Annotated in this window: 53 protein-coding genes and 3 pseudogenes (1 of these 56 running past the window's edge); 21 read left to right on the top strand and 35 right to left on the bottom strand. The window is 67.5% G+C overall.

The annotated features are described in order from the left end of the window. From GGR88_RS14210 to GGR88_RS14195, 4 genes are all read left to right on the top strand, one after another. Positions 1 to 679, top strand: partial view of an alpha/beta fold hydrolase gene (locus GGR88_RS14210; RefSeq protein ID WP_096611515.1) — the 3' portion only. Its footprint begins 104 nt before the window's first position; 679 of the gene's 783 nt are visible here — the last part of the coding sequence; its start codon lies off the left edge, out of view; it ends in the stop codon at positions 677 to 679. 96 nt (positions 680 to 775) lie between these two features. Further along, on the top strand, positions 776 to 1,102 hold the full coding sequence (locus GGR88_RS14205; protein WP_096611513.1) for a putative quinol monooxygenase: 327 nt from the start codon (positions 776 to 778) through the stop codon (positions 1,100 to 1,102). Between the two features lie 38 nt (positions 1,103 to 1,140). Beyond that, on the top strand, positions 1,141 to 1,947 hold the full coding sequence (locus GGR88_RS14200; RefSeq protein WP_096611511.1) for an enoyl-CoA hydratase/isomerase family protein: 807 nt from the start codon (positions 1,141 to 1,143) through the stop codon (positions 1,945 to 1,947). Between the two features lie 84 nt (positions 1,948 to 2,031). After that, complete coding sequence (locus tag GGR88_RS14195) at positions 2,032 to 2,565, top strand: VOC family protein (protein ID WP_096611509.1); 534 nt, start codon at positions 2,032 to 2,034, stop codon at positions 2,563 to 2,565. 284 nt (positions 2,566 to 2,849) lie between these two features. Here the strand turns inward: GGR88_RS14195 and GGR88_RS14190 are convergent, their stop codons facing one another. The 3 genes from GGR88_RS14190 to GGR88_RS14180 are packed head-to-tail and all read right to left on the bottom strand — an operon-like array spanning position 2,850 to position 7,668. Next, positions 2,850 to 5,270, bottom strand: a complete 2,421-nt coding sequence (locus tag GGR88_RS14190; protein WP_096611507.1) for an AAA family ATPase — start codon at positions 5,268 to 5,270, stop codon at positions 2,850 to 2,852. Continuing rightward, a complete protein-coding gene (locus GGR88_RS14185; protein ID WP_096611505.1) occupies positions 5,267 to 5,920 on the bottom strand; it encodes a hypothetical protein in 654 nt (217 codons plus the stop codon). Before GGR88_RS14185 ends, GGR88_RS14190 begins: the two co-directional genes overlap by 4 nt. Then, a complete protein-coding gene (locus GGR88_RS14180) occupies positions 5,917 to 7,668 on the bottom strand; it encodes a hypothetical protein (protein ID WP_096611503.1) in 1,752 nt (583 codons plus the stop codon). The genes GGR88_RS14185 and GGR88_RS14180 overlap by 4 nt, the downstream gene beginning before the upstream one ends. A 150-nt stretch (positions 7,669 to 7,818) precedes the next feature. Here GGR88_RS14180 and GGR88_RS14175 point away from each other — a divergent pair, with 150 nt between their 5' ends. Then, entirely contained in the window at positions 7,819 to 8,280 is a 462-nt protein-coding gene (locus tag GGR88_RS14175; RefSeq protein ID WP_096611501.1) for a hypothetical protein, read from the top strand. Between the two features lie 29 nt (positions 8,281 to 8,309). Here GGR88_RS14175 and GGR88_RS14170 read toward each other — a convergent pair whose 3' ends face one another. Next, complete coding sequence (locus GGR88_RS14170; RefSeq protein WP_096611499.1) at positions 8,310 to 9,275, bottom strand: carbon-nitrogen hydrolase family protein; 966 nt, start codon at positions 9,273 to 9,275, stop codon at positions 8,310 to 8,312. Between the two features lie 272 nt (positions 9,276 to 9,547). On the opposite strand from GGR88_RS14170, the gene GGR88_RS14165 reads away from it, so the two are divergent. Then, the gene (locus GGR88_RS14165) at positions 9,548 to 11,209 is read left to right on the top strand and encodes a patatin-like phospholipase family protein (RefSeq protein WP_209023461.1); all 1,662 of its coding nucleotides are present in this window, start codon (positions 9,548 to 9,550) and stop codon (positions 11,207 to 11,209) included. Then, entirely contained in the window at positions 11,206 to 12,189 is a 984-nt protein-coding gene (locus GGR88_RS14160) for a YeeE/YedE thiosulfate transporter family protein (RefSeq protein ID WP_096611495.1), read from the top strand. The genes GGR88_RS14165 and GGR88_RS14160 overlap by 4 nt, the downstream gene beginning before the upstream one ends. Here the strand turns inward: GGR88_RS14160 and GGR88_RS14155 are convergent. From GGR88_RS14155 to GGR88_RS14115, 9 genes are all read right to left on the bottom strand, one after another. Then, positions 12,142 to 12,909 (bottom strand): lysophospholipid acyltransferase family protein, encoded by a 768-nt coding sequence (locus tag GGR88_RS14155; protein ID WP_167956328.1) that lies wholly within the window; start codon positions 12,907 to 12,909, stop codon positions 12,142 to 12,144. The genes GGR88_RS14160 and GGR88_RS14155 overlap by 48 nt on opposite strands. Continuing rightward, on the bottom strand, positions 12,899 to 14,053 hold the full coding sequence (locus GGR88_RS14150; protein ID WP_096611493.1) for a serine hydrolase domain-containing protein: 1,155 nt from the start codon (positions 14,051 to 14,053) through the stop codon (positions 12,899 to 12,901). The genes GGR88_RS14155 and GGR88_RS14150 overlap by 11 nt, the downstream gene beginning before the upstream one ends. Beyond that, positions 14,050 to 15,162 carry a D-alanine--D-alanine ligase gene (locus GGR88_RS14145; protein ID WP_096611491.1) on the bottom strand — a complete coding sequence of 371 codons (1,113 nt, stop codon included), beginning with the start codon at positions 15,160 to 15,162 and terminating at the stop codon, positions 14,050 to 14,052. Before GGR88_RS14145 ends, GGR88_RS14150 begins: the two co-directional genes overlap by 4 nt. Then, positions 15,156 to 15,983: an alpha/beta fold hydrolase gene (locus GGR88_RS14140; RefSeq protein ID WP_167956326.1), complete on the bottom strand. Its 828-nt coding sequence runs from the start codon at positions 15,981 to 15,983 to the stop codon at positions 15,156 to 15,158. The genes GGR88_RS14145 and GGR88_RS14140 overlap by 7 nt, the downstream gene beginning before the upstream one ends. Further along, positions 15,980 to 17,254 (bottom strand): tetratricopeptide repeat protein, encoded by a 1,275-nt coding sequence (locus GGR88_RS14135; protein ID WP_167956324.1) that lies wholly within the window; start codon positions 17,252 to 17,254, stop codon positions 15,980 to 15,982. The genes GGR88_RS14140 and GGR88_RS14135 overlap by 4 nt, the downstream gene beginning before the upstream one ends. Before the next feature lie 89 nt (positions 17,255 to 17,343). Next, complete coding sequence (locus tag GGR88_RS15640) at positions 17,344 to 18,180, bottom strand: helix-turn-helix transcriptional regulator (RefSeq protein ID WP_096611487.1); 837 nt, start codon at positions 18,178 to 18,180, stop codon at positions 17,344 to 17,346. Positions 18,181 to 18,183: 3 nt separating this feature from the next. Next, entirely contained in the window at positions 18,184 to 18,783 is a 600-nt protein-coding gene (locus GGR88_RS14125) for a DedA family protein (RefSeq protein ID WP_096611485.1), read from the bottom strand. 26 nt (positions 18,784 to 18,809) lie between these two features. Then, on the bottom strand, positions 18,810 to 19,295 hold the full coding sequence (locus GGR88_RS14120) for a hypothetical protein (RefSeq protein WP_096611483.1): 486 nt from the start codon (positions 19,293 to 19,295) through the stop codon (positions 18,810 to 18,812). Between the two features lie 39 nt (positions 19,296 to 19,334). After that, on the bottom strand, positions 19,335 to 19,793 hold the full coding sequence (locus GGR88_RS14115) for a YHS domain-containing (seleno)protein (RefSeq protein ID WP_096611481.1): 459 nt from the start codon (positions 19,791 to 19,793) through the stop codon (positions 19,335 to 19,337). A gap of 213 nt (positions 19,794 to 20,006) precedes the next feature. Here GGR88_RS14115 and GGR88_RS14110 point away from each other — a divergent pair, with 213 nt between their 5' ends. From GGR88_RS14110 to GGR88_RS14075, 8 genes are all read left to right on the top strand, one after another. Next, the gene (locus tag GGR88_RS14110) at positions 20,007 to 20,648 is read left to right on the top strand and encodes a peroxiredoxin-like family protein (protein WP_167956322.1); all 642 of its coding nucleotides are present in this window, start codon (positions 20,007 to 20,009) and stop codon (positions 20,646 to 20,648) included. Between the two features lie 251 nt (positions 20,649 to 20,899). Beyond that, positions 20,900 to 22,189: a TniQ family protein gene (locus tag GGR88_RS14105; RefSeq protein WP_167956320.1), complete on the top strand. Its 1,290-nt coding sequence runs from the start codon at positions 20,900 to 20,902 to the stop codon at positions 22,187 to 22,189. After that, positions 22,128 to 23,849 carry a DDE-type integrase/transposase/recombinase gene (locus GGR88_RS14100; protein ID WP_167956318.1) on the top strand — a complete coding sequence of 574 codons (1,722 nt, stop codon included), beginning with the start codon at positions 22,128 to 22,130 and terminating at the stop codon, positions 23,847 to 23,849. The genes GGR88_RS14105 and GGR88_RS14100 overlap by 62 nt, the downstream gene beginning before the upstream one ends. After that, positions 23,846 to 24,748 carry a TniB family NTP-binding protein gene (locus GGR88_RS14095; protein ID WP_096611473.1) on the top strand — a complete coding sequence of 301 codons (903 nt, stop codon included), beginning with the start codon at positions 23,846 to 23,848 and terminating at the stop codon, positions 24,746 to 24,748. The genes GGR88_RS14100 and GGR88_RS14095 overlap by 4 nt, the downstream gene beginning before the upstream one ends. Positions 24,749 to 25,002: 254 nt before the next feature. Beyond that, positions 25,003 to 25,668: an SOS response-associated peptidase gene (locus tag GGR88_RS14090; protein ID WP_269450459.1), complete on the top strand. Its 666-nt coding sequence runs from the start codon at positions 25,003 to 25,005 to the stop codon at positions 25,666 to 25,668. A gap of 44 nt (positions 25,669 to 25,712) precedes the next feature. Continuing rightward, positions 25,713 to 25,994 carry an HU family DNA-binding protein gene (locus GGR88_RS14085; RefSeq protein WP_167956316.1) on the top strand — a complete coding sequence of 94 codons (282 nt, stop codon included), beginning with the start codon at positions 25,713 to 25,715 and terminating at the stop codon, positions 25,992 to 25,994. Positions 25,995 to 26,041: 47 nt separating this feature from the next. After that, complete coding sequence (locus GGR88_RS14080; RefSeq protein ID WP_007406311.1) at positions 26,042 to 26,194, top strand: hypothetical protein; 153 nt, start codon at positions 26,042 to 26,044, stop codon at positions 26,192 to 26,194. Next, a complete protein-coding gene (locus GGR88_RS14075; protein ID WP_007406362.1) occupies positions 26,169 to 26,363 on the top strand; it encodes a hypothetical protein in 195 nt (64 codons plus the stop codon). Before GGR88_RS14080 ends, GGR88_RS14075 begins: the two co-directional genes overlap by 26 nt. A 453-nt stretch (positions 26,364 to 26,816) precedes the next feature. Here GGR88_RS14075 and GGR88_RS14070 read toward each other — a convergent pair whose 3' ends face one another. From GGR88_RS14070 to GGR88_RS14020, 11 genes are all read right to left on the bottom strand, one after another. Continuing rightward, complete coding sequence (locus GGR88_RS14070) at positions 26,817 to 27,245, bottom strand: hypothetical protein (protein ID WP_167956314.1); 429 nt, start codon at positions 27,243 to 27,245, stop codon at positions 26,817 to 26,819. 395 nt (positions 27,246 to 27,640) lie between these two features. Further along, positions 27,641 to 29,698, bottom strand: a complete 2,058-nt coding sequence (locus tag GGR88_RS14065) for a 3'-5' exonuclease (RefSeq protein WP_167956312.1) — start codon at positions 29,696 to 29,698, stop codon at positions 27,641 to 27,643. Continuing rightward, on the bottom strand, positions 29,695 to 29,997 hold the full coding sequence (locus GGR88_RS14060) for a hypothetical protein (RefSeq protein WP_167956310.1): 303 nt from the start codon (positions 29,995 to 29,997) through the stop codon (positions 29,695 to 29,697). Before GGR88_RS14060 ends, GGR88_RS14065 begins: the two co-directional genes overlap by 4 nt. A gap of 110 nt (positions 29,998 to 30,107) precedes the next feature. Beyond that, complete coding sequence (locus GGR88_RS14055; RefSeq protein WP_167956308.1) at positions 30,108 to 30,569, bottom strand: hypothetical protein; 462 nt, start codon at positions 30,567 to 30,569, stop codon at positions 30,108 to 30,110. 8 nt (positions 30,570 to 30,577) lie between these two features. Next, the gene (locus GGR88_RS14050) at positions 30,578 to 33,490 is read right to left on the bottom strand and encodes a site-specific DNA-methyltransferase (RefSeq protein ID WP_167956306.1); all 2,913 of its coding nucleotides are present in this window, start codon (positions 33,488 to 33,490) and stop codon (positions 30,578 to 30,580) included. After that, the gene (locus tag GGR88_RS14045; protein WP_167956304.1) at positions 33,490 to 34,308 is read right to left on the bottom strand and encodes a hypothetical protein; all 819 of its coding nucleotides are present in this window, start codon (positions 34,306 to 34,308) and stop codon (positions 33,490 to 33,492) included. The genes GGR88_RS14050 and GGR88_RS14045 overlap by 1 nt, the downstream gene beginning before the upstream one ends. A gap of 104 nt (positions 34,309 to 34,412) precedes the next feature. Continuing rightward, a complete protein-coding gene (locus GGR88_RS14040; RefSeq protein ID WP_167956302.1) occupies positions 34,413 to 35,321 on the bottom strand; it encodes a DUF4268 domain-containing protein in 909 nt (302 codons plus the stop codon). Next, on the bottom strand, positions 35,318 to 38,341 hold the full coding sequence (locus tag GGR88_RS14035; protein ID WP_167956300.1) for a BPTD_3080 family restriction endonuclease: 3,024 nt from the start codon (positions 38,339 to 38,341) through the stop codon (positions 35,318 to 35,320). The genes GGR88_RS14040 and GGR88_RS14035 overlap by 4 nt, the downstream gene beginning before the upstream one ends. A gap of 106 nt (positions 38,342 to 38,447) precedes the next feature. Continuing rightward, positions 38,448 to 39,629 carry a hypothetical protein gene (locus tag GGR88_RS14030; RefSeq protein WP_167956298.1) on the bottom strand — a complete coding sequence of 394 codons (1,182 nt, stop codon included), beginning with the start codon at positions 39,627 to 39,629 and terminating at the stop codon, positions 38,448 to 38,450. Positions 39,630 to 39,658: 29 nt separating this feature from the next. Beyond that, the gene (locus GGR88_RS14025; protein WP_167956296.1) at positions 39,659 to 41,077 is read right to left on the bottom strand and encodes an ISNCY family transposase; all 1,419 of its coding nucleotides are present in this window, start codon (positions 41,075 to 41,077) and stop codon (positions 39,659 to 39,661) included. A gap of 231 nt (positions 41,078 to 41,308) precedes the next feature. Next, positions 41,309 to 41,758: a hypothetical protein gene (locus tag GGR88_RS14020; protein ID WP_007406364.1), complete on the bottom strand. Its 450-nt coding sequence runs from the start codon at positions 41,756 to 41,758 to the stop codon at positions 41,309 to 41,311. A gap of 116 nt (positions 41,759 to 41,874) precedes the next feature. Here GGR88_RS14020 and GGR88_RS14015 point away from each other — a divergent pair, with 116 nt between their 5' ends. Continuing rightward, on the top strand, positions 41,875 to 42,288 hold the full coding sequence (locus tag GGR88_RS14015) for a LexA family protein (protein ID WP_007406310.1): 414 nt from the start codon (positions 41,875 to 41,877) through the stop codon (positions 42,286 to 42,288). Between the two features lie 5 nt (positions 42,289 to 42,293). After that, on the top strand, positions 42,294 to 43,553 hold the full coding sequence (locus GGR88_RS14010; RefSeq protein WP_167956294.1) for a Y-family DNA polymerase: 1,260 nt from the start codon (positions 42,294 to 42,296) through the stop codon (positions 43,551 to 43,553). A 2-nt stretch (positions 43,554 to 43,555) separates the two neighbouring features. On the opposite strand, the gene GGR88_RS14005 is transcribed toward GGR88_RS14010, so the two are convergent. Further along, positions 43,556 to 43,864 carry a hypothetical protein gene (locus GGR88_RS14005; RefSeq protein ID WP_010409222.1) on the bottom strand — a complete coding sequence of 103 codons (309 nt, stop codon included), beginning with the start codon at positions 43,862 to 43,864 and terminating at the stop codon, positions 43,556 to 43,558. A gap of 100 nt (positions 43,865 to 43,964) precedes the next feature. Between GGR88_RS14005 and GGR88_RS14000 the strand changes: the two genes are divergently transcribed. Next, complete coding sequence (locus GGR88_RS14000; protein ID WP_231738481.1) at positions 43,965 to 44,258, top strand: response regulator; 294 nt, start codon at positions 43,965 to 43,967, stop codon at positions 44,256 to 44,258. Between the two features lie 641 nt (positions 44,259 to 44,899). On the opposite strand, the gene GGR88_RS15440 is transcribed toward GGR88_RS14000, so the two are convergent. The 4 genes from GGR88_RS15440 to GGR88_RS13975 form a co-directional block, all read right to left on the bottom strand. Further along, the gene (locus GGR88_RS15440) at positions 44,900 to 45,379 is read right to left on the bottom strand and encodes a hypothetical protein (RefSeq protein WP_231376736.1); all 480 of its coding nucleotides are present in this window, start codon (positions 45,377 to 45,379) and stop codon (positions 44,900 to 44,902) included. Positions 45,380 to 45,862: 483 nt separating this feature from the next. Then, positions 45,863 to 46,009 carry a hypothetical protein gene (locus GGR88_RS13990; RefSeq protein ID WP_018250478.1) on the bottom strand — a complete coding sequence of 49 codons (147 nt, stop codon included), beginning with the start codon at positions 46,007 to 46,009 and terminating at the stop codon, positions 45,863 to 45,865. After that, positions 46,009 to 46,683, bottom strand: coding sequence for a putative quinol monooxygenase (locus GGR88_RS13985; protein ID WP_167956292.1), 675 nt, complete (start codon positions 46,681 to 46,683; stop codon positions 46,009 to 46,011). Before GGR88_RS13985 ends, GGR88_RS13990 begins: the two co-directional genes overlap by 1 nt. Positions 46,684 to 47,048: 365 nt before the next feature. Then, on the bottom strand, positions 47,049 to 48,224 hold the full coding sequence (locus tag GGR88_RS13975) for a zinc-dependent alcohol dehydrogenase (protein ID WP_018250476.1): 1,176 nt from the start codon (positions 48,222 to 48,224) through the stop codon (positions 47,049 to 47,051). A 673-nt stretch (positions 48,225 to 48,897) separates the two neighbouring features. On the opposite strand from GGR88_RS13975, the gene GGR88_RS13970 reads away from it, so the two are divergent. Further along, positions 48,898 to 51,066 (top strand): catalase, encoded by a 2,169-nt coding sequence (locus tag GGR88_RS13970; protein WP_018250473.1) that lies wholly within the window; start codon positions 48,898 to 48,900, stop codon positions 51,064 to 51,066. 95 nt (positions 51,067 to 51,161) lie between these two features. On the opposite strand, the gene GGR88_RS13965 is transcribed toward GGR88_RS13970, so the two are convergent. From GGR88_RS13965 to GGR88_RS13950, 4 genes are read right to left on the bottom strand one after another with little or no spacing between them, the layout of a single operon-like run. Then, positions 51,162 to 51,758 carry an SAM-dependent methyltransferase gene (locus GGR88_RS13965; RefSeq protein WP_010408767.1) on the bottom strand — a complete coding sequence of 199 codons (597 nt, stop codon included), beginning with the start codon at positions 51,756 to 51,758 and terminating at the stop codon, positions 51,162 to 51,164. Then, positions 51,755 to 52,408, bottom strand: coding sequence for a PIG-L deacetylase family protein (locus GGR88_RS13960; protein ID WP_010408764.1), 654 nt, complete (start codon positions 52,406 to 52,408; stop codon positions 51,755 to 51,757). The genes GGR88_RS13965 and GGR88_RS13960 overlap by 4 nt, the downstream gene beginning before the upstream one ends. Then, positions 52,405 to 53,391, bottom strand: coding sequence for an acyl-CoA dehydrogenase family protein (locus GGR88_RS13955; RefSeq protein ID WP_010408761.1), 987 nt, complete (start codon positions 53,389 to 53,391; stop codon positions 52,405 to 52,407). Before GGR88_RS13955 ends, GGR88_RS13960 begins: the two co-directional genes overlap by 4 nt. Further along, a complete protein-coding gene (locus GGR88_RS13950; RefSeq protein WP_206378455.1) occupies positions 53,388 to 54,350 on the bottom strand; it encodes a glycosyltransferase family 2 protein in 963 nt (320 codons plus the stop codon). The genes GGR88_RS13955 and GGR88_RS13950 overlap by 4 nt, the downstream gene beginning before the upstream one ends. Positions 54,351 to 54,598: 248 nt before the next feature. Here GGR88_RS13950 and GGR88_RS13945 point away from each other — a divergent pair. Both GGR88_RS13945 and GGR88_RS13940 read left to right on the top strand, forming a co-directional pair. Next, positions 54,599 to 54,724 (top strand): annotated as a pseudogene (locus tag GGR88_RS13945) (hydroxyisourate hydrolase); the annotation flags it as partial. 120 nt (positions 54,725 to 54,844) lie between these two features. Further along, positions 54,845 to 55,324, top strand: a pseudogene (locus GGR88_RS13940) (IS3 family transposase); the annotation flags it as partial. Between the two features lie 214 nt (positions 55,325 to 55,538). Here the strand turns inward: GGR88_RS13940 and GGR88_RS13935 are convergent. Further along, positions 55,539 to 56,064: pseudogene (locus GGR88_RS13935) on the bottom strand (transposase); the annotation flags it as partial. A 62-nt stretch (positions 56,065 to 56,126) separates the two neighbouring features. Beyond that, on the bottom strand, positions 56,127 to 56,342 hold a 216-nt coding region (locus tag GGR88_RS13930; RefSeq protein WP_167956290.1), incomplete at its 5' end, for a Tn3 family transposase.

Below are 56,342 nucleotides of genomic sequence, written 5' to 3'. Positions count from 1 at the left end.
CTTCGCCGACGCGTCCAGCTGGAACGGCGTGACCGAACGCCTGGTCGGGGACGGCTACACCGTCGTCGCCGCGGCCAACCCGCTGCGGGGCGTCAGGGCCGACGCGCGATACGTGTCGGACATCGTCGCGAGCATAAACGGGCCGGTGGTGCTGGTCGGCCACTCCTATGGAGGCGCGGTGATCTCGGCTGCCGCGAACGCTCATCGGAACGTCAGGTCGTTGGTCTTCGTCGCGGCCTTCGCGCCCGATCGGGGCGAGACGGCGGCGGAACTCGCGGGCAGGTTCCCGGGCGGCACGCTCGGCCAAGCCCTTGCCCCGCCCGTGACGCTCTCCGGCGGCGGCGTCGACCTCTACATCGACCAGGGTAGGTTCCACGCGCAGTTCGCGCACGACCTGCCGGCGGGGCAAGCCGCGGCGATGGCGGCCTCGCAGCGGCCGATCGCGGAAGCGGCGCTGACCGAAGCGGCCGGCGAGCCGGCCTGGAAGGCGCTGCCATCCTGGTTCATCTACGGCAGCGGCGACAGGAACATCCCTGCGGCAGGCCTGGCCTTCATGGCGAAACGCGCGGGAGCGAGGAGGACGGTCGTCGTGGACGGCGCGTCGCACGTCGTGATGGTGTCCCACCCCCGAGCCGTCGCGGACATCGTCGAGCAGGCGGCCGGGCAGGCTCGGCCATGATCGGCCGAGCCGTTCTCCAACTACCGACCCGACCGCGACGGCGCGCCGACGGACGACGTCGGTTCCTCGACATATTAACATTCAACGGAGCCTGACATGACCGACATACCCGCCCTGCTGGTCGACGCGGCCTACCGCCTGCATCCCGACGACGCAGCCGCCTTCCGCTCGCTCGCGTTGCGCATGGCCGACGTCGCGCGGCGACGGGACGGCTGCGGGTTCGTCAAGGTCACGCAGGATCTCCTCGACCCGACGACCTTCCGGTTCTTCGAAGGCTGGCGAGATCGGCAGGCGCTGGAGGCGCACTTCGGGAGCGACGACTTCCGCAAAATTACGGCGGATGCGGGCGAGCTGCGGATCTTCGAACGCTCGGGCGACACCTACTCGGTCGCGGCCCGAGCGCCGCTCCAGGCACCATCCTGACCCGCACGGTCATTATAGCAAGACAGGAAATCACCTTAATGAAAGCCGTTCGTTTCGATCACGTCGGGGCAGTCGGGCAGATCGTGCTCTGCAGCCCGCCCGATAACAGGCTCGGCCTCCGGTTCGCCGAGGAGTTGCGCGTGGCCGTGCACCGGGCCGGCGGTTCGGGCGTCCGCGCCCTCCTCGTCCGCGCCGAAGGGCCGAACTTCGGCACCGGCGGCGACGTCGTCGCATGGCCGGGCAGGGACGTGAACTGGTTCCACGCGTTCATCGGCGAGGTGAACCACGCGTACAGGGCGTTGGAGGCCTTGCGCGTTCCGACGATCGCCGCGGTGAGGGGCAAGGCGGTGGGCGGGCATTTCGAGCTCGCCCTGCACTGCGACGTCATCGTCGCGGCCGACAGCGCCTCCTTCCATGCGATCGAGGGAAACACGGGCATGGTGCCGCTCGCCGGCGGGCTGCAGCGGCTCGCGGAGCGGATCGGGCGCAGCCGGGCCATCCAGCTCTACCTGCTCGGAGAGCCGATGGCCGGGTCGGAGGCCGGATCGAGCGGACTCGCCAACCTTGTTGTGCCGGACGCGGAGCTGGACGCAACCGCCACCGACTTGGCCGAGCGCCTCGCGGCGGGTCCCACGCAGGCCTATGGCGCGGCGCGCGCGCTGCTGAAGGCCTGGTCCTCCGGCGGCGTCGCGGGGGCGGACGAGCTGATGCTCGACCTCACCATGCGGCTGTTCGACACGGAGGACGCGCAGCGGGCGTTCGCTGCCCTCAAGGAGGAGACCGAGGCCGGCGGCTCAAAGGCGGACTGTGAGGCGAGCGCCCGCATGCGCTTCCTCGGCCGATGACGCCGGATCACAATCAGGGCGCGCAACTCGACCGGCGTCGCGCGGGCGTCGCGATTTCCCATGCACGTACATCGAGGTGAGAGCATGACCCATGATTATGTTCGCGGCATTGACCATGTCGGCGTGACGGTGCCCGACATCGAGGCGGCCACGACCTTCCTGATTGAGGCGTTCGGCGCGCGGGTGGTTTACGAGTCGTTCACGACCGACCAGCCGCCGCAAGGCAGCCCCGAGATCGATCGCGACCTGAACCTCCATCCCGGCACGCGGCTCGTGGCCGCACGCCTCGTCCAGCTCGGGCGGGGACCCGAGATCGAGCTGTTCCAGCTGCAGGCGGAGGTGCAGCGGCCTGCGTCGCGCCCCAGCGACTTCGGACTGCAGCACCTGGCCATCTACGTCGACGACATGGCCGAGGCGCTCCGATGCTTTGAGTCCGCCGGCGGACAGATGCTGTCCGGGCCGAACCCGTTCCTATTTCCCAAGGAGGAGGGCTGCGGGAACCTCTTCTGCTACGGCCGGACACCGTGGGGCATGATGGTCGAGTTCCTCACCTATCCCTCTGGCATGGGCTACGAGCGGGGAACGTCGCTGCGCCGCTGGCATTCCTGCGGTTCGTGACCCGCCGACATCGCTCGACGGAACCCGTTGCCCCTCTCGATCATAGTTCTACGTTCGAGCCCAGTCCTACGCTCGTGTCGCCTGACGCGCACATGCGGGATGCCAGCGCTCGCCGACGCCGACCCTCTCGCCTACCTTTCCAAGGTGATGCTCGGCGTGCTGAACGCCGTCGTGGCGGCCACGCGCGTGATCGGCAAGTCGGAAGCGGATGAACGGGGTGAGCCGCACGTCGATGGCGGCCTGGGCCCGTTTCGCGATTCGAACGAGAAGAATGGACCGCGCGGCTATGCCGCGGCCAGCAGGGCCTCTTCCTTGTATCCGAAGCGTTCGGACAGGCAGCGCGTGTCCCGCCGCGGGCCCCTGGTCAGTTCCAGGGTGAGGAGGCTGTCGTCCGGGAACGCCGGGCTGAGCTCAAGGCGCAGGTAGTCGAACAGCTGCCGGTCGTGGACCGCGATAAGCACCTGCCGCCCGTGCTCCTTGGACAGCGTCCGCAGCAGCGCGGCGAAGTGCGCGACGTGGATGTCGTCCATCGACTGGATCGGGTCGTCTAGGATCAGCCAGGGCAGCCTGTCGCGCACGGACAGGTGGAGCGCGACGAAGAGCGTTAGGGCGGCCGTGTTGAGGTTGCCGGCGCTCAGCATTGCGCCCGGCGTGCCTCCGGCGAGACCGCCGTCGCGATGTACGGTGACGAGCTTGGGCTGCAGCCGGTGCGTGCTGGCCGTCGGGATCGAGAATGCGGGCACGAAGGGCTCGCCGGGCGCCAGCCGGACGAAAAGGTCGCGCCACAGCCGGTTGAGGCGATCATTGAATTCGCGTCGGATGATGCCGGACCTCACCCGCTCGACTGCGCCGCGCACCGCGATGCCGCGATCGCGCACCCGCTGCGCACGCCGCAGCGCGTCCGCGGCGCGCCCGACCTCGGCCTTCCCGGTCTCGATCACCTGTTCGAACACCGCCCGTCTAGTCGTCGCCGCCCGGATCGCGGCCACCGCCTCGCGCGCCGCGTTCCGCGCGGCGAGCCTGGCCTTCAGGCGGGCTTCTCGTTCCGCGAGGGCCGCCCCGATGCGGTCGACGACCCCCGTCAGGTCCAGTTCCACATCGGTCGAGTCGAGGTCGAGCGAAGCCGCGAAAGACGCGACCATGTCGCGGGCCGCCGCGAGCGAGGAGTCGCGCAGCCCCCGCTCGGCGGCCGCGCGCCGCGCCGCCACGTCGGCCGCCCGCAGGCGCGCGCCCTCCAGCACCGTGGGCTCCATCTCGTCTAGCCGGGCGATCAGCGCATCGAGTTCGGCCCCGAGCCGGTCGACCGCCGCCAAGGCGGGCGCTTCGACACGCCTCGCTCGCAGCTCCTCGATCTCCCGCACCCGCCTCTCGCCCGCCGACGCGGCCTCGCCGCGCGCGCGGCCGAGTGCCAGCAGCCGCTCGGCCGATGCGGACAGGGTCCGCACCTTGGCGTGTACGTGTTCGACGAGCGGCGCGTCCGAGACCTCGCGATAGTCTCGGTCGCAGACCGGGCAGGTCTCGCCTTCGATGAACGAGGTCAGCTCCGCCAGCGCGGACGCTAGCCCGCCGGCCTTTCCCGGTAGGCGCGCGACCTCGTTGTCAATGGCGGCAAGCCGGCCGCGCTCCGTCTCAAGTTCGCCCTCGGCCTCGAGAAGCCGCCTCGCGTCCGCGCGCGCCTGCGTCGCCTGGGCCTGCGCCTGCGCGCGCCGCGCCCTGGCCGCCGTCCGCGCCGCGTCCACGAACCTTCCGGTCTCGCTCGGGAGGTTGGCTTCGGGGAGCGCGATCGCGACGTCGCGGAGCAGCGTGGCCTCGCGCTCGCCGTTGGCCGCCACCCAGCGGGAGAACGCCTCGGCGGCGGCTCCCGCGCCCGCGGACGCGTCCGGCCCCGTGCCGGCCGCGTTCTCCTCCGCGACTTGGCGGCGCATCGAGGCGAGCTGCCGCCGGCTGTCCGCAAGCCGCTCCAGGTCGGCGGCGTCCGACGGCTCGGCCAGCGTCGGCTCGATCGCGTCCAGGCTCGCCTCGTCGGCGGGAAGGTCGACGCCGAGTATCGCCAGCGCACCGCGCAGGTCGGCGAGTTTCAGATCTATCTGCTCCTGCAGCAGCGCGCGTGCTTCCGCATCCGCCCGCAGCGACCGCTCGGCCTGACTCTGCCGCAGTTCTGCGGTCGCCCACTCGCCGGCGATCTTCCTGACGTTCCGCTTGTCGGCGAGCGGCTTCAGCCCCTCCTCGATCGCGTCGAGCAGGTTCAACCCCAGCAAATCGCCGACGAAGCGCGCGAGCGGCGAGTTCGCCTCCTGGCCGGCGTCTTGGTAGATCTGAAGCAGCTGGCTGAGGAGGGACTGCGGCAGGTAGCTCCGCTCCGTGAAGAACGACGCGTCGGCGGCGTCGAGCTTGTTGATCGACTTGGCGCCCGTGGGCGTCAGCGCCGCCTCGTAGCGCCCTCCGCCGTCGCCCGTGGTCGCGAGCGCGACGCCGCCCTGGTCGGCGGAGCGGTGCAGGAGCTGGCGCGCGTAGGCCGGGTCGGCGCGCCTGAGGGACTGCACGCCGCCGGTGAGGGCGAGTTCTATGGCCGAGAGCAGGCTGGTCTTGCCCGCCCCGTTCTCGCCGTGGACGAGCACCACCCTCGCGTCGAGCGGGGCGTGGACGTGCCCGCGAATGCTGCGGAAGTTGGTCACGTCGAGTGATGCCAGGGTGGGCCGGTTCATGCGGTCCTCCCTTCGCCCGCGGCACCGGCGGCGGGCGGGTCCATGTTCGTCTTCAGCTCGGCGTCAATCAGGCTGCCGATCTCCTTCGTGACCGCGACCTCGCCACGGCGCGAAGCCGCGAGCAGCGCGTCGACGATCGCCGTGTCCACGCCCGACGGCAGCGCCTTCCTGAGCTGCTCGACGGCGGTGCCGCCCTCCTCCTCGCCGCCGGCCGGCTCTGGCAGCGAGAGCGGCAGCAGGACGCGTATGCGGTCCTCCATCTGCTCGATCGCCGTGGCCGCGCCGCCCGGGCCGTCCGGCGCGGGTTGCGGTTCGACCTGGAGCACCCGGCAGGTCTCGGCGAGCGCCTCGACGCCGCCGGCGAGCGTCGCCCCCGCCAGGATGGCGGTCAGGACCAGGCGTGATCCGGTCACGTCGAGCGCGCGGCTGAGCGCCTCGATGCGCTGGCGCACCCGCGCGCCCTTGACGTCCCCGAACGAGCCGGCGGTCGTGTCGACGAGGACGACGAGGTCGAGCGCGCGCCCGTCGCGCCCGCGCATGACGCCGGTGAAGTCGAAGGCGACGCCCGCGACGTGCAGGGGCGTCGGCAGGTCGGAGTAGCCGGCCACGAGGAGCCGGTCGCGCACGGCGGCGATCAGCGCCGAGGTCACAGGAGCATTTCCGCCGCGAACAGGTCCTGCAGGTCGACCGCGGTCGCGGAGGTCGAGACCAGGTGTGCGAGGCTGACGTGCGTCGGTGCCAGGCGTCCGGTCCGGCCGGGGGCGCCGCGCGGGACGCGCGCGCTCTGCCCGACCATCGTCCGCCAGGCGTCGTCGCCGTGCACCACGACGGCGTTGTCGTTCGCGAACGCGCCGGCGCCCTGAAGAGCGATCGCCTCAGACGCCGAGCGCACGACGAACACCGGTCGCGGCGTGGCTCCGGGTCTAGCCGGTGTCGCGGTCATAGCGCCGGCGCCGGCCTCGTCGTTCGCGGGCGGGGAGATCGCCCAGCGGCCGGCGGCACGCCCGCCTTCTAGCAGCGAGAGCGCCAGCGCCAGCCGGCCCAGCCCAGCGGACTGGGCGTTCTGGTCGGCGTGCAGGAAGCCGGCTGCCGTCGCGCTGACCGGCTCGTAGGTGTCGCCGCTGGCCGGCAGCGCGCCGTTCCTGAACATCCGCACCATCCGCGACCAGGCGGCCACGCCGGTGTTCACCGCCGGCGTGCGGCTCCGCTCGACCGAGTCGACAGAAGCATGCGCCGCGGTCGCGTTCCTGACCGCCACGATGCCATTCGCGAACGCCGGGGCGAGCGCGGCCTTGCCGCAGGATGTGAGCCACAGTCCCATCAGCGTGATCAGCTTGTCCGCGACGGTCTTCAGCACGAGGGCGATCAGGACCTGCTCCGCCCAGGCGCGCAGGTGAGCGGCCGCCTCGATGTCGGGGCCGTGCTGGTCGTAGGCGTCGACGTAGATGCTTCTCAGCACGTCCTGCTGCCCGGGCTTGATCTCCTCCTCGCAGAACACCTGGGCCGGCGCTTCGGGCGCGCACGGCCATGGCCAGGGGTGGATCTGCTGGGCGCGGATGAACAGCGTCTGGAGGTTGTTGTCCTGGATCGACAGGCCGAGGACTAGCGACTTGAGCGTCTGCGCGACCTCGATGACGCTGTGGCGCATCGCCGCGAACTCGGGCACTTCCGGCCAGCGCATGATCTGGCTGCGGCTGCCGGTCAGGAAGCGCCGGAACGTGGCCGGGTCATCGGTCGCGTGCACGATGCAGCCGTGGAACTTGAGCAGCGTCGCCCGCCCGGGCTGGCCGCGCAGCTGTGCGGGGTCGACGACCACCTGCAGCAGCCCCTGCGCGCCGCCGCTCAGGCGATCGACTGCCGCCTCGATGAACCCGTCCCAGTTCGCCGACGCGATCCTGTGCACCGCGTCCTCCATAACGAGGATGGCGATGCAGAGGTGCTCCGCCGATGGCGGGTGCGGCGCGCTGAACGCCTGGCGGATGTCGATCGCGTCCCATAGGATGAAGTCCGCGGGTTCGCCCTGCACCCGGATGTCGAGCACGCGCGAATACTGGTCCCACAGGATGGTCACGATCTCGTCGTGTTCGGGCCACGTCGCGAACGGTGCGCCGAAGCGGCCCGCGAGTGCGGCCGGATCCTTGCCCGCGAGCCGCAGCGCGGCTTCCAGCGGGGGCGTGTAGATCGCGGCGGTGGCGGGCGCGACGGCGCGCTCTCGGAGGAACTCGATTGCGGCGGACACGAGGTGGCCTAGGTTGGGCGCCCTGCGGGAGATGCCCGAGCCGACCCATAGCGCGAACTCGCCCGCGGCCACGGCCCGCGCCATCGGCTCGAAGTCGGCATCGAGCATCGCGAGAACCTGCTGGACGGTGATCTGCGTTGCGTCGGGCGCGAGCGCCAAGTTCTTCTGCCCCCCGTGCCGGCGCGACCTGCCGATGGGGCATGCTACGGTCGCGGTGGCGCAGGCACAAGGGCACACGCGTTCTCGATCGCCCGCGACCGACGCGGGCCGCTTGACGGGGCGGCAACCGTTCCCGCCTACCGTCGCGGCATGCAGACGTCCGCCGTCACGTCAAACCCGGGACATCGCGCGACCGCGGGCGAGATCAGGTCGCTCGCGGACGACTACCGGCTCGCCGCCGCGGCCGTGGCGAACTGCGGGAGGCGCGACGTGCCCTCCTCGCGTTCGCCCTATCGCATGTTGGCCCTGCACGCGGTGGAACTCTACCTCAACGCGCTGCTGTTGCACCGGTGCCGGTCCCCCGAGGCGATCCGCGGGCTCCAGCACGACCTCGCCTCCCGGATGGAGATGGCGGTCGCCGCCGGCCTGGTGCTACGGGTCAGGACCGTGGCGCACCTTCGCGCGGTGGCTGCCCGGCGGGAGTACCTGACCAGCCGCTACGCGCCGGATCGCGCCGGCGAGGCGTCCGAGCCGACGCGCATGGCGGCGACTCTGGAGGAGGTCGCCAGCAAGGTGTCGTCGATCGTCGCCGCGCAGCCGCCGCCCGGCTGATCCGTCGCGGCGCACCGCCGACGCGGCGATCAGGCCTGCGGCCATTCGCCGAACCTGACCCCCTCCCGTCGGGTCGTGTCGACGCGCAGCTCGAAGATGTCGGGTCGCGCGTAGTGGCCATGGACGTCGAGGTAGGGGCTGCGCTTCGCCGCGACCGGGTCGAAGCTGGCCATCACGGTCGCCGCGTCGCGGAAGCTCGGGCCCGCGACGTAGCCGGCGTCGGGTCCGATCACCGCGCTGCCGCCCTCCTTCAGCCAGAACTTGTCCGCTGGAATGGAGGCCAGCAGGTCGCGCGCCTCGGGCGCCCCGCGCGCGCTGTCGAAGCCGGCGAGCACGTCGTCGCGCGTCAGCACGCAGCCCGACGCCAGCACGAAGCACTGGCCCTCGAAGGCGTAGGTCCGGCTGGCGAGCTGGTGCCGCTCGCCCACCGCCGGCCACTGCGCGACGTGCACCGTCTCCTCCTGCGCGTGCATGGCGGCGCGCACCAACGGCATCCAGTGCTCCCAGCAGACCAGCCCGCCGACCTTTCCGTAGGGCCGGTCCCAGACGCCGAGCGTGCTGCCGTCGCCCGAACCCCAGATCAGCCGCTCGTTGTAGGTGGGCGACAGCTTGCGATGCAGGTGGCGCGACCCGTCCGCGCCCAGGAAGGCGATGGAGTTGTAGAGGGTGCCCCCGCGCCGCTCGTGCATGCCCATCGCGACGTCCGCGCCGTGCTCGGCGGCGGCCGCCGCGAGCGTCGCCAGCTCGGGGCCGTCGATCGCGGGAGAGTGCTGGAAGAGGTGGCGGAACAGCGCCTCCGCCGGCGCGTGCCCCCATCGCGCGGCGTCCGGCGCGTCGTCCAGCCACACGGGGTAGCCGGGGAGCCACGTCTCGGGGAAGACGACCAGGTCCGCGCCGCCGCGCGCGACCTCGCCGATGATCTCCGCCGCCAGCGCCACGCTGGCCGGCAGGTCGAGGAAGACCGGGGGTCGCTGCACCAGGGCGACGGTCGGCATGGTTCGCATCACTCCGGGCGCGCTCGCCCGGTCGCGCCCTGCCCCTTTTGCCTCCGCTTGTCGAACGTCACCCTTCGACCCTCTGCCGCGTGCCGCGACACCAGTCCGATCTTGGCCGGCGTATTCCGCGAGAAATGCCCTGCGGATAGCAATCCTGTGACTTGACCGCCCGCCGCTCTCCGGCAGCCTGCCCGGCGAGGAGCCGAGCCACGACCGACGTCCCCGCCATCGCCAGGTTGTTCGACCGCGCGCGCTCCGTTCGCACGCTCGCGGTGGCGGGCGGGTCCGCGCTCTATCGCGCGGGCGACCCGCCCGACGCTATCTTCATGGTGCGCGCCGGCGCGTTCGGCGTGTTCCGCGAGGGCGCGATGGGGCGCGCGCTGGTGGGCGTGCTCCGCCCGGGCGACGTCGTCGGCGAGTTCGGCCTGCTGGCGGGGACGCCGCGCTCGGCGACCGTTGTGGCGCTGCGCGACAGCGAGGTGGCCGCGATGCCGGGCGCCGGCTTCCTCGCGGCCGCCCGCCGCAGCCCCGACGCGATGGTGGAGGTCGCGCGGCTGCTGGTCGCCCGCTCGCGGTCGGCGGGCGCGGGCGCAGGCGCGGGCGCCGTCACGCCGCGCGTGATCGGGCTGGCGGCGCTGGACGCCGGCGTCGACGCGCGCCGCTGGGCGGGGCTGCTGGCCGGCGCGATGCGCGCGCTCGGCCACGACGTCGCCGTGCTGGACGCGTCGTTCCTGGATCGCGACCCCGCCTGGTGGTCCGAGGCGGAGGCGCGGCACGACTACCTGCTCTGCGCGGCGCAGGCGGAGGAGGGGGCCTGGGCCGCGGCGTGCCGCCGCCAGGCCGACCGCATGCTGCTGCTGGCCGACGGCGACCGGCCGCCGCCCGCCGACTGCGGGCTGTGCGCGAGCGAGCCCCTGCAGGCGAGCGGGCTCGTCGACCTGGTCCTCGTGCAGCGCGGCGAGCGGCCGGCCGGCACGGCGGCCTGGCTGGACGCGGTCGGCCCCGCGCGCCACTTCCACCTGGTCGGCGGCGACTGCGGCCCGCTCGCGCGGACGCTGACCGGGTGCGCGGTCGCGCTGGTGCTGTCGGGCGGCGGCGCCCGCGCCTTCGCGCACGTGGGCGCCGTCGACGCGCTGCGCCGGGCCGGGGTGCCGATCGACTCGGTTTGCGGCACGTCGATGGGCGGCATCGTCGCCGCGGGGCTGGCGGCCGGTTGGGATGGCGAGGAGCTGGACCGGCGCATGCGGGCGGCGTTCGTCGCGACCAACCCGCTGGACGACGTCGCGCTGCCGTTCGTGGCGATGACGCGGGGCCGCAAGGTCGAGCGCCGGCTGGCCGAGCACTTCGGCGACGTCGACATCGCCGATCTGCCCCTGCCGTTCTTCTGCATGTCGGCGGACCTTGCGACCGGCGAGCCGGTGGCGCACCGGCGCGGTCCGCTCGCGACCGCGCTCAGGGCCTCCATCTCGCTGCCCGGCGTGCTTCCGCCGGTGGCGATGGGCGACCGCGTGCTGGTCGACGGCGGCGTGCTGCGCAACCTGCCCTCCGAGGTGATGCGAGCGACGCACGACGGCCCGGTGGTCGCGGTGGACGTGTCGCAGGCGGTGGGGCTCACCTCCGCCGACGTGGAGCGCCCCCGTCCGCTCGGGCGGTGGTTCTGGTCGGGGGCGTGGCGGCGCGGGCCGCCGATCGTCTCCATCCTGATGCGCTCGGCGACCATGGCGGCGGGCCCCGACCTCGCGGCCTCCCGCGCGGCGGCCGACCTCTACGTCATGCCCGAGGTGGGCGGCATCGAGATCCGGAACTGGCGCGCCTACGACCGGGCCGTCGCGGCCGGCCGCGACGCGATGGGGCGCGCGCTGGCGCGCCTCGACGCGCCCGTCCACCTGCTGCGGCTCCGGCGCCTGGCGGCGATGGCGGAGGGCGGGATGTGACCGGCGTCGGCGCGACGGTCGCGGGGCTCGGGGCGCTGCTCGGCTTCCTCGTCGGCTTCTCGGTGGGGCAGGGCAGCACCTGCGCGGTGACGGCCGGCAGGCAGCTTGTGTTCGAGGGGCGGGCGCGGCTGCTCGCCGGGTTCCTGGTCGCGGGCGGGGTGGCGGGCCTGGTCTGCCTGCCGCTCGCCTGGACGGCGGGCATGCGCGCCGGCCTGCCGCCCGAGGCGCCGCTCGCGCCGCCGCTGGCGGCGGGCGCGCTGCTGCTCGCCGCGGGCGCGCTGGTCAACGACGCCTGCCTGTTCGGGACGCTGGCCCGCATCGCGCTGGGCGAGGTGCGCTTCCTGGCGGTGCCGCTTGGCCTCGCAGCCGGCTACGCGATGGTGGGCGGACTGGTCGGCGGCGCGCCGGTCGGCCCGAACCGCTTCGGCTCGCCGTCACCGGCGGGGCTGCTGCTGGTGGCCGCGTCCGCGGCGCTCGTCGCGGGCGCGGCCTGGACGCTGGCGCGCGGCGGCGACCGGGCCGCGCCCGGGCGGTGGCCGCTGCGAGCGGCGATGGTCGTCCTCGGCGGGGCGGGCGCGCTGCTGTTCGCGTTGACGCCGGGCTGGACCTACGCCGACGCGGTTCGCGGCGCGGTCGCGGCCGGCCTGGGCGGCGCGCCGGTGGCGGTCGCCGCGCCGGCGCTGCTGACGGGGGCGGCGACCCTCGTCGGCGCGGTGGTCGCCGGCACCGTCGCCGGCAGGTTCAGGGTGGAGCGGCCGCGCGCGGTGCCGGTCCTGCGCTCGCTTGGCGGCGGCGCGCTGATGGCGGCGGGGGCCAGCTTCGTGCCCGGCGGCAACGACAGCCTGCTGCTCTGGGCGGTGCCGGGGGGCAGCGTGTCGGGCCTGCTCGCCTACCTGCTTATGACGGGCGCCATTATGGCGTGGCTGGCCGGTCTACGCCTTCTGTTGCGACCAAGGGCGCGCCGCATCGGCCCGATCTGAGAGCGCCCGCACGATCGCCTCGCGCGCCTCGGCCGCGAGGTGCTTCCGGTCCGACCTTCTGGGGTCCGGCAGCGGCGGCAGGAACTCGATGCTGAGCCGCGCGCGGTGCGGGGCCAGCCTGGCGAGGTTGGCGACCAGCGACTCCTCGCCGACATAGGCGCGGCGCGCGCCGTCGCTGTAGGCGAGCGCGATCGGCTGGACGACGCGCGCGTGCCGCGCGGCCGCGAGCAGCGCCGTCCGGAAGGGCAGCACGCCGTCGCCCCGCGAGGTGGTACCCTCCGGGAACAGCGCCACCCGCCCGCCCCCGCGCAACCGGGCGGCCACCGCCTCGACCTGCGCGGCCGCGTCCGCCGGCCGGTCGCGGTCGACGAACACCGTCCCGAACGCCTCGACGAGCCGCCCCATCCCCGGCCAGCGCCGCACGTCCGCCTTGGCGACGAACGAGGCGTCGAGCAGCGGCGCCAGCGCCAGCACGTCGGTGAAGCTGAGGTGGTTGGCGAGGAACATGACGCCGGGCCCTTGGACGGGCGCGCCGACGACCTCCAGCTCGACGCCGACGGCCCGGAGCGTGCGGGCGAAGAAGCGGCGCTCCAGGTCGCGGCGACGCCGCGTCGAGCGGGAGAGCGACCAGGGCGGCACGAGCGCGAAGGCGTGCGCGAGGTGCCCCGCCAGCGCGGGTAGCCCGCCCAGGGTGCGTGGCGGCGCGACGTCAACGGCCACGCAGCTCATCCCGAATGGCCGCGAACAGCCGCGCGTGGACGGCGTCGGTCGCCTGGTTGGACGCGACCGGGTGCGACCCGAACCGGGCGATGACGACCTCTTCCTCCGAAGCCACATGCAGCCGCTGGCCGAACACCCCGAGTGCGTTGAGCGCGCCCGTCGGATGGTCGACCCACCAGCCGGCGCGATACGACCAGCCGGGGCGCGTCGCGTTGGCTCCGCGCGCGAACGCGTCGCGGCAGCCGCCGTCCATCAGTGCCCGGCCGGCGCGGAGCCATGCGGGGTCGCCTTCGCCGCGGACCGCGGCCCCGACCGCGTCGCCGAGCCGCGCGAGGTCGCGCAGCGTGCAGGCGAAGCCGGTTGCCGCGATCGCCCGCCCGCCCGTGTCCTCGACCCAGCGCGCCGGGTTGGCGGCGCCGATCCGGCGCCAGATCAGGCGGGACACCAGGTCCGGCAGCGGCGCGCCGGTCGCGCGCTCCAGCGCCAGCCCGGCGGCGTCGAAGGCCGGCGTCCGGTAGAGGAACGGCGCGCCCGCGTTCGTCGGCGCCTTCAGGTCGCGCAGCGCCGCGAGCACGCCGCCCTCGCCGCTTCCCCAGAAGTGCCGGGAGTAAAGGTGGATCGCCGCGCCGGGGTTGCCGTAATCTTCGTCGAACGCGACACCGTCGCGCATGTCGAGCAACGAGCGCAGCGTCGCGTCCGCGAATGCGGAGCCCGCCAGCTCGGGCGCGACATCGGCCGCGCGCAGGTCGGGGCTCAAGGCACCCTCAGCGAGCAGCAGCTCGGCCGCGAGCCCGAACACGGCCTTGGTGATCGAGAAGCAGTGGTGCCGGCTGCTGGCGGAGGTCGCGGCCGCGTAGTGCTCGTAGACGACGGCGCCGCGGTGGAGGACGATCAGGCCGTCGGCGTGAGTTTCGCGCAGAACATGTGCGAGCGACGCGACGCCGCGTTCCATCGGCACGCCGGCGGGCAGCAGCAGCGGCTCACCCGCCGGAAGCGGGCGGACCGGGGCGACCTTGCGCACGGCGGCGGTCGGCAGGAATGCCGCCGGATTGGCGAACGCCCAGGGCGCATGCGGGTGCCTGCGCCAGTTCTCCGCCGTCATCCCGTCCGGCAGCTCGCACCGGCGCGGCCGGAGCGCCGTCACGCCGTTGCCGGGTAGCGGGCGGTCGCCTCGCGCTCGCGGCGGCGGCGTGCCAGGAACGCGCGCCAGCCTTCCGGCCTGAAGCCGCGCCGCCGGTTCTCGGCCCCGATGCGCCACAGCGCCGCGTATTGGCGGAACAGCGTGGCGTAGGCGTCGCGCAGCCGGGTGCGACTGTCCCAAATGTGGGTCGACTCCGCGCCCGCGCCGTTCAGCTCGACGATCCGGAAGCCCTCGCCGCGCCTCAACGCTTCGACGTCGGCGAAGCGGACGTCAAAGCGGCCGAACCAGAACTCCGGAATGGAGCGCGCGATGGCGTCGAACCGCTCCTCCATCGCGGGCGTGACCAGCGCCGTGCCGTCGCGGAAGATGGCGCCGCGGCTGTGGCTGCCCGCGAAGGCGAGGCGGAACGCCGCGCCGGCGGGTAGCACCTCCGCCAGACGGTCCCGGTGGCGGTCGAGGTAGAGGTGGGAAACCCGCCCGGCGCGGGCATCGGCGTGGATTAGCTCCTCCAGGGTGCTAACACCGTCGCCGGTCACGTGGGGGAAGTACTTGAGCGTCAGCGACACCACGCGCCCGCGCGCCTCGCCGGGTTCGCGCTGGTAGAACACGCCCGCCTCGCCCTGCACGTCCACCATCGCCTGCAGCAGGTAGCGCTCCCCGAAGGGGAAGCGCGAGACATAGTCGACGAGCTCGCCTTCCGTGCGGATCGGCCGCACCCCCGCGCCGCGACAGCCGAGCTCCGGCTTGGCGACGAGCGGGAGGTCGAGGCCGTGCGCGCGCGCCCGGGCCAGCGCGGCGGCCGCCTGCGCCGGGGCGGGACCGCCCAGCCGGAGTAGCGAGACGTAGGGCGCGATCCATTCGCGCTGGTCCGCACCGACAAGGTCCAGCACCTCCGACTTGACCTCGCCGACGAGCCCGCCTGCGGGCAGCCCCGGGTTGGCCAGCAGCGGCAGCCGCGCGCCGAGGTGTCGCACAGACAGTAACGCGGCCCAGATCCACACGGGCGCGTAGAAGCGCCACGCCGGCCAGAACTCGAAGCGCGACAGCGGCGGGGCGTCGTCGAGCGGCGGCATGCCGCGATGCGGGACGACGTCGGGCGCGGCGCTCAGCAACGGCCGGGCTCCTCGGCGAGCAGCGACGCGATCGTCTCCTCGACGATCTCCTGGCTGTTCCAGGGGAGGAAGTGGTTCACGCCTTTCAGGCTCCGCACTGTCAGCCGCGCGGCCGCTAGCCGCGTCCGGAGGAAGGCGACGTTCGCATAGGGCACCTGCCTGTCCTCCGTCCCGTGCACCACCGCAACCCGGCAGCGCAGCCGTGCGAGCCTAGGAGCGAGCGCCTCCAGCTGCGGCTTGAGCGCCATCAGCTCGACGTTGGCGTTGCGCAGCGACCGGGGCAGCGCCGACCGGATGCCCGGCCACTCGCCCATGCGCTGGACCGCGTAGACGTGCTCCAGCGCCGGGTCGAACGAGCCCGCAAGGAGCACGAGGCCGCCGACCCGGCCCGGGTTGTCCAGCGCGACCTGCGCCGCGACCGGCGCACCCAGCGAGTGGCCGACCAGGATCGGCCACCGGCCGTCATGCTCGACGAGCAGCGGCGCGATCGCGGCCGCCTGCGCCGCGAGGGAGGGAACGGCGTTGGACGGCGTCGTCGCACCGAAGCCGGGCCGATCGATCGCCACCAGCTCGACACCCGCGGGCGGGCGGGCGAGGAACCTGGCCCAGCCATCGGCGGAGCCGGGCGTGCCATGAACAAGGATGACGCGGCGGTCGCCGGGGTCGCCAGCGCGGAGATAGGAGACCCGCGTCGCCGCGCCCGGCACGGCGTAGGAGGCGCGCTCGATCCCGTCCGCCTTCGCCTCGTCGGGCCCGGGCGTGTCGGGCATGCCGCAGCCGAGCAGCGGCAAAGCGAGCGCCAGGACGCCGGGCGGCCTCACGCGCGCGCCGCGCTCCGCCCGGGCATCCGGGCGCCCGCGCCGGCGCGCCGGGCGCTGTCCTCGCGGACTAGGTCGACCAGCCGGCGCTGGGTGCGGCTGCCCCCGAAGGCGGGCAGATGCCCGCCGACCGCGGCGAGCCGCGCGGCGGCGCGACCATGGTCGCCGCGCGCGTGCGCCGCCATGCCCTCGGCCGCCATCGCCACCGCGTCGCGGAACGCGCGAGCCGGCGGCTCGCCCGCTTCGCCACCCGTGCGCAGAGCTGCGAGCTGCCGTTCGACCGCACCGTCGCGACCGGCCCGCGCCAGGCCGTAGGCATAGTGGAGGTCGACGAAGGCGTTGGCCTGATCGCCGATCCGCTTTTCCAGATGCGGCGCGAGGTCGTCCCATCGATCGCCGACGTCGATGCCCAGCAGCTCGAAGCGCACGAGCAGCGACACCGCGTTGACCTGGTCCTGGCAGCAGTCGCGCCGGACGCCCCAGACCCGCTCGTCGAAAAGCGCGAGCGCGGCGCCGTGATCGCCCAGCCCGATCTCGAACAGCGCCGCGTGCCACCAGTTGTGGGTATACATGAAGGACGAGCAGTCCTCCCAGACCCGGCCGTGCTCGCGCATCCACGCGCGTCCCTCGGCCGCTCGTCCGGCGTCATCGAGGACATGCGCGACGGCGTGGTGCGCCCAGGGGTCCGCATTCAGCGCCGCCGCCGCCCGCCCCGCGCGCTCCGCACCGGCGAGGTCGCCCGTCTGGCCGAGCGCGAAGGCGTGCATGCCGAGCGTCCAGCCGTTGTCCGGCAGCGCCCCGACCAGCGCGCCGGTGCAGGCGAGCATGCCCGAGAAGTCGCCGGCGTTGAGCTGGTGGAACTGGCAGATTTTTGCGGAGACGAGGTCGGCGGGCCATCGCCGCGCGACCTCCATGTGGAGCGCGGTCGCGCGCGCGGTGTCACCGGCCGCCCAGTGCGCCACGGCCTCGACCACCGTGCGCTCGCGCGCGGTGGCGGATCTGGCGAGGCGCAGGGCCCGCCCGACGAGCGGCATCGCCCGCGCCCGGCCCTCGGTGGTCAGCGCGAACAGGTGGACGGCGGCGGCGTAGGCGACCGCGAGCGCGCAGTCGCTCGCCGCGGCGGGGCCGTCGAGGTAGCGACCGACCCCCTTGCCGTAGCGGAGCAGCTCCGCCTCCAGAGCGTCCACGGCCGCAACGATCGCGGGATCGTCGGTCGTGAGCGCGAGGCCGTTCTCCTGCCTGCGAGTCGTCTGGACCGGGCGGGTCGCGTTCATGGGGCGCAAGGTGGGCCGTGGCGTTGAACGGTCTTGCACGATGTTGCGGTCGGCGCGCGCGCCCAGGGCCGCCGTGGTGATCGCGGTGGTCACAGCCGTTTGTAGGCCGACTGGAACGCGGCCGGTGTGATGCCGAACGAGGCCCGGAACAGCCGGGTGAAGTGGCTCTGGTCGAAGAAGCCGCAGATGACCGCCACCTGGCTCGCAGGCACGCCGTCCCGGAGCAGGGCGCGTGCCGACGCGAGGCGCAGCTGCACCTGGTAGCGCCAGGGGGTGAGGCCCGTCGCGGCCTTGAAGGTCCTGAGCAGGTGGAACTTGCTGAAGCCCACCGCCGCCGCGAGCTCCTCGAGCCGGACGACCGTGGCCATGCGCGCCCTGATGTACTGGCGGGCCAGCCGGATCTTCTCGGGCTCGGGCCGCACCTCGCCGGCGTCGGCGCCGACCTGATGCCGGCTGAGGCGCATCAGCAGGAGCGCCAACCGCTCCTCGCGCTCGGCCGGGTCGAGGGCGTGCGCTAGGGCGTCGGCGAGATCGAGGCCGATGCGGAAGAGCTGGGGATCGTCGAGCACCGCCTTCTCGAAGACGGGAGCGGCGGGTGCCTCCGGCCGCAGGTCGGCGAACGCCTCCGCGCCGAAGTAGAGGGCGACGTAGCGCCAGGGCTGATCGTCGCCCGGCTCACCGGTGTGAACCGCGCCGGGTTCGGCGACCCTGACCTGCCCGGGCAGCGACACCTCCGGCCGGCCGGACTGGGAGAAGCGCTCGACGCCGCCGCAGGTGAAGCCGACCAGGTAGGTCTCGTGGAAGTGCGGGTCGAAGTGGTGGTCGCGGAGCGAAGCGTGCAGCACCTCCACGCCGACATCGGCATGCGCGTTGAGCCGGAAGCGGGGTGCCGCCACGTCCTGCTCCGGACCGGTCGGGTCGGTCACGGGTCAGGCCCCCGCCGCCGCGACGGCCGTCGCCGGGCGGACCAGGCTGACGCCTCGACGGACGATGTTCGGCGCGAACCAGACCGCTGCGAGCAGTGCGGCGACCATCAGTCCGGAGGAGGGCGTGATCATAGCCAGCACGTGCTCGCCCGCACCGTAGCCGAGGTAGAACAGGCCCGGTGTCCAGGCGAGGGTGGTCAGCGAGATGACCAGGGTCGACGCCGCCAGCGGCGTGCCGACGACGCCGCTGCCGAGGAAGACGGGGAGACGGGTGCCGGGCACGAAGCGCGCGGCGGCGACGGCGAGCAGGCCCTGCCGCCGCAGCCGGCCCTCGAGCGGCCCGCTCGCGGCGCGCAGCCTGCGGACGGGCCGGGTGTCGGCCAGCCAGCGGCCGGCGGCGTAGAGGGCCAGGTCGCCGACGACCGTGCCGAGGACGACGGCGGCGACGGCCGGCACGGGGTCGATCACCATGCGTGCCGAGAGCAGGCCCGCCGTCACGCTGACCGCGTCCTCCTGCACGAAGGTGAGGAGGAAGAGGGCGGCGAACAGCAGCACCGGCGACGCGGCATAGCCGGTGATCGTGTCCGTGAGCCAGGCGTCCATGGCGAGCCTCCCTTCGCCGGCGCGGCTCAGGCCGCCACCGCCCGGCGCAGCGCGCCGGGCAGGGCGACGCGGTCGCGGTTGAGCCAGATCAGCGCGGCCGAGGCGAGCCACACGCCGCACGCCATCCCGAACAGCAGGCCGCCGTCGCGGGTGCCGTCGGCGTTGAGCACCGACACGCCCAGCGGCGTGAACAGGTGGAACAGGATCGCGCCGGAGATCACGCCCATGGAGAGAAGCGCGGCGTAGGGGCGCAGCGACCGGAAGCGGGCCGAGAGGCTGGCGAGGAGGGCGGCGCTCGCCACGAGCTCGGCCGAGCCGATCACGTATTGCGAGAAGATGCCGTTAGGCGCGAACAGGCCGGGCAAGCCCAGGCCTCCCGCCCACTCGTCGAGCGTGCCGAAGATGTAGACGGTCTCGGGCGAGTTCGTGAACTTGAAGAAGAGCGACTGGACGAACACGAACGCGACGTAGAGTACGAGGACGATCTGGATGCGGCGGTGGGACGTGCTCATCGCAGTCACTCCTTCAAGGGGTCGGGGATCGGCTGCGGCTCAGCCGAGGACCTTGGGCCAGTTGGCGTCGCCGGCGCGGATGAAGCCGGGGATGTTCTTCGACCACTTGGCGCCGATCTCCTGGTTGTAGTTCAGGTAGAGCTTGCCGCCGACGACCTTCCAGACGGTCGGGTCGCCCGAGGCGGTGTAGCCCTGGCTGACCGCCCAGGCGCAGTAGCCGCCGTATTGCGGGGCGTAGCGGCCCGGGTTGGCGCGGAACTTGGCGAGGTTGGCCGCGCTGGCGAAGCGCCATTCCGCGCCGTTGTAGGTGGTGCGGAACTCGGTCGAGCCCTTCACCGGCTTGCCCTGCGTGAAGTAGGCGACGGTGTCGTAGCCGGAGACCGCGGTGTTGCTGAACGTGCCGGTGTAGACGGGCGCGTCCTTGGCGAAGGCGGGCGCCGGGACGGCGACGGTTGCGAGGCCGAGGCCCAGCGCGGCGATGAGGGTCTTGAGCTTCATGGTCGTGTTCCTTGCGTGTCGGGACGGGACGATCGGGGGTGACCGCTTCCGTGCCCTTCAACTGGCCGAGCGGGTCGTCGCGGTGAAATGCCGAGGTCCTATGCTTTCCATGCGCGGCCCGCATCGCGGGCTCCGGTCCATCGCTGGCGCGCATGGAACCCATGCACGCCCGGGTCCTTCACACGCCCGGCCCGCCCCGCCACAATGGCGTCCATGGAAACGATCGCTGCCCCCGCCGCGCCCGCCTTCGACTGGAACGCGCTCTTCGACGGCTTCGTCGGCCGGCTACGCCAGAGCGGCGCGGGCCTTGACGCGCCCAAGCTCTACGACCGGTTCGAGCCGTTCGCACTGCCGGACTCGCGTGGCCGCTACGTCGATATCGCCGATCGCCTGGCCGAAGGGCCGGTGGTGCTCAGCTTCATGCGCGGCGGCTTCTGCCCCTACTGCCGCGGCGAGCTGCAAGCCTGGCACGAGGCGATCCCGCGGCTGGAGGCAGTGGGCGGGCACTTCGTCGCGGTCAGCGGCGAGATTGGCGGGCGAGCGGAGGAGACGCGCTGCGGGTTGGCGCCGAACGCGGAGATGCTCTGCGACGTCGACCACGGGCTGGCGCTCTCGCTCGGCCTCGCACACCCAATGGGCGCGGAGTTGCACGCGAGCTACCGGGCGCACGGTCTCGACCTTGCCGACATCTACGGCGACTCCGGCATGCTGCTCCCCATTCCCGCTTCCTTCGTGATCGATAGTGGCGGGATCGTGCGCTACGCCTTCGTCGAGCCCGACTTCCGCGTGCGCCCGGACCCGGCGGTGGTGATTGCTGTCGTGGAGGCATGCGGCCCAGTAAACGTACCTTTCTGATAGATAAGCCTGCGCGTTAGCGTCTTGGCGAGCGAATGGGCTGATGGCGGCACATGCGGGAGAAGTAACTTCGCGTGCGACGGCGTCGGGGCTGGTCTGCAACAATCCAGGGTTGCCCTGATCCCTCTCGGGCGGGGTAAATGGCAGGCGAATAGCGCTCGCCGAGCCCCGGCGAGCGTTTCTCGCACGAGCGAATGAAGGCGGCGGCGTACCAACGCTCATGGAGCGGTTCGCCACGACGGAGGACGCCGATGGTGGAGCCAAGCGTTGTAGGGCTATGGCCTTTGGCGCAATCGCCGCTGCCCGGCGAACTCCTCTCGTCCTGGTTCGCGCGCAATGCGCTGGCACACGGCATGAAGCCCTTCTCGCTCGCGACAAGCCTCTGGGGACCACGCCCTGCCGTGATGGGTCGGGACATGGACAAGCAGGCACCCGACCCGATCGTTGCCGATCTGGCGCACGCGACGGGCACCAGTCTGCGGCGAGCCAGCGAAACTGGACTGCCGGCCTATGACGGCATGTTGGTTGTGTCCTATTTCGCGCGGAGCCAGACGCAGTGGATCCTGCCGATCGGACTGCGCGACCGCGATCGGCGCGGTTTCGGCCAGCAGTTCTGTCCGGCGTGTCTCGGCACGGATCAGAAGCCGTACTTCCGCCGAAAGTGGCGGCTCGCCGTGTCGGGCGCCTGCCTGCAGCACGGGATCGAACTGCTCGATCGGTGTCCCGAATGCCTGCGTGCGGTCCTGCCGCTCAGATCGTCTGGCCCGTCATCATGCTGGCGGTGTCGGTCCGATCTTGCCCGCGCCGAGTCTCCTCCGGCGAGTTCGCACCTCCTATCGTTCCAGGCACGAGCCGAGAACGCACTGGCCCAGGGCTGGGTCGATCTCCACCGGACCGCGTTCTCCTACTCGCATCTGTATTTCGCGCTGGTCCGTCAGGTCGCAAAGACCCTGGCTACCGGCCCGAGATCGATGCGAATGCGCGAGGTCGCAGCCTCTACCTGGGGCGGCGATCCGGTGCTGCCGACGGCCAAGCGGAATCGCCGTGACGTCGAGCTGCTACCCGTCTCCGATCGTGCTCCGCTCCTCGATCTGACCGAGCGCCTGCTCACGGAGTGGCCGCTCCGCTTTGTCGAGACCTGCAAGAAGGCCGGGGTCTGGCAGTCATGGGCGCTCGCGGATGCGATCGATCCGCCCCACGCGTACCTCCAGGTGGTGGAGACGCATCTGCGGCGGCCCAAGTATCTCCCCAACCCGGACGAGGTCGCGGCCGCGGTCGCATACCTGCGCCGCACGCACGAGCGGCCGTCACGCGAGGCGCTCAAGAAGCTGCTCGGACACACCAAGCTCGGACAAGCGCACCTGCCTCCGCTCGCGCCCGAACGTACCGGTCGCATGCCGATGACGACAGGCCGGGATCATGGTACGCTCCCGTCAGAGGTGCCCGATGCCAGACGAGGTTCGCGGAACGAGCGCAGGAGTGGAGCTGCCGGCCGGTCCGCGGACGCCGGCCGAAGAGGAACGCTGGCGTGTCGCCTATGATCGCGAGCGCCGTGTCCGACGCATACTGATTGACGAGAAAGGGCCGGGTCGGAGCCGCCATTCCGCCGCCGTCGCGGAAAGCAAGGCCAATGGGTACAGCTGGCGGACGCTGACCGACTGGTGCGGTCGGTACACGAGCGACGGACTCGTCGGTCTCCTGCCCAGGCCCAAGCCGACGACGAGGCGCGGACGCCTGCCGGATCATATCGAGACGGCGATCGAGGAGGCGATCGACATCGCCTACCTGACACCCGAGCGCGGGCGCATCACCGCCGTCGATCGCGTCTTCAGCACCAAGGTCGCGCAGGAAGATCTGGTCGACATCCGCACGATCAAGAAGCGCATCAGGCGGAGGGACCCGGAAGCGGTGACGGTCGCGAGGGAGGGCGCGAAGGCGGCCAGGGAGCGCTTCGCCCCGCATGGCGGCGGGTTCCTGCCCGCCTCGCGCCCGCTCGAGTTCTCGCAGACGGATCACAGCATCCTCGACCTGGAAGTGGTACACCCATTGAGCCGAGGGGTCATGGGCAGGCCGACCCTTTCCATCGTCATAGACATCTTCACGCGTGTGATCCTCGCGGTAATGCTTTCGATGCGGAAGCCGAGCAGCCTCCTGACGGCGCAGGTTATGACGCGGGCGATCAATCCGAAGGCGAGATGGCTCGCAGGTCTCGGCCTCGACTGGATCGATTGGCCGTTCGCCGGCCCAATGCGCCGCATCCATACCGACCACGGCCGGGACCTTACGGCCAACCCGTTCGAGCATGGCTGCGATCTGCTGGGCATCGAACATCCCACCCGCCGCATCGGCGTTCCGGACGACGGCGGACATGTCGAGCGCATGATCCGCACTGTCCAGGCCGAGATGGCGGAGTTGCCGGGGAAGACCTTCTCGAACGTGCTCATGAAAGCGGGCTACGACAGCGAGGGACGCGCCTGCCTGTCCCTTGAGGAGGCGGAGAAGGTGATCGCGATCGAGCTCTATCGGTATCACCACACGGTGCACAGCTCGACCGGCTACTCGCCCATGGAGATGTGGCTTGCAAACCAGGCATACCAGGCGCCGCGCCGGTTCGAGCCCGATCAGGTCCGTTGCGCCTTCCTGCCATTCATCACTCGCAAGAACATTCAGCAGTACGGGCTTCAGGAGAACTATCGGCGCTACAACTCGCCCGAGGTGACCTGCTGGATCGGCCGCAGGCATCCCCAAGGCGGCGAGTTCATCTTCGCCTACGACGAGCGCGAGGAGGGCTGGATGCAGTTCTTTGACCCGAGCACCGAGCGGTACTTCCCGGTCCCGTGCACCGCCCGGCTCCTCACGGAGGACGCGGTCGCGAACCTCAATCGCGTCAAGCGGGAGAACAAGGGGCGCCGGACCCCCCATGCTGTCAACGTGAAGGCCGAGATCGAAAAGCAGAAGGTCGTGAGTAGTGCGCGTGCCGCGGCCAAGAAGGCGCTTCGCGCCGAGCAGGCCGGCGTGATCCCGACCGACATGGTCGTGGAGCGACCTTCGCATGGGCCGCCCGAGCAGCCCAGCACGAAACCTGTCGTCGGCGAGGTCGCTCCGGCGGCTCCGGCCAACGTTCGGGGTCGCCCGTTCGCCGATCCGGACAACGTCGTGCCCTTCCCGCTCAGCCACATCAAGTCGCGCTGGGCGCGATGACGGCCTACCCGCACCTGAGCCCCGAGGCCGCGTCGTGGATGAAACGGGACGACGAGACGCGCGCCCAGTCGATCGTCGACTCGCGCCCGACCTGGTTCGTGGAGTATCCGGGTCTGGCTCCGATCAAGCGCACGGTAATGCGCACGCTCAGGGCCAAACCGTCCACGCGTGGTCGCCACATACTGCTGTACGGCCATTCGCATGCGGGCAAGTCGCAGCTCATCAGGAACTGCGTGACCCAGTTCAGGGCCGAGCGCGGCATCGGTGCCACCTCGACCGTTCTGCCACTCGAGTGCACGTCCAAGATGGACGAGATGAAGTTCTACGAGCAACTGATCAACAAGACCGGGGCGCCGTCACTCAGAGCCACCGCAGTGGCCCCGAAACGGACACAGGGCCTTACCGTTCTCCAGAACCTGTCCGTGTGCGTGGTCGTGCTCGACGAGCTGAACACGCTCACCCTGACCTCCTATTTGCGCCAGAAGGAGTTCCTGGCGTTCATGAAGTATCTCACGAACAGCGAGGAGCATCGGATCACCTTCATCTGCGCCGGGACGCACGCGGCGAGGAGCGCTCTCTATGCCGACCGGGAGATGAGCACCCGGTTCCGCGAGGTGCATGTCGGCCCGGTCGAAAACGGCGACGATTTCCAGGGCGTTCTGGCTGCACTGGAGCGGGACATCCCGCTCGCGCGTGCGTCGAACCTGAAGCACCCGAGCCTGGCCGGTCTCCTCAACGAGATGTCGGAAGGGTTGGTCGGTGAGGTCGCGCAGCTACTCGAGGACGCGGCGTTGAGGGCGATCGATGATGGTGACGAGCAGGTAACGCAGGACGTCCTCGCGCGGTTGGACTGGACGCTGCCCTCGCAAAGACGGGCGGACACGTCGCACGGTTCTTGAGCCGGTTCTGCTGGTTCACGTGAGACTTGAGTGACTTGGTCGGAGGGTTGGCCGCGATCAGGCATGCTTTGCAGCGCTTAAATGTTCATTCGAAAGCGGTCCGAGCGTCTTACGACTGCAAACCGGCCGGATCGCTTGCAGAGCTTACGGGCTAAGTCGCTGATACCACCTGCGCCGTTTTGCAGTGGCTAGATGCGGCTTACAGCGGTGGCCGGGAGTTCTTCTAGCCTGGGCACGATGAAGGAGCCGGACCGATCTGCAACCGATATCGGCTGAGCGCCAAACAGGCCGCGGTGATGCGGGCGGTCGGTTTCGAGCCGCCTTATCCCGAGGACGAGACCTACCCGGTGCCGCGCGAGATCTTCCCGACGGGCAAGAAGACAGCGCGCTACGGACTGGTCGTCAGGCGGGCAGGGGAGGGTAACCGCCCGCTTGAGCCGATCGCGATGGAATGGGGCTTCCCGACCAAGGTAGCGAGCAAGCGCGACCCGGCGGTCAAGCTGGACAAGTTCGTCACCAATGCGCGGTATCTCTCATCGTCGATGTGGAAGCCGTCGATCGCCAATCCCGATCGGCGCTGCCTGGTCCCGTTCACGCACTTCGCCGAGCCGCATCCCGAGGGCGGGAAGGGCGACGATGGCAAACCCCGCCAGATGTGGTTTTCGCTGCCCGACCAGCCCATCGCCTTCTTCGCCGGTCTGTGGCGGCCGACCGAGCGCGGCGATGCCTATGCCTTCTGCACCACCTCTCCCAACGCCACCGTCGATCCCTGGCATCCCAAGGCCATGCCGGCGATCCTTCACCCTCGCGATTTCACGGCATGGCTCGACGGCAGCTATGAAGACGCCCTGAAGCTCGTCCGCCCCTACGAGGGCGAGATGAGCGCGCAGGAGGCAACTCCCGATGGCGGCGCGACGTGAACCGGGCTAAGGCCGGTCCAATCATTCACCACCGGGACGTGTTCATGACGACGACATCCGATCTGGCCGAACAGATCTCCAATGCCCATGGCCTCGCAAAGGCGGACGCCAGGAAGGTCATCGATGCGATCCTTGCGAACATCACCGCGGCTGTCGCGACTGGCGAGGAAGTCAGCCTCAACGGGTTCGGCAAGTTCAAGCTGAAGGACACCCCAGAGCGCCAGGGGCGCAACCCGTCGACAGGCGAGGCGATCACGATCGCGGCGTCGCGAAAGCTGACGTTCGTGCCCGCCAAGGCGGTCCGCGATCGGATGAACGGTAAATGATAAAGGGGCCAGCGTTTGAGAAGGCTGGCCTAAACTGAGGGGACTTCATGGCCGATACCGCAGCCGACTACCGCGCGAGGGCAGCGGCCGATCTTGCCGAGGCGCAGCAGCTCGTTCTCCCCCATGCTCGGGACCGTATGCTGCATTCGGCCGATCGCTGGTCGAAGATGGCTGATGCGGCCGATCGCCGTGTCCGGTAAGGAAAGCACGACGGTCGCGCTCGACGTGGCTAACTGGTCAGCGGTCCAGGCAATGGTCGAGCGTCTCGACGACAGGGCTGTGATAGCGATCTACGAGCTGGCCGAAGGCGCTGGTCCGGTCGCGGACCTCGCGGCCGCACAGATGGAAAAACGCAACCTCGACTATTGAGCCAAGTTAAGAGTTCGGCCGCTGGTTAAGCCGCTGTTGCCGACCCGGCACAAGCCACGTTCCTGTTGTTGCCGCCAGTTAGAAAAGACACATCCTCCGCCAGATAGAAATGACACTCGTGGTGGCAGCGGGGGCAGCGTGGAGCCCCCCAAGCAGCGCAGCGCTGCCCCCGCTGAGGCGGTGACCTATCGAGTGTTTGCGTCCTTGGACCCGCTGCGGCAGCAGCGGGCTCGGACACTCAGACATTTTGTCCGAAGATTGCGGTTGGTCGATGTTCCTCTAGGTTGCAGTGTTCGTCCCGCGGCCTATACCGCATCGTGCGAGCGACATTGCTCCGCCGCCGGGCCGAGCATGGTACCGATGCCTAAAACGCGTGCGCTGGAACCGGCCAGCCTCGCCTGTAGCTACAAGGACGGCACGCTTTGCGTGATATCCTTTTTGAGATTTGCCTCTTCAGGAGAAAAGCCCGAGTACGCCTAGCTTGTCCTTTGACGCGAAGCCGCGTCGAACATCTTCCGGCAACTGGTGCCACGCGTCACTGACGTAATCAGCTCCTGATATTACCTGCTCCGAAAAGGAGCTGCCGCGTGCTTCCATGTGCGCAACATGAGAGAACAAAGCTTGCGCAGCGTCAGGAGACATAAAGCCTTTCATGACAAAGGTCTTCGACACACCCTGTTTATGCGTGACGTCAACGACCTGTTCAAAAAAGATCTTTTCTTTTGGTGTGTCTATCCAAGTTGGTTTACGAATATGCCCTGCCTGCGTGTCCCGTTGTGCCCCACGCTCGTTTGCAAAGTGCATCCTAGCCTTTGCCTTTCCGACCGCATTCATCCATATTAATGCGATCACGACGAGGGCGATTACCAAAAGTACCGCCAAAATTACCCTCCTATTTAGCCTGTCAGCGCGAGCCGCCGCCAGGTTAGCCAGTAAAGCTCGCCCTTTGCACAGCTAAAGTGGCTGACGATTTCAAGCTCCGCAAGCTTGCGATAGCGCCATGTCCGCCACCGGCTAACGGACCTACTAGCCAAGTCCACGTTCTACCAACTCTTCGTTGGACGGCCGAGGGCCTGCAGCTTCAAGCCGAATTGCGACCACGCCTTATGGCAGCGGGGGCAGCGTGGAGCCCCTCAACCAGCGCAGCGCGGCTGCCTCTGAGACGTAGGGAGCTGAACGCCGAGCAGGAACGTCTCGATGATAGTTTGTAGATAGGTTCATCGAGCGCTATCGGACGTGAGTTGGAGCTAGCATGAGTATATTGAAGTTGAGCTCGTTCAATGGCGAACTCGAAGGTCGTCCAGATACTCCGAAGCGGGCGCAACGCCTGTAAGTATTAAGTGCTCCCGTGCTCGAGTGCAGGCGACGTAGAGCAGCCGGCGTTCGGTCTCGTAGATCTCGTCCAGCTCCGCCTCGTCGGCGGCGTCGGCGACGCGGTCGTCCAGCGGTAGAATGCCTTGGTCGCAGGCCATCACCACTACCGCGCGGAATTCCAGCCCCTTGGCCAAGTGCATGGGCGCGGTGGTGATCACGTCGGCGTCGGTGACGCACGCCAACGCCTCGCGCGCGCGCGCGACCAAGTCCGGCGTGCGAACAAAGATGCCGATCTCGGCGGGCGTTATGCCCTCTGCCAGCCAGCCGGAAACGGTCTTGGCAACCGTTGTCGCCTCTTCCTCCGCCGTGCTGACCGTAATCACTAGAGGCGCCGGTCCGTCGAACACGGATACAATACCAAGCCGCTCGTCCTCGACGCCGTCGACGTCGCGCAGCACGGAAGGTAGCAGGTGGTCGGCTGCACGCCGGATCTGCTGCGACGTGCGGTAACAAACTTTCAGCACGTGGGAGCGGCCGCGCACGTCGACGCCCAGCTGCGCCCAGGAGAAGGGATGTTGAAAGATGCGCTGGCCCATGTCGCCGGCCAGAAACAGCGCGTCCGTGCCGGCGGGCGCCAGCGCCGCAAAGAAGCGCAGTTCGGCGGGGGCGAGGTCCTGCGCCTCATCGAGGATGACGTGGTCGAAGGGCTTGTGCGGCTTGCCTGCGAGCCGATCGGCGAGTTTGTTGAAGACCTGAGCCCAAGTCGTGAAGCGCTCGGCTGCCAGCGCTTCGCGCACGCTGGCGAACACCGGCCACAGCCGCTCGCGCTGGTTGGGTCCAAGCCGGCTCTTGCGCCCCATCCGCTGGACTGTCGCATAGGCGTTGGCCGAGGTGATGCCCCAGGCGTCGATGACGTTGGTCCATTCGGACAGCAGGAACCGGTCCGAAAACCCCTTCAGCTGGACCGCCTTTGCCGAGTGCGCGAGCCGTTCGCGCAGGATAGTACTCGTTGCGATGCGTGGGCGAACGCCGTGTTCAAGCTGGTATAACTGCTCCGCGATACCTTGGAAGGAAGCGGTGGTGATCCTCGGCACCACGCCGCCCGTCTCGGGTGCGAGTACCAGCAGCTTCTTCGCCATCGCGCCGGCCAGCGGCTGCGAGAAGCTGGCGAGCAGTATGCGAGCATCCGGGTTCCCGCGGGCAAGTCGCACGGCGCGGTGAATCGCAACGATCGTCTTGCCAGTACCGGCGGAACCGGCGACCCGCGCCGGCCCGGCGAAAGTGCGGTCGGTCAGCTCGCGCTGGGAGGGGTGGAGGAAAACGCCCCACTTCTCCCAAGGAAACGCCAGCGCCTGCTCCAGCTCCTCCTGGTCGGCAATCGGACGTATACGCCGCAGTGCGTCAGGGTGGGCGAACGGATCGGCCGCAGGAGCCGTGACCGGTGCGGGCAGCCGACCTGTCGCTGCAAATTCCAGCAGCGCCTCGCTCGCCTCGACGGGAAGGTGCTCGGCGAGGACAAAGAAGCTATCCTCGGTCGCGGCACGCACGTCAGTGAGCCAGTCCGCAGGGAGACCCACCGACAGCAGCGCATCGTCGTCGAGCGCTGCGAACAGCTTCGGTTGCTGCACAGCTGGCATCGTCGCGGCGGGCATGACAAGCTCGAGCTGCGCAGGCGGAGCGACCTCCTCGACCCGCTCGCGAACCTCGACAATTTGGAGGGCGCCGGTGCGGGGATGCGCCTCGATGCGCCGGCGCTCGGCCCAGGCGTAGGCGTTATCGTGATGGTCGACATAGGCGACCAGCATCGACTCGCCAGTTTTATGGACAATCAGCCGGACGTCGCGGTTGACGCGGGCCGACCAGAAGTTTGGGTCCTTGCTCTTGTCGATGCGGTGCAGCTGCAGCCCGTTGCCGGTCCGATCCATCTGCAGGTCGAACACGCTGGCCTTCACCGCCTTCTGATCGATGGCCGACAGGCGGTTGAAGGCGGCCGTGAAAGTGTCGGCGATCAGGAAGTTCATGCCATGTCCTCGGAGACCTTGACCTCGGCTCGCCCGGCGGCCGAGCGTCTGGGCAGCTTCTGCGCCGCCTCAAGCTGTCGCTCCGCTTCTACCAGCTGCCGCGCCAAGTCCTTCAGTCGCGTGCGGGTCTTGATGATGTCCGCCATGACGGCATCGACGCGCTTCTTTGACCGGGTGACCTGTTCGGGTATGGTAAGACCGGCGTTGACGCTGCCAGTCTTCATCGGAGCCATGGAGGGCTTTGGCTTCTTTGGCCTCCCCGCGTTTGCCTTGCTCTTGCCCTTGCTGGCCGGCTGCATCGTCACCGATCCGCGGCCAGAGAACGCTCCCGCGCCCCAGCCGACCAAACTCGATCCCCCGTGGTATCCCCCTTTGCCCACCTACAAACCTCACATCATAAGAGTGTTCATCAAAATGGCGTTTCGATGATCAACGGGCCGAGCGGCACAAACGCCTTAGCTATTTTGCCCTTGTTGCCATGCTTGGTGAGCGACGAAAGCGGGACTGCGATCTCTAGCTTCTGCAGATCGCTCACGAGGTAGAAACTTTGCCATGCACCGTCGTGCTCGGTCGTCGGCGGCCGGTGCTGAGCCCACGCCTTCTTCGCTCGTCCAGCGATTGCACCGTCATACCCGGCGAAGCGGCCGCGGTAGGTTGCGGAAGCCGGCCCGGCCTTCGACGTCTCCGACGCATAGAAGAGAATGTCGGCCGGATGATCGGCGTCGACAGCTAGCCGGAACTTACTCAGGACCATGCCACTGTCAGTGCCGAACGCGACAAAGCCGGTCTCGGCGCAGCGCTTAAGCCCACTTTCAAGATGTTGCTGTGGCACGGGCGTCAGCAAAGCCACGTCTGCCGTCGGATCGACCATGTCTCTTCTTACACCCCTAGCACCTTCATCACTTCGTCGCCGAAGTGGTTGATGACCTTCACCGCCACCTTGCGGCCGCCGGTCGGGCGGTCGAAGGGGCGCGAGGTGTCCGAATACAGCGTGGCCCACGCATCCTCGTCGATCTCGGCCTGGAGGGCGGTCTTTAGGCTCTTGTAAGGGTCGTTGGCGCCCAAAAAGTAGGCGTGGCGGACGAAAAAGCTTTCTTCGTCATAGTCGGTGTCGATGAACCAGGCGGCGATGCCCTTGGTGTCGCTAGAGCGGATGTCGCCGGTGTTGGGATCGAACACGTCAACCCCGTTCACCTTCACGCGGATGCAGGGGCCGCCATCGTCCAGCACCTCGACGTCGGGCTCCCCGAAGACAACGAACATGTTGCCGCGGCCGGTGTTCTTCAGCTCGTCCGACATATGCATGTCGGGATTGATGCGCGCCTTTAGGATGGTGAGGCTGCCGAGCTTGTCGAGCTCGGACGAATGCGCATCAAAGTTGAAGGCGCAGGCGATCAGCAGGTCGAAGCGCGCGTCGACCGCCTCTCGCGCGGCCGCGACCAGATCCTGCCGGCCGACGGTACCATATTCAGGCCCGATCAGGATTGCGGCGCGGCGCTCGGGTCCGTTCTCACCCTCAATGAAAGTGGCGCTGGCGCCGATGAAGTCGCCAGGCCAAGGGGCAATACTTTCGAAGGTGATGCGGTCGCCTTTAGCCTGCTGCTTCACGCCCTCCGCCTTGAGATAGTCGATCACGATGGCAGCGAAGTCCTGACCTGCGAGGTCGGCGTCGGCAGCGGAACGCGCGCCGTCGGCGGCGTCAATGGTCTCGATCAGTTCGTCCTCGCTGGCGGGTAGGACGCGGTGCGGGGACAGGCTTTCGACCGTGAACGGCCCGGCTACGCGGACGCGGGCGGGATCAGTGTACGGCTTGTCGTAGAGGTATTCGACGTCGGCGCGCGCGGCTATGCTGGCGTCAATTTCGCGCTGGCGTGCGATGCGCGCTTCCCACCATTTCTCAAGCGGTTCGGCGGCAGCGGTCGGCGATGTGGCGGGCAGCTCGCGCGGTATCTGCCACTCCGCCCATGACTCGCCCGAAGTGACGTTGAGATTGACGCGCAGTGGTTCGAGCACCCCCTGCCACTTCTCCCAGATGTCGTCGATCAGCGGATTATTGGCGATCGACTTGAGCGTGATGTGCGGCACGCGCTCATAGACGAAGCCTTGGCGAATATCGTCGTGCACCGGCGTTTCCGGCGGCAGCGTATGGGTGAGCGCGGCTTCCTTGACCCGGCCCTCGCGGCTGTCGGCGAGCAGATACCAGGGATAGCGCGCCGCCATTAGCCGCGTGCGGGCGAGCGCCAGCGCGACCCGACTTGTGTCCATCGTGATCCAGCGCCGGCCCCATTGCTCGGCGACATAGGCGGTCGTGCCCGAGCCGCAGGTAGGATCAAGCACAAGATCACCTGGATCGGTGGCCATCAGGATGCAGCGCTGAATAACCTTCGCGGACGTCTGCACGATGTAAACCTTGGCGTCAGTGAAACTACCAGTCCCGGTATCTGTCCAAATATTGCTCCGGGGAACAACTGGGTAATCGTCAAAGAAGCGAACAAAGCCAATCGAGGATGCTCTGGCTTCGACACGGTTGGCGCGCACGAGCCGATCAAGACCTGTTCGTGGTGTCGCCCACTGGCGAACGCCTGACTTGAACACGCGATCTCGGAATTTGTAGTCGTAAAGGGTCGTCGATGCGTTGGTCTGAGATGTTAAAGGCTTGACTGCGTAGATGCGTCCTTCGCCGGTACCTACACGGGCGGCGTTGTGGCGATATCCAGCGTCATCCTGTACAAACTTATACTCGAACGCAAAATTAGAGAAGTTCTTCTCCTCGAATTGGGGGCGATACTTGAGGGCGTCCGCGCGTCGCGCATACCAAAGAACGTAGTCTGCTACATTGTCCAAGTAGCGCATGCTGGCGCCAGAGGTTTTCTCAACGACGATCTCGGCTATGGCATTATCAGCGCCGAAAACCTCGTCCATCAGAGCGCGCACGCGATGAACATTCTCGTCGCCGATCTGCACGAAGACCGACCCGCTTTCTGTCAGAAGGTCGCGCATCGCGGTCAGGCGGTCGCGCAGGTAGGTCAGGTAGCTGTGAATGCCGTCCTTCCAGGTGTCGCGGAACGCCTTCACTTGTTCGGGTTCGCGGCTTATATCGGTTTGCTTGCCGTCCTTCACGTCGCGCGACTGGGTGCTGACCTGCCAGTTCGAGTTGAATTTGATGCCGTAGGGCGGGTCGAAATAGATGCACTGCACCTTGCCCTTCAGGCTCTCGCGCTCGGACAAGCTGGCCATCACCTGCAGGCTGTCGCCCAGGATCATGCGGTTCGACCAGTGCTGGTCGTGCTGGTAGAATTCGGCGCGCTGGTGGGGCTCGATGCCATTGAAGTCGGCGAACAGGTCGGGCGCGTCGGTGGTTTTCTCACGCGCCTGCGCTGTCCGGCGCTTCAAGTCGTCGATGATTGCCTTGGGGTGGATCTTCTCCTGGATATAGAGCGGCGGCACGTTGACGACGAGGTCGGACCAGTCCTGCCGGTCCTTGCCGCGCCAGACGAGCTGCGCGTCGGACAGCGTCAGCGTGCCGGACTTGGCCAGCTCGGCCTGCTGCGCCTCGGTGATCGTGATCCGCGCCCCGTTCCAGATGATTTCGGGCACGCTGACTTCCTCTTCGGTTCGTGTCTCGCCCTCGGCCAGTGGCCGGGCGCGGGGATAGTGCTTGGGCGGCAGCGGGTGCGTGTCCTCCTCGCGCAGGAAGAAGGACTGCAGTTCCGCCGTCGGGATGTTGCGCCGCGACGCATCGCCGTGGCGCAGCGCGTCGACCTGCTTGGGGGTGCCGGGTTTACGCGCCATCAGTCCCGCTCCACTGGAGCCTGGAAATGGCGTATATCGTGCAGCTTCAGCAAGGCCGCGATACGCCCTGGCAGCTTTGCTTCTGTCACCAGCCATGCCTCGACGGTGGGTTCGTCCCGCACGTCCATAGCCTGCCGCACAGCGCGATATTTCACGCACTGGAAGACACCACGCCGCAGGTCGGCTTCATTAGAGATGCGAGACTTGACCTCGATGACGATGGTGCGGTCAGGGCATTTGTAGACTACGTCCACCCGATCGCCGGAGTCCAAATCAACCTCGGTCTTGGCGGTGACATCGTGAAACGATCGGTGCAGGGCGGCGGGATTGTCTCGCACCCAAAGTCGAAGCGCTTCATGGAAGGGACCTTCTCCGCCGGGTCCGTAATTCCGTCCGGTCTTGATGCCGTCGCGCTCGGTCCCATCTTGCCGCTTATCACGGCTCCGTTCAATCTGATCGGGCGTGAGCGGCTCGCCGAACACCCGCTCAAACAATTGTGCCCACTCGGCTTCAGTGACTTGATAGACCTCATCGGCAGCACGATTGAAATAGCGCTGCCACAATTTCGGATGCGCGGTTTTAGCATCATCGCGGTTCAGGCGCATTTCACCAAACCGTTGCGCCATGAATGATCCCGCGCCCTTACTAGGCTGGCCATCGTCTTGATTGACGACGAGCACGTTGATGAGCGGCGCGGTTGGCTCGACCTCTTGGATAAGGTTCATGAGTTCACCAGCCACGAAGCCGATCCTTGTGGTGAACACCGTCGAGAAGCCGGCTTCGCTTTCCAAGCGGTGCTTCAACTCACCATAGGTCATCGTCGAACCATCAAGGGCCACGGGGATGAGCCAGCGTAGTGCCGGTGCAAGGCCGTGATCCGCAAGGTTCTGATTGGTCGCTGAATAGGGTTTTCTGTCTGGCATCACGTCTGGTTCCCGCCAAGTCGGGCAAAGGCCGTATGGTAGGCAGTGGTGCGATCATCCAGCCAGTCAGCCAGGCGGTCCCATTGTGCCGGATCGTGCGAGTCCGCCTTTAGCGATTGCGAGAGAAAGCTGTCGTCCCCGCCAGCCCGCGCGCCCAGCTCATCCGCGAGTTGCTGGAGGTTAGGCTGGAGCTCGCCTGCCAGCTGCTCCATAGACCGGCCCCGTCGCGGTCGCACGAAGACGCCCACACCGTTCTTGGAAAGGTATTGCACCACCACAGCGTCGGTCCCTGGCAGATCGGCCCAGTGCGAGCTTGCCGCGTCCGGCTTGCCGAAGCGGCGGTGGCGCGCGCACACGTGGGTCCAGAACGCACGCCGATGCTGGCCTAGCTCGGTCAGGTCGCCCTCGATGGCGCGCTTCTTCTCCGAGACCTGCCGATCCCAGTTGTTCGGCCGCTCGATTACCTCGAACAGGGGCGCGTAGGGTGAATCGGCGATGCGGACGACGCGGACGCGCACGGCAAAGAAGGCGAACGGGTCGACTGTGTGCTCGTTCAGCCAACGAATTGCTGACAGGTGCTCGTCGCGGAACGTCGGCGCGACCCACACCATCGTCTGTGCCTCCAGTCCAGCCAAATAGGTCATGATCTGGCCGAGATGGGTGTGATCCGATCCCTCCAGCTGGTTCTCAACCAGCACAACGCTGTCGTCTGCGGCGTTGCGGGCAAGGATATCGGCGCTGAAGGTGCCGACGCGTATCTCGATGCCGGTCAGTTCTAGCGGGATGCCGATGACCTCGGCCAGCCGGTCGAGATTGGCCGCGAGCCACGGCGTGAACCTGTGAGCCTCATGGGCCCAGGCGTCACGCAAGGGCACGTCCGCGAGCGCCGCGAAGACCGGCTCCGTCATGCGGTTACCCCGTCGACCAGCTTCGCGACCAGCCCGGCGAACTCGTTCTCGGTCGTGTAGGGGTCGGTGAACTCGGCGAATGCCCAACGCCCGTATCCGCCGAGCGCGTTGACACCCGGCACCCACATGTCGCGCGCGGTCTGTGCCTTGGCTTTGTCGCTCTCGTCACGCTGGCCTTTCATCTCCAGCACGAGGTTGAGCGGTTCGACGCCTTCCCCGGCATCTAGGCGGACCAGGAAGTCGGGCAGGTAGCGCCGCATGGCACCGCCATCGAGATACGGGATCTCGAAGCCGAGAGCCTGGTTCTTGGCATAGGCGAGCACACGGGAGTGACCCTCCAGCGCCTGCGCCAACGCAATTTCCCAGCTTGAGTCCTTTACTACATGACTGATCTGGGATCGCGGCGGCTGCGCACCCGTCTTCCAGCATTCCTTAGACGTGATGAAGTTGACGTGCCGGGTTGAGCCACTGGGATTGTAGGGGTCGAGGATGGCGACGACGTGCCCGCCACCACCGCGTGTGCAGGCGATGTCAATCTTCTCGGCCGCGCGAGTCAACTGCTCTTGATACAGGATCGCGCCGATCGGCACGCCCTTGGCGACAAGATAACCCTCGTCAATCCATCTACGGGCGAGCCGTTGGATCTGCGGGAACAGGTGCTGCTTGGGAAAACCGTCCTGGTCGCGGAAGTGTGTGTAGAGGAGGTGCTTGGCGAGGTTAAAGCTGATCTCCGACGGGCGCAGGGCGGCCAGCACCTCGGGCGTAATAGTGACGCCGGCGCCAACAATGCCCTCCATCGTGACCGACGTCGGTCCGATGTCCTCGGGCGTGATGACAAGCCGGCTGTCCTCGCTGAACTCTGCGTTAAGCCGCTCGGACGGCAGCTCGCGCCGATAGCCGCTTACTCGCGGGAAGCGGATCTCAAGATCGGCGCGTTCAGCGATCGCATGGACGCGGGTGACAGGCTTAGGCGGCTTTGGATCTACCTTTTGAGGAGATCGGGCGAAGTCGAATGGAATGCCCATGATGTCAGCATATTCGACGTCGAAAAGGCCCTCAGCGTTGAGCTCGTATGACTGCCGGCGCAAGCCACGGCCTACCACCTGCTCACACAGCAGCTGTGTGCCGAAGGCGCGGACGCCCAGGATGTGCGTCACAGTGTTGGTGTCCCAGCCTTCGGTCAGCATGGACACGGACACGACGCACCGGATCTGCTCGCCGAGTCGACCGGGGCGCCCGACGGTGTTCATCACTTCACGCAGCAGGTCGCCCTCATTGATGTCGCCCTTGACCGCGGCCGCACCCTCGCGGGCGGCTAGCTCGCGCTTAAACTGCTCGATCTCGGCCGAGGCAGCTTCCTTGAAGCTCTTGTCGAGTGCCTCGCCAGCCTCGAGCTGACGTGAGTCGATGAGCAAGGTGCGCGGGCGCGGCAGACGCCCGCCATGCTCATCGTAGTTGCGGAAAAGTTCGAGGTGGCCGGCGTGGAAGGCCGCTCGTTCGCCCGCCTCGGCATCGCCACGCTCAAAGCCTGCGATCCATTCGAACACCAGCTTGGAGATGGCGGTGTTCTGGCAGACGACGATGAAAACCGGCGGCACGCCGATACCGACCTTCTGCCAACGGTCGAACTCGCTGGCATAGTGACTGTAAAGCGAGTTCAAGGCCGTCAGCAGCAGCGGGTTGAGATCGAACGGGCTCAACTTGTTCGCACTGGCGGTCGATTTAGGCATCGACTTGCCGATGTGCTTCCAGAGATCGCGGTAAACGACCGTGTCGGTTTGGACGAGGTTGTCAGTAACGGGCACGCGCGGTAGCTTGACGATGCCGCTCTCGATCGCGTCTATCAGGCTGAAGTCCGACACCACCCAAGGGAAAAGCGTTCCCTCCTGATAGCCGGAGCCGCGCAGGAAAAAGGGGGTGGCGGAGAGGTCGTAGACCGCGCGCACGCCGCCGGTGCGCTTGCCCTTCCTAAGCTGACGGTCGAGCGCCTCGATCCCGTTGATCCAGAGCCGGGCGGCCTCCTCATTCTGCTCGGCTTCCTTCTTCTCGTCGCCGGTCAGCGTGCCCTCGGCATCACCACCAACCTTGTGGCGGTAGCAATGGTGCGCCTCGTCGTTGATGACGTTGACGCGCTCGAAGCGCAGCAGCTTGCCGCACGCCCGGTTCAGCATCTGCGCGTCGGTTTCTATTGTTCGGACCGGCTCGGGATCATTGCCCTGGAGGAAGCTGCGGGCCGCCTTCGGCATGGCCAGCGTCTCGCGGTGCTGGAAACTGTGATAGTTGGTAATGACGATCTCGGCCCGCCGGATCTCCGGCAGCATTTCGGGCGGCACGAGCTCGCGTGTGTCGTAGTAGTTGCCCGGTTCGCTCGGCTGTAGAACCCGAAGCCGGTCCTTGATCGTGATGCCGGGCGCGACGATCAGAAAAGCACGCGAAAAATCTTTGGTTTCTTTGCGGCCTGCGTTGATCGCCTGCCAAGCGATCAGCATCGCCATGACAGTCGTCTTGCCGCTACCCGTCGCCATCTTCATGGCAAGCCGGAACAGCGCCGGATTGGCCTCTTCGTTGTCCTTTGCGATCTGATCCAGCAGGCCTCGTGTCGCCGCCCTGCGGGGCGCCACCTCGGTCAGCCAGATCATCGTCTCGACCGCCTCGATCTGGCAGAAGAAGGGGCGGGGTCCGGCCCATTGCTCCTTCGGCCGCCGCCAATGCTCCAGCAGCCGCTGGCTGGCCGGGGTGACGCCCCAATCGGCCGGGTTGGGAACGCCACGCCACGCATCGACGTAGCCGCGAATTTCGTTAATCTTCGCGTTCTCGGTGTAGGTCTCTAAATCGAGTGACGCCTGTGTGGCGGAAGCCTTCTTCCGTGACGCGGGCACCGGCACGATGAACTTGGACGGGCGCCGACCCTTGATCGGCTGCCCTTCAATCGGCTGCCCTGTGTCGTCGAGCCGATGGTAGAGGTACGGCGGCGCGTAGGGCGAGTTGAGAATCGGTCGTTCGTAGAAACTGTTAGCCACCAGCACTCCCCCAAGAAACCGTCATGATCGACCTGGCGACGCTTTGTCAAAGGTGCTCGCTTGCGCGGTGAGATTTCCGCTCTGTCCTATGACAGCGTGCGAACGCTCAAATCGGCTGAAAACTGCGCGCGTCGAACTTCCGGCCCGTCATCAGGTCGCGGTTCGCGTTCGCCTGCCAGAAGCCGAAGGGGTCGTCGTCAGCGCCGAACTGCTGCAGGTGCATCACGCCTTCGACGTCGGCCTCGTCGTACGGTGCGGCCAGACCAGCGACCGTGGAAGGGTCGCCGAGCACCAGATAGGTGAAGCGACGCTCGTCGCCTGATGCTACTACGGCCTTCCCCTCCTCCAGCGACACGACGGCGCCCGGACGCAGTCCGACCCGGAAGATTTCCGGCCCCACTACCTCGTAGTAGGCTGGCCCCGCGACGGGCGGGTGGAGCAGGAGATGCGGGGGCGCCAGAGCGGCGGTGGGAACTTGCACGGCCAGCGACGCCGTGCGGCCGGTCGTGCTCTCTCGATAGACCTGGAGATCGAGCACCTCCTCGCGAGCCATATACGAGGTCGTCTGGAAGCCGATCGAACCGCCCGACGACATGGCAATGCGGCGCAGATCCTCCTCGCTGCGCACGGTGTCCAGGCTGGTGAGGTATGCATAGGCGACGTTGGCGAGTCTGCGGGTGCCCTGCAGGTTCCACTGAGACCCCCAGATTTCCCGACTCTTCTGGATGGCGCGAAAGGCCACGGGGTTCGTGACGTGGAACAGCTGGAGGTCGAAGTCGCCGTCCTGGCGTGGAAAGGCGCGACCGGTGGCGTGCTGCAGCAGCCGGCGAGGTGCAAGGATCCGGCACCGGTAGAGCTGCGCGCCGTCGGCGTAGCGGTGAACTAGTCCGTCCGAACGGATCGCGACCATCAGGCGCGCCGCCCGCGTGGTGCGCGGATCGCCGACGTCCACGTTGAACGTCGCACGATGTACGCCGGGCTCGATGTCGAAGGTCATGGTCGACGGTCCGAAGAAGCTGGGCTGGTAGAAACGCAGTCCGCCCAGCGCGACGAAGACCTGCTGCGGCAGTAGCAGGCTCCCGACCTTGCCATGCCCTAGATACACCTTGATCAGGCCGTCGTAGCTCGCGGAGTCGCCGAGGCGCACATCGTCCGCGGTCCGGACCGGCAGACCGGCGAGCCGCGCATCAAAGGTAATCTTCATCGAGCCGATATAGGGTATAACGCCGCCCAGTTGCGACCACCCGCCTTTCCCGACGTCCGCAATTGAAAACGGATCGGAGATCATGAACGGCAACGTGTGGCCGGCTTCGGACGCTAGCGGGCGTACTCGCCCAGGCCGCGCGCAACCAGCTCCTCATTGGAGAGGCGTGGACCACGCTTGAGCCGTTGATTACCGAGCGTGCGACGGTCCAGCTTTGGGCCGGATGGGGCCGGGCAGGGCGCCTTGAACAGGCCAACAGGCTGTGCGGTGCGCGCCGGCTCGTTGTTGTTCCGTTTAGCGTGGTGCGGCTGAGCCTGCTGGATGGTGCGGGCAAGCGCCAGCGCCGCGTCGAGATGCTTGTTGTCGACCACAGCAGCCTGGTTCACCCGGCGCATCTTGTCGAACATGCGATAGGGCAGGACCGTGCCCTCGTGCTGGATCTCGAGGCGGCCATCGGGGTACTCGCACACGTCCACCTTCTTGCGCGCGAGTGCCTGCGACGCAGGGGAGGGCTCAAGGATGAACAGGGCCTTGTTGTAGTGCAAGGTGAGGGCGCCGGTGACGGTCCGCTGCTCGCGCCAGACCAGCTCCGCTTCCAGGTCTTCGTGGATGGCCAGCGGCCGGTGTAGATCGCGCGGGTCGAACGGTGCCTTGGCGAACCGACGATTGTGCTGCGCCATGTAGGAGGGGAGGAAGGCGTTGGCTTGGTCGATGGTGGAGATGCGCTGTAGCCGCATCGCCTTGACCAGACGGTCCTGCAGCGTCGCAGTGACCCGCTCGACGCGTCCCTTCGCCTGCGGCGAGTTCGCGCAGATTAGCTCGATGTTGAGCCGGTCCAGCGCACGGCCGAGGTGGGTCATGCCGTCGCCCTTCGCCGAGGCCGTGTTGTTGCGGAAGGCGCTGTGCTTGTCGGTGTAGAAGGCGACCGGCTTGCCGTGCCGCTCCAGGTACGTCCGTGTGGCGCGCATGTAGGAGAAGGTGCTCTCGCTCTCTACCATCTCGACGTGCATAAGCTCGCTGGTGGCATCGTCGATGAAGACCAGGAGCGTGCATTGCGGACCGCGGCCCTCGAACCACCAATGCTTGGAGCCGTCGACCTGGACGAGCTCGCCGCGGCAGTCGCGCCGGTAGCGGGGCTGGTACGGGCGAGGGCGCTTGGCCGCACGGTCCTGCCACAGCCCGGCCTCCAGCATGATGCGCCGCAGGGTCTCGCACGACAGGCCGATGCCATGGCGCTCGGCGAGGTACTCGCGCGCCAGCGTCGGTCCGAAGTCGGCGTAATGCTCGCGCACCAGCGTGGCCACCTCGGCGCGGAAAGCGTCGCTGTAGCGTCGGTTGCTCGGACGTCCTCGCTTGCGCGACACCAGGCCGCCCGCGCCGTCCTGTCGAAGGCGACCCAGCAACCGGTACACCTGCCGCCTCGCAAGGCCGAGCAGCTCCATCGCGTCCGCGACCCGGATCTCGCCGCGGTCAAGCCGCATCAGCGTGTCGAACCGGGTGATCTCAGCAGCACTCATCGCCAGCACCGTCATACAATGCGCGTCCTCGTTGCCGAGAACGGCTATGACACCGGCGACCCGCCGATAGCACCGCAGAGTGCCATTTCTATCTAGCGGGATGGTGCCATTTGTACTTAGCGCTTACACCTGTTTTGTTCGATAATATATCTTATGTTAAATCAATGGCTTAGCAGATTTCCGGCATCGTTCTTGCAGAGACTGACGTGGCTTTTTCGCAGCTAAGGCTTGCCAGTCAGTCGCGAGTTAGCCGCGCCGTCGTTCTCGCGCGCGAGCGTGTCGCGGATCTTCGTAAAGATCCTGCAGCGCGCGCAGCCGAAACGCATTCCACCAGCGTTGCCAGCGATGCTCCTCGGCATCGTGGAGCATGTGACATCGCTGGCATAGCGCGGCGAGATTGCGCGGCGCGCTATTGCCAGGATCATGATCCAGATGCGCGCAGGCCAGCACGACATAGGTGATCCGCACGACGTCGAGCGCGAAGAGGTCGCCGACCTTCACCCGTCGCCCCTCTCCCGATCGCCAGCATCGCGCTTCGCTATCCCACCAGCGCCCATCGCCCAGATGCGCGACGTGCCGAAGATGCGGTCGCCGGCAGCGTTCGCAGCGCCCTCCTGCCCGCACGAACCGGATCTGGTCCGACAGCAGCGGCCAGTCGATCGGGTACAGCCAGCGGTTTTCGGGGCGGATCGGCATCCATGACTCTATGAGTCATGCGAAATGAGAACAAAAGGAAAATCTCGTTCCCTTCATGTTCTTATCCAGCATATCATGCGCGCATGTCCGCGTGTGTGATTCCCCTGTCCCAACCGATGCCGATCGCCGATCTGCCGCCAGCGTTTCGCCTGAGGGTGGTGAGCGCGGCCGGCGCTGGCTTCCCCTCGCCTGCCCAGGACTGGGAGGAAACCGCGATCGATCTCGTGGCGCTGCTGCGCCTCGACCGCGCCGCCAGCTTCGTGTTCCGGGTCAGCGGACAGTCCATGATCGACGCTGGAATCTATGATGACGACGTGGTGGTGGTCGATCGCGACGCCACGCCGGTTAGCGGCCGCATCGTCATCGCCGTGGTCGACGGGGGCTTCGTGATCCGCCAGTTGGTCTGGCGCGACGGCAAGCCGGTCCTCGAGGCCCGCAACGCGCGGATGCGCTACGACGCGGTGATCGCGGATGAGAGTGTCGAAGTGTGGGGCGTCGTCCGCGCCTCCGTGCGCAACCTGCAGGGCTGACCGCCATGTGGGCGATCGCTGACGTCTCCAACTTCTATTGCTCGTCGGAGAGGGTATTCGACCCGTCGCTGCGCGATAAACCGCTCATCGTGCTGAGTAACGGGGACGGCTGCGCCATCGCGCGCTCCGAGGAGGCCAAGGCGCTGCACATCAAGATGGGTGCGCCGATGTTCAAGATTCGTGATATCGTCCGCGAGCATGGCATCCAATACCGCAGCAGTTCCTACGAATTGTATGCCGACATGAATCGTCGCTTCAATCAGGTCCTCGCCGAGCACAGTTGCACGGTCGAGGTGTACTCGATCGACGAATCGTTCTTTCGCCTGCCGGTGCTCCCGAACGGCCTGGGCGACGTGGCGGCCGCGCACCGCGTGATCGCGGCCGTCAAGCGTGCGACGGGCCTGCCGATCCGCATCGGGCTTGGCCCGACCCGGACGCTGAGCAAGGTTGCCAACGCCCTCGCCGAGGCGTCGGAGAAGGTCTGGAAGGGCGTGGTCGACCTGCACGACATCGAGCTGCGGCGGCGCCTGTTCGCGCAATGGCCGGTCGAGGAGGTCTGGGGCATCGCGCGAGCGATGACCGAGCGGCTGCGACCGCTCTGCGTCAGGACGACGGCCGATCTTGCCGCCCTCCCCCCGGAGGTCGCGCGCGACGTGGGGACGGTGGTGCTGGAGCGGCTCGTGCGCGAGCTGAACGGCGTCGAATGCACCGATTTCGAGCCGGAGCCGCCCCCGTCCAAGGCGACCGCGGTGACCCGCTGCTTCGGTGAGCCGGTGCGCGAGGTCGCGGCGCTGCGCGAGGCGATGGTGCGCCGCGCGGTCCGCGCGGCCGAGAAGATCCGCGCGCAGGATCTCGCTGCCACCCGCCTGATCGCCTTTGCCCACGGAAGCCGGTTCAAGCCCAACGCGCCGTCCGCCTCGCGCATAGCGCGGCTGTCGCCGGCGACCAATGATCCGCGCGTGATCGGCGGTATGGCGGGCCGCATGGCGGATGTCATGTACGAAACTGGCGGCGTCTACACCAAGTGCGGCGTCATGCTCGAGGGGCTGGAGCCGATGACCGCGCACCAGGCCGACCTGTTCGCGGTGCCCGATCCGCGATCCCCTGCCCTGCTCGCCGCGATCGACGGGCTCAACGGGCGGTTCGGCCGCAACACGATGCGGCTTGCCTCCGAGGGCTTTGGCCAGAAGAGCTACGACACCAAGCGTGCTTTCAAGAGCCCGTCCTGGACCACGCGGATCGATCAGGTGCCGATCGCGCGGTGAGATCAATAGCGATAGCCTGCCTGCCGGCAGGCCGCTGCCAGCTTCATCACTCGCCCATCCTTCGCGCCGTACTGGCGCAACCGTGCGGAATAGCTGTCGCAATAGCTTTTCGCGCGAGCGGACAGTGGCACCCCGTTCGGACCTCGCGCGGTCGCCGCCCCGCCCCGTTCGGCATAGCCACGAGCAGTCGCTGACTGAACCTGGGTGCGCGCTTGCGCGCCCAGATCGACTGCGCCGGGCATGTCCTGCGCGCCGGCAGGGGTCGCGATCGCGAATATCCCGACCGTGAACACAGCAACCAGGCTACGCATTCGATGTTCTCCCTCGAATTTCCGTCAGGCCATCAACGATTTGGCGGCAGCATCGTGCCGGTCGCGGGAGCGATTATGGATACAGGCGGTTGTAGAGGTGATGAACACGTCGACCGTACCTTTCGCGCTCGCGGTCGATGACGTCCCGATCATCCTGATGGACATGACGCTGATCCTGGAGGACGCCGGCTTTCGCTGTCATGAGGCGATGGACGGCGATACCGCGATCGTGCTGCTGGAGGAGCAGGCCGACAACACCATCCTGCTGTTCTCCGATGTCGAGATGCCGGGATCGATCAACGGCTTTGCGCTGGCGCGTCATGTCGCACAGCACTGGCCCTGGATCGAGATCGTGATCGCCAGCGGCAATATCTGTAGGCGCTTGCAATCATAACGGCGCCTGCTCGCAAACAGCCAGATTTTCTGCTCACGCTATCTGCCACTGGCGCGTGGCAACCTGCTCAAATTATCTGCCAGTGTGCTCGCCATTATCCGGCGCTGCTTGCAAACGAGGCGTCGTGCTCACGCTTTCTACCAGTGGGTTCTCCAAACCCGTCGCCGGCAGACGCTTTTGCGAAGCACGTTTTCAGAACAGTTCTGACAAGCGGCGGGCAGCAGAAATGCGGTGCGGTCATGGCCCGCCGGCAAGGTCGTCAGAAAGGAAGGCTTTTGCGAACAGCGGGTGGCGCATAGAGCGGGCACAGATATACGTTTACGACTGAACCAGTCGAAGCGCGCTGGCCGCGACCGTCCCGAATGGGATCAATGGTCGGGATAGGATTCTCTTCATGCCCCAGCCGGTATAAAGGAACCGCCCCGATCGTAGCGGCTGCGTCGTTATCCCGCCTACCCAACCCGTGGGCTCGACCTTCGGCCCAGCCGGGCCCGCCTCAACGTGGCCCGTCGACTGCGATGACCGCGGCGTCGTCTAGCTGGAACCGGCCAAAGTCGTCGTCGCCCCATAACGAACGCTCCAGCCGGCCGACAAGCCGGATCGGCTTCCCGGTCGGCATTGACCCATAAGGCAGCGAGTATTCATGGTTTTGCGTCGAGGGAGCCGATCATAGGCAGGAATACGGCACAACCCGTTTCCTTGCAGGAAAGATCAAGCACCAGGTTCTTCCCCGATCCGTCGTTCCGCCCAGCAAACGTCCACAGAAGGCTGCGGCGCTCGGGATAGTTCGGGTCGGCGACACGGTAGGAAGCTACGCCTGCGGGGCGGCCGTCGAGCGTGAGCTGATCCGCTTTGTAGTTGGTCCCGGAGCTCGCGATCGGCAGCGCCGATCCTCGGCCTGTCACTGTGAACATGCCTTCGTAGCCCGGCCCGCGCAGCAGGAACACCGGATCGTCTACCGGGTCCTTTCCCGCCTTCAGAGTCGCATCTGATGGAATGGCGACCGTGCAGCACGAAGGGATCCCGACCGACTTCCAGCCGGCCGGGACCTCGGGTTGCGGTGCGTTCGGCGAGCAGGACACTAGCAGCAATCCCGCTACCGACCACACCGCGACCCTCATATCACCGCACTCCGTAGGCGTTGCGAAGCGCTGTCGTCTCCGTCGAGCACGGGGTGCGACGCACCACGCCCGCCGGCTGACTATAGTGCATGACGCACGCCGTGTTGTTGGCTTCTGAAGCGCGTCAGCCCTGAGCGCTACGGCTCCCTATTGGGGCGATCGAGCTTCGCCCAAATTGCGGGTGCCCGCAGCTTGGAGAAGGATCTTGCGACCAAGCACCTAGTCGCCCTCTACACCGCTTGTGGCGGTAGAGAGCGCTTTTCCGATCAGCACGTCCGTGAGCGGACGGAACTGACCATACCCGATGTTCAATGGTTTGCCGCTAACGACAATCGACCCCAGGGAGCTGTGCATCCCTCAAATCCACGGTTCACTACCCGCTCTGCTGAGGCCTTGGCGGGCGATTTTACATTGGAGGATCTGGGCTTCATCTTCGTTCCTTCGTCACTACGACGAAGCCCAGATCCTCCTTAAATCACAACCTCAAATCTGTGCCATTGGTGCTGACGGCGGACACGCGACCTTGGTGAGCTTCGAATCCGTGCCCGCGGACTTGAACGCGAACGCGGCCCCGGCTGCCGCGGTGCTGGCGACGGCCGCTCCAACGAGCACCTTCTGCTTCGTGTCCATCAGACTGTCCCTCTCTCAAGGGGCCGCGCGACCGACGTGTTCCTGCTCGTCCTCTCCTCATCACCAGCGGATGCAATCTTGAACGCCAAGATTTGTGCGCGGTGGATCTGGGGAGGCTCGGCGAACAGCGAAGCAGCGCTTCCGGATAGCGCCGTGCCGATTTCGCCCGACAGATGCGTCTCGCGCCCTGCCTCGTCGGCGAAGGTATCGAGGATGCCGAACCGAGTCTTTCCGAGACGCAGAGCGTACCACGACAGGGTGCCAGGCTCCCGCTCCACGGCCGATCGGGCTCCTTGGAGGAAGCGGGCAACCTCTTCCTCCGCACCGTCCCGTGCTTCAAGCGGAACATGCAGGGCCAAGCGCGGCAGGGCGTCCGCCGCCGGCACCTTGAGGGCGAGGATGTCGGCCGGCTCGATCTCCGGCAATCCGTTGAGGATGGTGAAGGTCTTCACGACCAGCGCCCGGCCGACCGTGCCGAACAGATGCTTCAGCCGGCCGGCATTGCCGGGGAAGGTATCGAAGATGGCGAAGTCGGCGGGGCCAAAGCGCAGCGCGTACCAGTGCCGCGTGTCCTGCTCATGCTCGACCGGCTCCAGCGCACCCCGGAGGAATTCAGCGGCATCTTCCTGGTGGGTCGGCCCGGCTTCAATGCCTACGAACAGTGCCTTGTGCATCTTTTCTCTCCTTGTTCCGATGGTAGCGCCTCGAGCTCCACGGAAGGCGTCCTGGGCCTAAATCATGGGAAGTTCGCGCGGCCGGGCGCCGACAGCCCGTTCGGCCAGGGCGACTTCCCCGGCCCGCGCACCCCTGGCGGGCGCGTGCTGGAGGAGATCGCGGCCAGCCACGGCACGACCGCACGCCAAGTGGCGCTTCGCTTCCTGGTGCGTCGGCCATCGCTGTTCGCTATGGTCAACGAGTCCTGACCCTAGGTCTGCCGACATACTTGGTCGCAAGCTGATCGACACCGCCGCTACACGTGCTCCAAAGCGGCGGTGTCGATCGGCATCGATAAGCGTCCTGTTCCCGGTTATTCCGCCAATCAACCGTGCGGGCGCATAACAACCTTGATCACACCTTCTTCCTTGTCGCGGAATTTAGCGTACATTTCTGGCGCGTCTTCAAGACTGGCCGGGTGGGTGATCACGAAGCTGGGGTCGATCGCGCCCGCGACGATTTTTTCCAGCAACGGTCTAGTATAGCGCTGCACGTGGGTTTGGCCGAGCTTGATCGTTAGTCCTTTGTTCATCGCTGCACCGATCGGAAGCTTGTCACCCATCCCGACGTAGACGCCGGGCACGGAGACCGTGCCGCCCTTGCGGCAGCTCATGATCGCCTGCCGCAGGACGTGGACGCGATCAGTGGCGAGCATCATGCTTGCCTTCACCTTGTCCATGACCGCGTTCGCCGCCCCGTGCGCGGCCGCCTCGCAGCCGACAGCATCGATGCAGCTGTCGGGGCCCCGGCCCTTGGTTCGCGCCTGCAGCTCGTCGTAGACATCGGTTTCGGCGAAGTTAATCGTCTCAGCGCCACCGGCCTCCGCCATGGCGAGTCGCTCGGGCACCTCGTCGATCGCGATCACGCGGCCGGCGCCCATCATCAGCGCGGAGCGGATGGCGAACTGGCCGACCGGACCGCAGCCCCAGATCGCGACGGTGTCGCCATGCTCGATCTGCGCATTCTCGGCGGCCATGTAGCCGGTTGGGAAGATATCCGATAGGAAGAGGGCCTGCTCGTCGGTAACGTTGTCGGGAATCTTGATCGGACCGACATCCGCCATCGGCACGCGGAGATACTCCGCCTGACCGCCGCAGTAGCCGCCCAGCATGTGGCTGAAGCCGAACAGCCCGGCGGGCGAATGGCCCATCGCCTTGGCGGCCATCTCGGCGTTCGGATTGGTCCGATCGCAGGCCGCAAACAGACCCTTCTTGCAGAACCAGCAATCGCCGCAGCTGATCGTGAACGGCACCACCACCCGGTCCCCGATCTTGAGGTTGGTGACCTCGGACCCGAGCGCCACGACCTCGCCCATGTTCTCGTGGCCGAGGATGTCGCCGGCCTCCATGGTGGGCTGGTAGCCATCCAGCAGGTGAAGGTCCGACCCGCAGATCGCGCAGGCGGTTACTTTGATGATCGCATCGCGCGGGTGCTTGATCTCGGGATCCGCAACGGTGTCGACGCGGACATCGCCTTTACCGTGCCAGCATAGTGCGCGCATGTCGTTTCCTCATCTGAGTGCATGTCCCTGTCGTCAGGGCCATGTCTATGACGCTCAACGCCTTGAGCCGCGGCATGGGTCCCTGTCCATTTGATTCGTTTACATCAACGAGCGGCCGTAAAACGGCCGTACGGCCAGCGGGTTGAACGCAGACGGCATGCCCGGCTTGAAAGCCAGCAAGATAATGAAGTGGGTCGCCCAGGCCGTGCAGCCGGCCGACACGATGGTGATAGGTTCTCACAGGCTGCGCGTCTTCCGCCCTGAGCGTATGGCATGGTCGGCCAGGGCAAAGGACGCATAGATTCCGCAGAGGCAAACCAGGCCGGCGAGCAGCACCAACCACAGATCGTGGTCGTGCCGGACGCAGTCGAAAACCTGTACGACCTGGGAGTACATCATGCTCGGCTAACGGCAAGGCGTTAAGACATCTCCAACCGGCTCATATCGGCTTTCCCTGGCTGTGATCCAGGACCAAGGAAGCCGCAGTCGGGTTCCGCGCAGCCATGAACACTTACGTTGCCGAGCCCGCGCCTGTCGTCCGAACCGGCGACCATGCTCGACTGACATAACTTGATTTCGGTCCTCCGGGTCGGTTCCCAGTCGCTACAAAGATTTATGCCTCGCATCGCCGTGGCGCTGGTGGCATTAAGGGCATGATCGGAGGATTACGTCCATGGCACGCAAGAGCATCAAAAGCGACGCGGTGAAACTCAAGGGCGAGACGGCCAAGAAGGCACCGCCGCTGCCGGCGGGTGCCGACCAGCCGACGAACTATGCCGAGCAGCAGGGCCATGGCGGCGAAACCCGCCAGACGACCTCGGACGCGGCACTTACCATGACCACGCAGCAGGGCATCCCGATCGCGGACGCCCAGAACAGTCTCAAGGCGGGTCTGCGGGGCCCCACGCTGCTCGAGGACTTCATCCTCCGCGAAAAGATCTTCCATTTCGATCACGAGCGCATCCCGGAGCGCGTCGTCCACGCACGCGGCTATGGCGCGCACGGCGTGTTCGAGCTGACCGACAGTCTGGCCGACTACACCCGCGCCGACGTGCTGAGCACGGTCGGGCAGCAGACGGAGGTGTTCGTCCGCTTCTCAACGGTAGCGGGCAACAAGGGCTCGCGCGATCTGGCGCGCGACGTGCGCGGCTTCGCCGTCAAGATGTACACGAAGCAGGGCAACTGGGACATCGTCGGCAACAACATCCCGGTGTTCTTCATCCAGGATGCCATCAAGTTCCCCGATCTGGTCCATGCGGCTAAGCAGGAGCCCGACCGGGCGTTCCCCCAGGCGCAAACCGCACACGACAATTTCTGGGATTTCGCCAGCCTCACCCCGGAAGCCTGGCACATGATCATGTGGATCATGTCCGATCGCACGATCCCCCGCTCCTTCCGCACGATGGAGGGCTTCGGCGTCCACAGCTTCCGCCTGGTGAACGCGGAAGGCAGGTCGACCTTCGTCAAGTTCCACTGGAAGCCGCGCCAGGGGCTCCAGTCGGTGCTGTGGAACGAAGCGGTCAAGATCAGCGGCGCCGATCCCGACTATCATCGCCGCGATCTCTGGGAGGCGATCGAGAGCGGTGACTTCCCGCAATGGGATCTCGGCGTCCAGCTGTTCGATCAGGAAACCGCCGACAAGCTTCCCTTCGACCATCTCGACTCGACCAAGCTCATCCCCGAGGAGGACGTGCCGGTCCGCATCGTCGGTACGCTCACGCTTAATCGCAACGTCGACAACTTCTTCGCCGAAACCGAGCAGGTCGCCTACTGCACGCAGAACATCGTGCCGGGCATCGACTTCAGTGACGACCCGCTGCTGCACGGCCGCAACTTCTCCTATCTCGATACCCAGCTGAAGCGGCTCGGCAGCCCGAACTTCACCCACCTGCCGATCAATGCCCCGCGCTGTCCGGTGATGAACTTCCAGCAGGACGGCCACATGGCGATGCGCAATCCGAAGGGGCGCGTGAACTATGAGCCGAACAGCTGGGGCGCGGAAGGCGGTCCGCGCGAGAACGCGGAGATCGGCTTCACCAGCTTCCCCGCCGAGGTTCAGGGGACTAAGCAGCGGGTTCGGTCCGAAACCTTTGCCGATCATTACAGCCAGGCGCGGCAGTTCTATCTCAGCCAGCAGCCGATCGAGCAGAAGCACATCGGCGACGCGCTGGTGTTCGAGCTGTCGAAGGTAGATCGTGTCGACATCCGGGCCCGGGCGGTCAGCCACCTGCGCAACATCGACGAGGATCTCGCCGCTACCGTTGCGGACGGGCTCGGCCTTGACCTGCCGGACGCCGCCAAGGCGGCCAAGCCGACGCTAGACCTGCCGACATCGTCGGCGCTCTCGATCGTCGCCAACGGCCCGGCGAATTTCGCCGGGCGAAAGATGGGCCTGCTGCTGACCGATGGGTCGAGCGCCGAGCTGTTCAATGCGCTGACGAAGGCGCTGGAAGCCGAAGGCGCGGTCTGGGAGGTGGTCGCGCCGAAGATCGGCGGGGTCACGCTCGACGACGGCACCAAGGTCGCGGCCAAGCAGAAGATCGACGGCGGACCTTCGGTCCTGTTCGATGCCGTCGCGGTGCTCCCGTCCGAGGAGGGGGTTGCGATGCTCGCCAAGGATGCGGCCTCCAAGGACTTCGTGGCGGACGCGTTCGGCCACTGCAAGTTCATCGGCTACACCGATGCAGCCGCCACGTTGTTCGACGCTTCTCGGGTGCCGGAGCTTGACGATGGCTTCGTAGCCCTAAGCAAGAGCAAGGACGTCAAGGCGTTCGTCACGACCTGTCGTGACCTCAGGTTCTGGGCTCGGGAGATGAAGGTCGATCTCGACGCGGCGGCCTGACGACCCTGGCGGGAGCGGCAGGTGGACGTCCTGCCGCTCCACTTAACGGCAAGCCTCATATCGCACGGACGTGGGACGTGCTGCCTCGCTCGCGTTCAAGGGGATCGGGGCACACCGTCGGCGCGGGCCGCGGTGACGACCCAGCGGCGGGTGCGGCGCACGGTGCGAACCGTCCAACGACGCCCGGTCTCTGCGAGGAACCGGGCGTGGATTCCTGCCGCGTGCTGGGCGAAGTCGTAGTAGTCGATCCTGTGGTGCGCGAGCACGATGGTGCCGTCTCCCCGCAGGCGAGCGGCCATCTCACGCGCAACCCGGGCCATCTCTCGCGCTGAGAGGTAATACAGGATCTCGGCGATCACGATCACGTCATAGACGAGACGTGGCGGTCGACCGGGGAGCACGAGCAGCGATGCGCACGCACGAGGCCAGGCCGCGACGGCGCGTGCCGTCAGGTCGACCCCCTCCCTCGTGCCCTCGGTCGCATCGAGGCACAACGCCATCCTCGCGATCGCGGCACTGTTGGATCCGTTGCCGCTGGCCAGCTCCAGCACCCGTCCGACCGGTCGGTGACCTATCGCGTGCAGGATCGCGGCACGCTTCACCGCCTCGTCACGGGCGGTGAAGGTGCGCCAGGGATCGTCGTCGCCGGCGAACTTGGCGGCGAACCCGGCAAGATCGATCGGGCTCGTCACTTCGAACCCGGCCGGTAGCGCTCGACCGGACGAGCAAAGGCCGCAAGCTCGTGTCTCGCGATCGTGAAGCCTGCTGGATCATCGGAAACGGCGCCGAGCTGCGTCCGGTAGACGCGGATCAGCGACCGCTTAACCGGAACTCCTCCGGGCACAGCGATGCGCCATGCCGGTCCGGACCTGTCCGGGCGAGGCGGCCACACGCGGTAGGTCAGCCGACCGGCGCCACCCGGGCATCGGGCGACGGCCGCTGCTACGGCGCGGTGATCGGGATGGTCGTCATCGCAGGCCGGTCCGACGATGAGATCGAGATCCCGGCATCGTGCGACCTGGCGGCGCAGCGCGCGATAACAGCGTCCCGGGATCGAGGGCAACTGGCCATCGGGCAAATTGAGGAACGAGACGTCGCCAGCAACGATGCCGAGACGACGTAGCGCATGAAGGCTCTCACGCTGGCGCGCCGCGACCAGTCGCGCTCTCGGCCATTGTCGGCTGCCCCGGTGAGACGCGGCACCATCGGTCACGACCGCAACCCGGACCCGAGCTCCATGGCGGCGAAGCCGCGCAATGAGGCCTGCCGCGCCGATGACCTCGTCATCCGGGTGCGGGGCGATCACCAGCGCGACACGTACGTTTCGCAGCGGGATCCTCACAGAATGGGGTCGAGGATGTGCTCGGCGACAGCCTGGCCGACGCGAAAGCGATGCGCGTCGGGCGCAGGCTGGCGCAGGTACACCATGAGATCGGCGATCTTTGCCGCCAGCGGATGCGATAGGAACAATCCCTGCAGCCCCACCGCCTCCTGCGCGATCGTCAGGGCGCGCTCGGCAGAGCCGGCGATCGATAGCCGCGCAGCGGACACCCGGGCGAGGCGTTCCGCATCCGTCCCGCTGAACCAGGCGCCCGCCGTGTCGCGGATGCTCGCCGCTGCACCCTGGGCAAGCAGGAACAGGTCGGCGAGGCGCGATGCCTGGAACGGATCGGAAGCGCGCTCGTGGGTGGTCAGGTGGTCACGCACTGCATCGAGCAGGCCGGCGATGCCCCCGGCATGAACCGCGGCGAAGCGCAGCGCGCCTCCGCTGAAGAACGGCTCCCGCGCATAGCTGCCGGGCTCGCCGATACGGCCGTCTTCACGGATCACAGAGCCGGACCAGCGCACCAGATGTGTCTCCGAGCGCTGCATGCCGATCGTCTGCCACCACTCCCGATCGATGGCAGGCGGATCGGCATCCAGGTCGAGCAGGAGCAGCTGCGGCCCGCGTTCGCTATCCGCGGTTACCAGCGCGTGAGTCAGTATCCCCGCCCCCGATGCATAGCCCTTGCCGCCGGTCAGCCGTCCGCCGGTAAGCACCAGCGACTCACCCGGCAGGCCCGCATTCCACACACCCAGCATCGCTCCCGCAGCGATCCGCGCCCGCAACGCAGCGACCTGGGACGACGTGCCGTATCGAAACACGATTTGCACCGCATCGACATGCCCCTCCAGCAGGCGCCCGATGGGGAGATCCCGGCGTCCCGCAGCGTAAAGAGGGCGGAGCAGGTCCAGATATGCCTCGGGCGTCGTCGGATCGCCGGCGGGGTCGGTCACCCACCCTGCCGCGACGATCGCATGGCGCAGAGCTTTGGTCGTCGTCATACCGCCTGCTCGCAAAGCTGGTGCTCGAGCGTTGCCAGGGCATGCTCGGCCTCGGCGAGGGTGACGTCGGGTATATCGGGCAGCGCCGGCACGACACGCATGGCGAACGCCTCTGCGTTGGGGCAGTCGCGCGCGACGCCGATCACATGGTCACCGGTCAATCCGATACGGTCGCCGAAGCGAGCTGCGACAAAGGAATCGGGGAGCCCGGCCCAAATGCGGCGCGCCTCCGCCTGCTGTCGGTATTGCCATGCCGCCCCTCGGGGATGCGGCATTGAGGGTGCCCCGTGATGGTCGATGGCACTGAGCGCAGCCGCCATGCCGCCCGGCGCCCGGCCGAGCCGCCGTGAGGAGGTCGCAACCACCATGCCGGGATCGCGGCGCACGCGAAACCCGGCGCGCCCGGCATCGTCGAGCAGGGCGGCGTCCTCGCCGCATGGCACCGGCTGGAAGCCACCCAGCGCCTGATAGGCTCCGGGTCGGAAGGCCATGTTGGCGCCTCCCGAGCAGTGGGAGCCGGTCGGACTGTCCCACGGAACGGGGTCGACCGATCGTCGGTAGGCGTGAAGCCGATCGAGGTAGCGCTCGACCCTCCCCTGCACCGGATCCCGCTCCGCTGCGATCCGGACGATTCGCCCGGCGACAAGGTCGGCCGAGGCCAGGCCCTGCAGTGCCGCCCTGACCCAATCGGCACGGGGCTGGCTGTCGGCGTCGGTCGTCAGGAGAATACCGTGGGGCGTGCTCGCCGCATGATGCAGGCCGAGGGCGATGGCGGCCCGGCGTGCACGACCGGCATTGGCATCAGGGGACGGGTCTCCCTGAGCCACCGTGAACGGAAGGGCCATGCGACCAGCATGCTCGAGTATTACCTGCTCGCTCGCATCCGAGCAATTATCAAGGAGGAAGAACACGGCAGCCTCGACGTCGCCCAGGTCCAGTCGCTCGATCGCCTCCAGCAACTTCGGTAACGCAGTCTCCTCGTTGCGGACCGGAACACAGATCGCAGCTGACACAGGTCGCAACGGCACCCCCACCATCGGTTTCGCAGGACCGGCGACCCTGCCTTGCAGGACTGTAGGTGATAAACGCCGGTTTCGATAGCTGCTCGCGGTGATGCAAGATGCCAGATCGTCATGCAGGACTATAGGTTTGCCCGGTTTCAACCGAGATATCGGCGTCGGGTAGGTAGCCGTCGAAGTTCGCGCCGCGCACCTACAAGCTGCTGTTCGACATGGCAGGCTACCCGGATGCGAAGGCGGTGCCATTCTTCCCCGAGATCGATCCCGTGTTCCGCGTCACCGACCCTGCCGCGCACTACCATGTGCCGGTCTGAGCTGCCCCCTTCTGAGTGGTCCATCGACTATTACAGTCTGGACCAAGGAAGGGACGACGAATGCCTGCGAAGAAGCACAAGCCCGAGGAGATTATCGGGAAGCTACGTGAGGTTGAGATCATGCTGGGTCAGCACCGGTCGACGCAGCGCAAGGTGCCGTTCGGGGCAGATGACGAAGAGGCGCTGACCGAGGATATCATCGCCCTTGCCAGGCAGTACGGGCGCTACGGCTATCGCCGGGTGACGGCGCTGCTGCATGCGGCGGGTTGGTCGGTGAACCATAAACGGGTGGAACGGATCTGGCGACGCGAGGGGCTGAAGGTGCCGCAGCGCCAGCCGAAACGCGGCCGGTTATGGCTGAACGATGGCTCGTGCATCCGGTTGCGGCCGGAGTATCCGGGGCATGTCTGGGCTTACGACTTCGTCGAGGAACGCACCCATGACGGACGCAAGTTCCGCATCCTTACCATTATCGACGAGGCGAGCAGGGAGTGCCTGGCACTCGTCGTCGCGCGCCAGCTCAAACACGAAGACGTACTGGCAGCGCTGGCCGAGTTGTTCATCGAGCGTGGTCCGCCCGCGCATATCAGGTCGGACAACGTCCTATGTGGGGAAGCAGCGGCGGGTTTTGGCCAGCAGATATCCATGCGCCGACAACCATCGGCGCGACATGCAATCTGAGCCAGATGGCTCCCACCGTCAACGGGATCGCTCCCTGCCATAGCAAACACAGGATCCAGCGGCGCCGGAGCGGCCGTGGTCCTCACCATCCTTAAAACGAGATACGCACCCAGGTGGAAGGCCCGAACATTATCTATAGGGTCGCTCGACGAGCGCCCTCACGGCACTTGCAGAGAGGGGTCCTTCCACCTGGCATCCGACCGTTCGAGGAACGGCCGGTACTCTGTCCCCGTCTTGATGACGGCGTGAGCCACGCGCGCCATCTTGGCGGTGAGCGCCGTCATCGCCTTGCGGCGACGGTCGGCATCGTCCGCGTGCCCGGCGGTGTACCGTCCGAGCTTGTCGCGGAAGCTGTTGTCGCGCTGACGCGCGGCGACCTGGGCAGCCATCCAGAAGGTCCGGCGTAGGCGCGCGTTACCGTACTTGGACAGCTTGGTGCGGCCACGGAACGTGCCTGACTGACACGTTGCGAGATCGAGACCGCAGAACTTCAGGAACTGACGATGATGATTGAAGCGCCGCAGATCACCGGCCTCGGCCAGGATGGTCAGCGCGTTGATCGGACCAATGCCCGGAATGTTGCGCAACAGCTGGTAATCAACGTCATCGGCGAGCCGCGTATGGGCCAGTCGCTCGATTTCGTCGCGCTGCTGGATCAGGGAGCACCTCAAGGTTTGTGACACGGACAGCGGTAAGCTGAACAGGTAGCGAACAGGGCGGCTCAGGCCACCTTGGCTCCGGGTCCGCCGGCGATGTTGAGTGCGCGGTAGCCGTCTTGATCGAGCTCGGCAGCGGCGTTTTGCCAGAGGTAATCGCCGGTCAGGCTGATGTGTCGCCAGCCTAGCGGGGCTACATGGGCGAGCAGCTCGTCGGGCGCGGGCTCGCCGCTGGCGCGCAGATGCTCGACGGCGCGGCCCATGTAAAGCGTGTTCCAGTA

This window comes from Sphingomonas jejuensis (assembly GCF_011927695.1).
Classification (GTDB): Bacteria; Pseudomonadota; Alphaproteobacteria; order Sphingomonadales; family Sphingomonadaceae; genus Sphingomonas_K; species Sphingomonas_K jejuensis.
This window is presented reverse-complemented; position numbering and strand designations above follow the sequence as displayed.

Coding starts and splice junctions, on each gene's coding strand:
- GGR88_RS15440 (WP_231376736.1), bottom strand. CDS start 45,379: ATGAGGGTCGCGGTGTGGTCGGTAGCGGGATTGCTGCTAGTGTCCTGC.
- GGR88_RS14025 (WP_167956296.1), bottom strand. CDS start 41,077: ATGACGGTGCTGGCGATGAGTGCTGCTGAGATCACCCGGTTCGACACG.
- GGR88_RS13975 (WP_018250476.1), bottom strand. CDS start 48,224: ATGCGCGCACTATGCTGGCACGGTAAAGGCGATGTCCGCGTCGACACC.
- GGR88_RS14050 (WP_167956306.1), bottom strand. CDS start 33,490: ATGGCGCGTAAACCCGGCACCCCCAAGCAGGTCGACGCGCTGCGCCAC.
- GGR88_RS14170 (WP_096611499.1), bottom strand. CDS start 9,275: ATGCCGACCGTCGCCCTGGTGCAGCGACCCCCGGTCTTCCTCGACCTG.
- GGR88_RS14005 (WP_010409222.1), bottom strand. CDS start 43,864: ATGCGTAGCCTGGTTGCTGTGTTCACGGTCGGGATATTCGCGATCGCG.
- GGR88_RS14175 (WP_096611501.1), top strand. CDS start 7,819: ATGCAGACGTCCGCCGTCACGTCAAACCCGGGACATCGCGCGACCGCG.
- GGR88_RS14095 (WP_096611473.1), top strand. CDS start 23,846: ATGACGGCCTACCCGCACCTGAGCCCCGAGGCCGCGTCGTGGATGAAA.
- GGR88_RS14060 (WP_167956310.1), bottom strand. CDS start 29,997: ATGCAGCCGGCCAGCAAGGGCAAGAGCAAGGCAAACGCGGGGAGGCCA.
- GGR88_RS13990 (WP_018250478.1), bottom strand. CDS start 46,009: ATGGACACGAAGCAGAAGGTGCTCGTTGGAGCGGCCGTCGCCAGCACC.
- GGR88_RS14045 (WP_167956304.1), bottom strand. CDS start 34,308: ATGACCTATGGTGAGTTGAAGCACCGCTTGGAAAGCGAAGCCGGCTTC.
- GGR88_RS14135 (WP_167956324.1), bottom strand. CDS start 17,254: ATGAACGCGACCCGCCCGGTCCAGACGACTCGCAGGCAGGAGAACGGC.
- GGR88_RS14040 (WP_167956302.1), bottom strand. CDS start 35,321: ATGACGGAGCCGGTCTTCGCGGCGCTCGCGGACGTGCCCTTGCGTGAC.
- GGR88_RS14205 (WP_096611513.1), top strand. CDS start 776: ATGACCGACATACCCGCCCTGCTGGTCGACGCGGCCTACCGCCTGCAT.
- GGR88_RS14080 (WP_007406311.1), top strand. CDS start 26,042: ATGGCCGATACCGCAGCCGACTACCGCGCGAGGGCAGCGGCCGATCTT.
- GGR88_RS14020 (WP_007406364.1), bottom strand. CDS start 41,758: ATGCCGATCCGCCCCGAAAACCGCTGGCTGTACCCGATCGACTGGCCG.
- GGR88_RS14195 (WP_096611509.1), top strand. CDS start 2,032: ATGACCCATGATTATGTTCGCGGCATTGACCATGTCGGCGTGACGGTG.
- GGR88_RS14015 (WP_007406310.1), top strand. CDS start 41,875: ATGCCGATCGCCGATCTGCCGCCAGCGTTTCGCCTGAGGGTGGTGAGC.
- GGR88_RS13970 (WP_018250473.1), top strand. CDS start 48,898: ATGGCACGCAAGAGCATCAAAAGCGACGCGGTGAAACTCAAGGGCGAG.
- GGR88_RS14200 (WP_096611511.1), top strand. CDS start 1,141: ATGAAAGCCGTTCGTTTCGATCACGTCGGGGCAGTCGGGCAGATCGTG.
- GGR88_RS13985 (WP_167956292.1), bottom strand. CDS start 46,683: ATGCACAAGGCACTGTTCGTAGGCATTGAAGCCGGGCCGACCCACCAG.
- GGR88_RS14110 (WP_167956322.1), top strand. CDS start 20,007: ATGGAAACGATCGCTGCCCCCGCCGCGCCCGCCTTCGACTGGAACGCG.
- GGR88_RS14190 (WP_096611507.1), bottom strand. CDS start 5,270: ATGAACCGGCCCACCCTGGCATCACTCGACGTGACCAACTTCCGCAGC.
- GGR88_RS14120 (WP_096611483.1), bottom strand. CDS start 19,295: ATGAGCACGTCCCACCGCCGCATCCAGATCGTCCTCGTACTCTACGTC.
- GGR88_RS14000 (WP_231738481.1), top strand. CDS start 43,965: ATGAACACGTCGACCGTACCTTTCGCGCTCGCGGTCGATGACGTCCCG.
- GGR88_RS14055 (WP_167956308.1), bottom strand. CDS start 30,569: ATGGTCGATCCGACGGCAGACGTGGCTTTGCTGACGCCCGTGCCACAG.
- GGR88_RS14075 (WP_007406362.1), top strand. CDS start 26,169: ATGCGGCCGATCGCCGTGTCCGGTAAGGAAAGCACGACGGTCGCGCTC.
- GGR88_RS14085 (WP_167956316.1), top strand. CDS start 25,713: ATGACGACGACATCCGATCTGGCCGAACAGATCTCCAATGCCCATGGC.
- GGR88_RS14125 (WP_096611485.1), bottom strand. CDS start 18,783: ATGGACGCCTGGCTCACGGACACGATCACCGGCTATGCCGCGTCGCCG.
- GGR88_RS14115 (WP_096611481.1), bottom strand. CDS start 19,793: ATGAAGCTCAAGACCCTCATCGCCGCGCTGGGCCTCGGCCTCGCAACC.
- GGR88_RS13955 (WP_010408761.1), bottom strand. CDS start 53,391: ATGACGACGACCAAAGCTCTGCGCCATGCGATCGTCGCGGCAGGGTGG.
- GGR88_RS14105 (WP_167956320.1), top strand. CDS start 20,900: ATGGTGGAGCCAAGCGTTGTAGGGCTATGGCCTTTGGCGCAATCGCCG.
- GGR88_RS14065 (WP_167956312.1), bottom strand. CDS start 29,698: ATGAACTTCCTGATCGCCGACACTTTCACGGCCGCCTTCAACCGCCTG.
- GGR88_RS14010 (WP_167956294.1), top strand. CDS start 42,294: ATGTGGGCGATCGCTGACGTCTCCAACTTCTATTGCTCGTCGGAGAGG.
- GGR88_RS14030 (WP_167956298.1), bottom strand. CDS start 39,629: ATGATCTCCGATCCGTTTTCAATTGCGGACGTCGGGAAAGGCGGGTGG.